Origin of the sequence: Uliginosibacterium flavum (genome assembly GCF_040566545.1) — a bacterium.
Taxonomy (GTDB): domain Bacteria; phylum Pseudomonadota; class Gammaproteobacteria; order Burkholderiales; family Rhodocyclaceae; genus Uliginosibacterium; species Uliginosibacterium flavum.
This window is the reverse complement of record NZ_JBEWZI010000020.1, coordinates 1-56,482: the sequence shown is the minus strand read 5'-3', so window position 1 is coordinate 56,482 and position 56,482 is coordinate 1. Positions and strand designations below refer to the sequence as shown.

Annotated in this window: 53 protein-coding genes (1 of these 53 cut by a window edge); 21 read left to right on the top strand and 32 right to left on the bottom strand. The window is 60.3% G+C overall.

Translation table 11 applies throughout. The features are described 5' to 3' along the window. Positions 1–801, top strand: partial view of an ABC transporter substrate-binding protein gene (locus tag ABXR19_RS15980; RefSeq protein ID WP_354602161.1) — the 3' portion only. Its footprint begins 231 nt before the window's first position; 801 of the gene's 1,032 nt are visible here — the last part of the coding sequence; its start codon lies off the left edge, out of view; its stop codon occupies positions 799–801. Further along, on the top strand, positions 801–2,297 hold the full coding sequence (locus ABXR19_RS15975) for a sensor histidine kinase (protein WP_354602146.1): 1,497 nt from the start codon (positions 801–803) through the stop codon (positions 2,295–2,297). Before ABXR19_RS15980 ends, ABXR19_RS15975 begins: the two co-directional genes overlap by 1 nt. A gap of 72 nt (positions 2,298–2,369) precedes the next feature. Here the strand turns inward: ABXR19_RS15975 and ABXR19_RS15970 are convergent, their stop codons facing one another. Further along, a complete protein-coding gene (locus ABXR19_RS15970; RefSeq protein ID WP_354602145.1) occupies positions 2,370–2,534 on the bottom strand; it encodes a LiaI-LiaF-like domain-containing protein in 165 nt (54 codons plus the stop codon). 179 nt (positions 2,535–2,713) lie between these two features. Here ABXR19_RS15970 and ABXR19_RS15965 point away from each other — a divergent pair, with 179 nt between their 5' ends. Next, on the top strand, positions 2,714–3,016 hold the full coding sequence (locus tag ABXR19_RS15965) for a hypothetical protein (RefSeq protein WP_354602144.1): 303 nt from the start codon (positions 2,714–2,716) through the stop codon (positions 3,014–3,016). A gap of 81 nt (positions 3,017–3,097) precedes the next feature. Here ABXR19_RS15965 and ABXR19_RS15960 read toward each other — a convergent pair whose 3' ends face one another. The 4 genes from ABXR19_RS15960 to ABXR19_RS15945 all read right to left on the bottom strand — a co-directional run bounded on the left by ABXR19_RS15960 (position 3,098) and on the right by ABXR19_RS15945 (position 6,015). Next, on the bottom strand, positions 3,098–3,946 hold the full coding sequence (locus ABXR19_RS15960) for an HD-GYP domain-containing protein (protein WP_354602143.1): 849 nt from the start codon (positions 3,944–3,946) through the stop codon (positions 3,098–3,100). Positions 3,947–4,028: 82 nt separating this feature from the next. Then, a complete protein-coding gene (locus ABXR19_RS15955) occupies positions 4,029–4,331 on the bottom strand; it encodes a hypothetical protein (protein ID WP_354602142.1) in 303 nt (100 codons plus the stop codon). After that, the gene (locus tag ABXR19_RS15950; RefSeq protein WP_354602141.1) at positions 4,328–5,266 is read right to left on the bottom strand and encodes an electron transfer flavoprotein subunit alpha/FixB family protein; all 939 of its coding nucleotides are present in this window, start codon (positions 5,264–5,266) and stop codon (positions 4,328–4,330) included. Before ABXR19_RS15950 ends, ABXR19_RS15955 begins: the two co-directional genes overlap by 4 nt. Continuing rightward, positions 5,263–6,015 (bottom strand): electron transfer flavoprotein subunit beta/FixA family protein, encoded by a 753-nt coding sequence (locus tag ABXR19_RS15945; RefSeq protein ID WP_354602140.1) that lies wholly within the window; start codon positions 6,013–6,015, stop codon positions 5,263–5,265. The genes ABXR19_RS15950 and ABXR19_RS15945 overlap by 4 nt, the downstream gene beginning before the upstream one ends. Before the next feature lie 101 nt (positions 6,016–6,116). Between ABXR19_RS15945 and ABXR19_RS15940 the strand changes: the two genes are divergently transcribed. From ABXR19_RS15940 to ABXR19_RS15925, 4 genes are all read left to right on the top strand, one after another. Next, positions 6,117–6,749 (top strand): TetR/AcrR family transcriptional regulator, encoded by a 633-nt coding sequence (locus ABXR19_RS15940; RefSeq protein WP_354602139.1) that lies wholly within the window; start codon positions 6,117–6,119, stop codon positions 6,747–6,749. 104 nt (positions 6,750–6,853) lie between these two features. Continuing rightward, positions 6,854–7,459 carry an EF-hand domain-containing protein gene (locus tag ABXR19_RS15935; RefSeq protein WP_354602138.1) on the top strand — a complete coding sequence of 202 codons (606 nt, stop codon included), beginning with the start codon at positions 6,854–6,856 and terminating at the stop codon, positions 7,457–7,459. Between the two features lie 88 nt (positions 7,460–7,547). Further along, on the top strand, positions 7,548–8,759 hold the full coding sequence (locus ABXR19_RS15930; RefSeq protein WP_354602137.1) for a 4Fe-4S binding protein: 1,212 nt from the start codon (positions 7,548–7,550) through the stop codon (positions 8,757–8,759). Positions 8,760–8,922: 163 nt separating this feature from the next. After that, on the top strand, positions 8,923–9,435 hold the full coding sequence (locus ABXR19_RS15925; protein ID WP_354602136.1) for a disulfide bond formation protein B: 513 nt from the start codon (positions 8,923–8,925) through the stop codon (positions 9,433–9,435). A gap of 80 nt (positions 9,436–9,515) precedes the next feature. On the opposite strand, the gene ABXR19_RS15920 is transcribed toward ABXR19_RS15925, so the two are convergent. Together ABXR19_RS15920 and ABXR19_RS15915 are read right to left on the bottom strand one after the other, a co-directional pair. After that, entirely contained in the window at positions 9,516–10,301 is a 786-nt protein-coding gene (locus tag ABXR19_RS15920) for a serine hydrolase (protein WP_354602135.1), read from the bottom strand. 442 nt (positions 10,302–10,743) lie between these two features. Then, positions 10,744–13,029, bottom strand: coding sequence for an NADP-dependent malic enzyme (locus ABXR19_RS15915; protein ID WP_354602134.1), 2,286 nt, complete (start codon positions 13,027–13,029; stop codon positions 10,744–10,746). A gap of 181 nt (positions 13,030–13,210) precedes the next feature. Between ABXR19_RS15915 and ABXR19_RS15910 the strand changes: the two genes are divergently transcribed. Continuing rightward, entirely contained in the window at positions 13,211–14,380 is a 1,170-nt protein-coding gene (locus ABXR19_RS15910; RefSeq protein ID WP_354602133.1) for a pyridoxal phosphate-dependent aminotransferase, read from the top strand. Positions 14,381–14,387: 7 nt separating this feature from the next. Here the strand turns inward: ABXR19_RS15910 and ABXR19_RS15905 are convergent, their stop codons facing one another. From ABXR19_RS15905 to ABXR19_RS15880, 6 genes are all read right to left on the bottom strand, one after another. Next, the gene (locus ABXR19_RS15905) at positions 14,388–15,137 is read right to left on the bottom strand and encodes a transglycosylase SLT domain-containing protein (protein WP_354602132.1); all 750 of its coding nucleotides are present in this window, start codon (positions 15,135–15,137) and stop codon (positions 14,388–14,390) included. Positions 15,138–15,607: 470 nt separating this feature from the next. Then, a complete protein-coding gene (locus tag ABXR19_RS15900; protein ID WP_354602131.1) occupies positions 15,608–16,651 on the bottom strand; it encodes a hypothetical protein in 1,044 nt (347 codons plus the stop codon). A 667-nt stretch (positions 16,652–17,318) separates the two neighbouring features. Next, positions 17,319–17,882, bottom strand: coding sequence for a 1,6-anhydro-N-acetylmuramyl-L-alanine amidase AmpD (gene ampD / locus ABXR19_RS15895; RefSeq protein WP_354602130.1), 564 nt, complete (start codon positions 17,880–17,882; stop codon positions 17,319–17,321). Next, positions 17,882–19,288: a sigma-54-dependent transcriptional regulator gene (locus tag ABXR19_RS15890; RefSeq protein ID WP_354602129.1), complete on the bottom strand. Its 1,407-nt coding sequence runs from the start codon at positions 19,286–19,288 to the stop codon at positions 17,882–17,884. Before ABXR19_RS15890 ends, ampD begins: the two co-directional genes overlap by 1 nt. After that, entirely contained in the window at positions 19,285–20,847 is a 1,563-nt protein-coding gene (locus tag ABXR19_RS15885; RefSeq protein WP_354602128.1) for a sensor histidine kinase, read from the bottom strand. Before ABXR19_RS15885 ends, ABXR19_RS15890 begins: the two co-directional genes overlap by 4 nt. After that, entirely contained in the window at positions 20,844–21,095 is a 252-nt protein-coding gene (locus tag ABXR19_RS15880) for a PP0621 family protein (protein ID WP_354602127.1), read from the bottom strand. Before ABXR19_RS15880 ends, ABXR19_RS15885 begins: the two co-directional genes overlap by 4 nt. Before the next feature lie 111 nt (positions 21,096–21,206). Here ABXR19_RS15880 and mtnA point away from each other — a divergent pair, with 111 nt between their 5' ends. Continuing rightward, complete coding sequence (mtnA, locus tag ABXR19_RS15875; protein ID WP_354602126.1) at positions 21,207–22,247, top strand: S-methyl-5-thioribose-1-phosphate isomerase; 1,041 nt, start codon at positions 21,207–21,209, stop codon at positions 22,245–22,247. A 58-nt stretch (positions 22,248–22,305) separates the two neighbouring features. On the opposite strand, the gene ABXR19_RS15870 is transcribed toward mtnA, so the two are convergent. The 3 genes from ABXR19_RS15870 to ABXR19_RS15860 all read right to left on the bottom strand — a co-directional run bounded on the left by ABXR19_RS15870 (position 22,306) and on the right by ABXR19_RS15860 (position 23,896). Then, positions 22,306–23,007, bottom strand: coding sequence for an EF-hand domain-containing protein (locus ABXR19_RS15870; protein WP_354602125.1), 702 nt, complete (start codon positions 23,005–23,007; stop codon positions 22,306–22,308). A 193-nt stretch (positions 23,008–23,200) separates the two neighbouring features. Then, a complete protein-coding gene (locus tag ABXR19_RS15865; protein ID WP_354602124.1) occupies positions 23,201–23,377 on the bottom strand; it encodes a hypothetical protein in 177 nt (58 codons plus the stop codon). A gap of 57 nt (positions 23,378–23,434) precedes the next feature. Continuing rightward, the gene (locus tag ABXR19_RS15860; RefSeq protein ID WP_354602123.1) at positions 23,435–23,896 is read right to left on the bottom strand and encodes a Spy/CpxP family protein refolding chaperone; all 462 of its coding nucleotides are present in this window, start codon (positions 23,894–23,896) and stop codon (positions 23,435–23,437) included. A gap of 219 nt (positions 23,897–24,115) precedes the next feature. Here ABXR19_RS15860 and ABXR19_RS15855 point away from each other — a divergent pair, with 219 nt between their 5' ends. Then, the gene (locus ABXR19_RS15855; RefSeq protein WP_354602122.1) at positions 24,116–24,805 is read left to right on the top strand and encodes a response regulator transcription factor; all 690 of its coding nucleotides are present in this window, start codon (positions 24,116–24,118) and stop codon (positions 24,803–24,805) included. 6 nt (positions 24,806–24,811) lie between these two features. Next, a complete protein-coding gene (locus ABXR19_RS15850; RefSeq protein ID WP_354602121.1) occupies positions 24,812–25,963 on the top strand; it encodes an ATP-binding protein in 1,152 nt (383 codons plus the stop codon). A gap of 232 nt (positions 25,964–26,195) precedes the next feature. Here the strand turns inward: ABXR19_RS15850 and ABXR19_RS15845 are convergent, their stop codons facing one another. From ABXR19_RS15845 to ABXR19_RS15835, 3 genes are all read right to left on the bottom strand, one after another. Then, positions 26,196–26,957, bottom strand: a complete 762-nt coding sequence (locus tag ABXR19_RS15845) for a J domain-containing protein (protein WP_354602120.1) — start codon at positions 26,955–26,957, stop codon at positions 26,196–26,198. Between the two features lie 381 nt (positions 26,958–27,338). Further along, on the bottom strand, positions 27,339–27,656 hold the full coding sequence (locus ABXR19_RS15840) for a chaperone modulator CbpM (protein ID WP_354602119.1): 318 nt from the start codon (positions 27,654–27,656) through the stop codon (positions 27,339–27,341). Positions 27,657–27,658: 2 nt separating this feature from the next. Beyond that, positions 27,659–28,609, bottom strand: coding sequence for a DnaJ C-terminal domain-containing protein (locus tag ABXR19_RS15835; RefSeq protein ID WP_354602118.1), 951 nt, complete (start codon positions 28,607–28,609; stop codon positions 27,659–27,661). A gap of 244 nt (positions 28,610–28,853) precedes the next feature. Here ABXR19_RS15835 and ABXR19_RS15830 point away from each other — a divergent pair, with 244 nt between their 5' ends. Then, positions 28,854–29,540: a Bax inhibitor-1/YccA family protein gene (locus ABXR19_RS15830; RefSeq protein WP_354602117.1), complete on the top strand. Its 687-nt coding sequence runs from the start codon at positions 28,854–28,856 to the stop codon at positions 29,538–29,540. A 65-nt stretch (positions 29,541–29,605) separates the two neighbouring features. Here ABXR19_RS15830 and rlmD read toward each other — a convergent pair whose 3' ends face one another. Next, positions 29,606–30,904 (bottom strand): 23S rRNA (uracil(1939)-C(5))-methyltransferase RlmD, encoded by a 1,299-nt coding sequence (gene rlmD / locus ABXR19_RS15825; RefSeq protein WP_354602116.1) that lies wholly within the window; start codon positions 30,902–30,904, stop codon positions 29,606–29,608. A gap of 48 nt (positions 30,905–30,952) precedes the next feature. Between rlmD and ABXR19_RS15820 the strand changes: the two genes are divergently transcribed. The 4 genes from ABXR19_RS15820 (at position 30,953) to ABXR19_RS15805 (ending at position 34,645) form a co-directional block, all read left to right on the top strand. Then, entirely contained in the window at positions 30,953–31,423 is a 471-nt protein-coding gene (locus ABXR19_RS15820; protein WP_354602115.1) for a hypothetical protein, read from the top strand. A gap of 316 nt (positions 31,424–31,739) precedes the next feature. Next, positions 31,740–32,714, top strand: a complete 975-nt coding sequence (locus ABXR19_RS15815) for a TRAP transporter substrate-binding protein (RefSeq protein WP_354602114.1) — start codon at positions 31,740–31,742, stop codon at positions 32,712–32,714. Between the two features lie 87 nt (positions 32,715–32,801). After that, positions 32,802–34,088 (top strand): TRAP transporter large permease, encoded by a 1,287-nt coding sequence (locus ABXR19_RS15810; RefSeq protein ID WP_354602113.1) that lies wholly within the window; start codon positions 32,802–32,804, stop codon positions 34,086–34,088. 14 nt (positions 34,089–34,102) lie between these two features. Further along, complete coding sequence (locus tag ABXR19_RS15805) at positions 34,103–34,645, top strand: TRAP transporter small permease (RefSeq protein ID WP_354602112.1); 543 nt, start codon at positions 34,103–34,105, stop codon at positions 34,643–34,645. Positions 34,646–34,764: 119 nt separating this feature from the next. Here the strand turns inward: ABXR19_RS15805 and ABXR19_RS15800 are convergent, their stop codons facing one another. Then, positions 34,765–35,985, bottom strand: coding sequence for a sensor histidine kinase (locus ABXR19_RS15800; protein ID WP_354602111.1), 1,221 nt, complete (start codon positions 35,983–35,985; stop codon positions 34,765–34,767). Between the two features lie 503 nt (positions 35,986–36,488). Here ABXR19_RS15800 and yihG point away from each other — a divergent pair. Beyond that, positions 36,489–37,376, top strand: a complete 888-nt coding sequence (gene yihG / locus ABXR19_RS15795) for a 1-acylglycerol-3-phosphate O-acyltransferase, YihG family (protein WP_354602110.1) — start codon at positions 36,489–36,491, stop codon at positions 37,374–37,376. Positions 37,377–37,614: 238 nt separating this feature from the next. Here the strand turns inward: yihG and thpR are convergent, their stop codons facing one another. From thpR to ABXR19_RS15780, 3 genes are all read right to left on the bottom strand, one after another. Then, a complete protein-coding gene (thpR, locus tag ABXR19_RS15790; protein WP_354602109.1) occupies positions 37,615–38,133 on the bottom strand; it encodes an RNA 2',3'-cyclic phosphodiesterase in 519 nt (172 codons plus the stop codon). Between the two features lie 259 nt (positions 38,134–38,392). Beyond that, positions 38,393–38,794 carry a hypothetical protein gene (locus ABXR19_RS15785; RefSeq protein WP_354602108.1) on the bottom strand — a complete coding sequence of 134 codons (402 nt, stop codon included), beginning with the start codon at positions 38,792–38,794 and terminating at the stop codon, positions 38,393–38,395. 81 nt (positions 38,795–38,875) lie between these two features. Beyond that, on the bottom strand, positions 38,876–41,431 hold the full coding sequence (locus tag ABXR19_RS15780) for a carbohydrate binding domain-containing protein (RefSeq protein WP_354602107.1): 2,556 nt from the start codon (positions 41,429–41,431) through the stop codon (positions 38,876–38,878). Positions 41,432–41,597: 166 nt separating this feature from the next. On the opposite strand from ABXR19_RS15780, the gene ABXR19_RS15775 reads away from it, so the two are divergent. Both ABXR19_RS15775 and ABXR19_RS15770 read left to right on the top strand, forming a co-directional pair. Beyond that, positions 41,598–41,951, top strand: coding sequence for a hypothetical protein (locus ABXR19_RS15775; RefSeq protein ID WP_354602106.1), 354 nt, complete (start codon positions 41,598–41,600; stop codon positions 41,949–41,951). A 95-nt stretch (positions 41,952–42,046) separates the two neighbouring features. After that, positions 42,047–42,697 carry a YXWGXW repeat-containing protein gene (locus ABXR19_RS15770; protein WP_354602105.1) on the top strand — a complete coding sequence of 217 codons (651 nt, stop codon included), beginning with the start codon at positions 42,047–42,049 and terminating at the stop codon, positions 42,695–42,697. Between the two features lie 178 nt (positions 42,698–42,875). Here ABXR19_RS15770 and ABXR19_RS15765 read toward each other — a convergent pair whose 3' ends face one another. The 8 genes from ABXR19_RS15765 to ABXR19_RS15730 all read right to left on the bottom strand — a co-directional run bounded on the left by ABXR19_RS15765 (position 42,876) and on the right by ABXR19_RS15730 (position 53,239). Continuing rightward, positions 42,876–44,105 carry a hypothetical protein gene (locus ABXR19_RS15765; protein ID WP_354602104.1) on the bottom strand — a complete coding sequence of 410 codons (1,230 nt, stop codon included), beginning with the start codon at positions 44,103–44,105 and terminating at the stop codon, positions 42,876–42,878. A gap of 208 nt (positions 44,106–44,313) precedes the next feature. Next, entirely contained in the window at positions 44,314–45,021 is a 708-nt protein-coding gene (locus ABXR19_RS15760; RefSeq protein WP_354602103.1) for a hypothetical protein, read from the bottom strand. Positions 45,022–45,096: 75 nt separating this feature from the next. Further along, positions 45,097–45,654: a hypothetical protein gene (locus ABXR19_RS15755; protein WP_354602102.1), complete on the bottom strand. Its 558-nt coding sequence runs from the start codon at positions 45,652–45,654 to the stop codon at positions 45,097–45,099. After that, on the bottom strand, positions 45,651–45,929 hold the full coding sequence (locus ABXR19_RS15750) for a DnaJ domain-containing protein (protein ID WP_354602101.1): 279 nt from the start codon (positions 45,927–45,929) through the stop codon (positions 45,651–45,653). Before ABXR19_RS15750 ends, ABXR19_RS15755 begins: the two co-directional genes overlap by 4 nt. Before the next feature lie 165 nt (positions 45,930–46,094). Then, positions 46,095–47,369, bottom strand: a complete 1,275-nt coding sequence (locus ABXR19_RS15745; RefSeq protein WP_354602100.1) for a glycosyltransferase family 4 protein — start codon at positions 47,367–47,369, stop codon at positions 46,095–46,097. Positions 47,370–47,379: 10 nt separating this feature from the next. After that, positions 47,380–50,064, bottom strand: coding sequence for a polysaccharide deacetylase family protein (locus tag ABXR19_RS15740; protein WP_354602099.1), 2,685 nt, complete (start codon positions 50,062–50,064; stop codon positions 47,380–47,382). Positions 50,065–50,150: 86 nt separating this feature from the next. Next, the gene (locus ABXR19_RS15735) at positions 50,151–51,413 is read right to left on the bottom strand and encodes an Hsp70 family protein (RefSeq protein WP_354602098.1); all 1,263 of its coding nucleotides are present in this window, start codon (positions 51,411–51,413) and stop codon (positions 50,151–50,153) included. A 368-nt stretch (positions 51,414–51,781) separates the two neighbouring features. Beyond that, on the bottom strand, positions 51,782–53,239 hold the full coding sequence (locus ABXR19_RS15730) for an NAD-dependent succinate-semialdehyde dehydrogenase (RefSeq protein WP_354602097.1): 1,458 nt from the start codon (positions 53,237–53,239) through the stop codon (positions 51,782–51,784). A gap of 214 nt (positions 53,240–53,453) precedes the next feature. Here ABXR19_RS15730 and ABXR19_RS15725 point away from each other — a divergent pair, with 214 nt between their 5' ends. Both ABXR19_RS15725 and ABXR19_RS15720 read left to right on the top strand, forming a co-directional pair. After that, on the top strand, positions 53,454–54,359 hold the full coding sequence (locus ABXR19_RS15725) for a 5'-nucleotidase (protein WP_354602096.1): 906 nt from the start codon (positions 53,454–53,456) through the stop codon (positions 54,357–54,359). Between the two features lie 112 nt (positions 54,360–54,471). Continuing rightward, entirely contained in the window at positions 54,472–56,406 is a 1,935-nt protein-coding gene (locus ABXR19_RS15720) for a sensor domain-containing diguanylate cyclase (protein WP_354602095.1), read from the top strand. Positions 56,407–56,482 lie beyond the last annotated feature (76 nt).

The following is a 56,482-nucleotide window of genomic DNA, read 5'->3' as shown; positions in this document are numbered from 1 at the left end:
TCGAAAGAGGAACAGGAACGCAACGCCGGCAAGGCGCGTCAGTTGATCAGTGACTGGAAGCCGGATCTGGTTTACACCTCGGATGATGACGCCATCCAGCTGGTGACTCGCCACTATGTGGGCAGCCCGATTCCCTTTGTCTTCAGCGGCGTGAATGGAAATCCCAAGGAGCTCGGCATCGAAGGCGCGCCGAACATCACCGGCGTACTCGAACGCGAACACGTTGTGGAGACCATCCATCTGCTGCAGACCCTCAAACCAGGCGTGCGTCGCATCCAGATTCTCTCGGACAATGCTGCCTACTGGCCGCAAGTGATTGGACGGGTGCGCAGCCTGGCGCGCAGCAAGCCGGATTTCGAACTGGTCGGTGTGGATCAACCAGTGACTTACGCCGACTTCCAGCATCTGGCGCTGGAGAATCCGAACAAGGCCGACGCTTACCTGATCCTCGGCAACTTCAATTTCAAGGATGCCAAAGGAGCCAACGTCCCCTATCCGCAACTGCAGCGCTGGCTGACGGAAAACAGCAAAGTGCCGGACATGTCATTCTGGGATGACCGCATGCTCCACGGTACGCTGGCTGGCGTAGCCGTATCAGCCTTTGAACAAGGACAGTCTGCCGGCAAACTGGCACGCGCGATTCTGGTTCAGCACCAGAAGCCCGGCAGCCTGCCCATGACACCTACCACCAAGGGCGTACCCGTCATCAATCTGGAACGCGCCCGACAACTGGGCATCACACCCCGCTCAACTCAGCTACTATCCGCCCAGATTGTCACAAGCTACGAGTGGAGCAAGTAATGCTGAAATCCGGTCTGCGCAGCAAGATCATCATCAGTGCCGCGGCAATGATGATTGTCAGCACTGCCACGATTGCGCTGACCACGTCCATGCTTTACGTTTCACAGTATGTCGACACCCTGCAGTCACGCTCCACGGCGGTGGCGCGCGGGCTCACCGTGCAGCTGGAGCGGATTACCAATCTGGGTATCGCCCTGGAAGACATCCTCGGTTTTGACGAGCAATGTGCCGACGCGGTGCGCAGCTACGCGGGCATGAGCTACACCCGGGTGGTCAGCGTCGACGGTCGCATCCTTTTCGACAGCAGCCCGGAGCGCACCGGACAGAAACTGGACTCACCCGCCCTGATCAAAGCCCTGCGCGAAGGCACAATCCGCCCGACAAGCCCGATTGACGATCAATACGTGGTACTGGAACCCATCCTGAACGCCAGCGGCAGCCATGTCGCCAGCGTGATCGTGGCCTTCCCGCGCGAGCTCGTTGACTCCGCGCGCCAGCAGATGCTGCTGCTCGGCGGAGGGTTTGGCGCCAGCGTCGGCGCGCTGGGCCTGTTGATCCTGTACGCCATGCTGCGCCGGCAAGTCATCAAGCCGGTGGCGGCATTGCTGCACACCGTGGCCTACATCCGGGAACACCCGGGCGATTATTCAGTACGCGTACCGCCACAGCGCAATGACGAAATCGGCTTGCTGGTCACCGGCTTCAATCAATTACTCGACAGCATGGAGCAACGCGACCGTGATCTGATCGAGGCACGCGATACCTCGGATCAGGCCAATCGCATGAAGTCCGATTTCCTCGCCGCGATGAGCCACGATCTGCGCACACCGATGCACGCAATCCTGAGCATGAACGAGTTGCTGCGCGGCACCCCGCTGACGGACAAGCAACAGCGCTATTCGCTCAATGTGCACAAGGCCGGGCAATGGCTACTGGGCATCATCAACGACATCCTGGCCTTCGCCAAGATCGAGTCCGGCAAGCTGGAGCTGATGGCGACAGAGTTCGATCTGCGTCAGCTGGTGGAAGACACCGTTACCCTGCAGGAAGATTTTGCGCACAGCAAAAAACTCAGCCTGAGCTGGCAGGTCACCGAAGAAATTCCCGCACGCCTGATCGGCGACGGGCCACGTCTGATGCAGATGCTCACCAATCTGATCAGCAATGCCATCAAATTCACCGAGCAAGGCAGTGTGCATCTGGACGTCAGCCAGACTCACCAGCACATCAGTTTTTCGGTCACCGACACCGGCATCGGCATCGATCCGGCCAAACTGTCACTGCTCTTCGAACCCTTCGTGCAGGTCGCCAGTGCCGACGCCCTGCGCCGCAGCGGCACCGGTCTGGGCCTATCCATCGTCAAACAGCTGGCTGAAGCCATGGGCGGCGAAGTCGGCGTGGATAGTTCGCTGCAGCACGGCGCCACCTTCTGGTTCACCGCCCGCCTGCCTGCAGCCGAGCTGGCACAATCCGAAACCAGCACAGTAACGGCCTGAAGACCCGCTCCCAGCGGACTTCTACGAGCATACCACCTGCAGACTAAAGCCAGATGCGGCTCTTCAGGCAGGCTACTTGCGCTTGCCGATCAGGCCAAAAGCACCCACCACAATCAGGATCAAGGGCCACCAGGTCCGCAGCAGGCCACTGATCTGGCTGAAGTGCAGCACGCCCAGATTGCTGAGCAAAAACACCACGCCCACCAGCAACAGCACGATTGATCCGACACGCGACATTTCAACACCTCCTGAGCAAGATTGAATTCAGACCGGCACTCTGCCTGCGCGATTGCACTACGACAAGTGCGAGGCGCATTCCGCGCATAGCTTCAAAAAAGATGACCGGTCTGAAAACCCGGACGATCGGGCACAGCAATTGCTAAACCTGAGGGACCTACATTCATCAAGGACACCTCATGGATCCCGTCATTCTGCAACTCATCGCCCGCATCAAGATTCGCCTGCGCCAGGAAAAAGCCGTGGTGCTGAACACCCAGCGATTCTTCTCTGACCCTGTGTATGCCTTTCAGGTGCTGGATGCGGCCGAGGATTGCGAAGACATCGAACTGGTCAGCAGCTCACTGGATATCCGCAACCGTCTGGGCTGGATAAAGTCCGGCAACATCGAAAATCTGCTGCCGGCCAAGACCCAGAAAAGCGCACCGGCGCCGCAGAATGGCCCCGAAACAGAGCGTTACATGTTCGGCGCCCGTTCCTGAAAGAGTTTTGAAGTCTCCTCACGCAGGCCTTGCTCCCCCGACCGGTCATCATCAAGCGACCTGAACGGGGAATTTTTCTTCTCACGTCTGCGGCAATTGCCCCAGCGCATCCAGAATCAGACGCGAAATGAGTTCCGCATCCGGCTCGGCCACCGCCACCGAAGGGCGACCCTTCTCGCCGGTTGCGACAATGTGCGGCACAGCACCCGCGCGATCCACCGTGAATTCATTGGCGCACAGGCGGCAATACACTTTATCGCCATGTTTGTGGGTACGAAAAACCGTCACGCAGGGGCCGCACGTGGGGCACTCCTGAATCGGCACGCCGAGATCGGAATGCCCAAGGATGTGACTCAGCGCGCCGGAACGCGCCAGACGCACCAGACGCTCGGCAAAATCCTGATCGAATTGCTTGCCGTAACCTTCCTCAATGATCTCCAGCGCGGCCTCCAGCGACAGCGCCTTGCGCCACGGGCGCGCGCTGGTCATCGCGTCAAACGCATCACACACACCGACGATGCGCGCCGCCAGCGGGATGTTCAGACCCGCCAGACCGTGTGGGTAGCCGTTACCGTCAAATTGTTCGTGGTGATGCCAGATAGCCCCGGAAATCGACGCGGCCAGAGGATGGCCTGCCAGCAGACGCGCACCGAGGGCCGCGTGCTCCTTGACGATTTCATATTCGGATTCGATCAGGCGTTCGGGCCTGGTCAGCACAGCGTCCGAGATCCCGATCTTGCCCAGATCGTGCAGAAAGCCGGCAATCGACACTTGTGCAATCACTTCGCCATCCTGCACGCTGTTTTCAGCGATCAGGCGGCTGTAACGCGATACGCGCCATGCATGGCCCACCGTAAACGGATCGCGCGCCTCGACCATCGCCGCCATCGTGAACAATCCGACAAGATCCTGCCCCATCTGTGACCGCATTTTTAACTCCCTGACATTGCTGCTTGATCATACCTGCATGGCTGCTATGAAAAATGAAGATTTGACTTAGGTTTTCACCTTATCAAGCAAGCTCTGCGCCGAATCGGCGGCGCAAGGCGTCCAGCGTTTCAACCCCGGCCTGCCCCTCCAGTGTGCGCACATAAGGCAGCAGCTGCGCCAGACTGCATGAAGAGCACGACGCCCAGGGCCGCAGGAAACGCATTCCTTCCAACCCCTGCTCGACGCGCAGGGGACTGCCATCTTCGGCAAAAAACAACCAGACCTGCGCGCTGACTTCGGCGGCAGAACAATGCTGCAAGGCCAGAGCCGGGCTGGCAAAAACGTGCAGACACGCGTCCGCCACATGGAACGCAAAGATCGTCATCGGCGCAGCGCGGCCGTCAGCTGCGGCAAAATTTCATGCAGATCGCCAACCAGACCGACATCGGCAATCTGGAAGATCGGCGCTTCCGGATCCTTGTTGATCGCCACGATCAGCTTGGCGTCGCGCATGCCCGCCACATGCTGGATCGCCCCGGAGATGCCGATCGCAATGTAAATATCCGGTGCCACGGCCTTACCGGTTTGCCCGACCTGATAATCATTCGGCACATAGTTAGCATCCACCGCCGCCCGCGTCGCCCCCAGCGCGGCGCCCAGACAATCCGCCAGCGGCGCCAGCAAGGCGTGATAGGCCGCGTGACTGCCCAGGCCACGCCCACCGGCCACGACGATGCGCGCACTCGCCAGCTCGGGGCGCGGGTTCTGTGGCAAATCATTGCCGACAAAACGGCTCACACCCATGTCCGGGCCGGGCGCAGCGGTTTCAATCACCGCAGGCTGCTCGCTCGTGGCAACCGGCGCAAAGGCCGAGGGGCGCACCGTGATGACTTTCAGCGGATCGCTGCTGCGCACCGTCTCCAGCACGTTGCCAGCGTAAGTCGGGCGCACGAAGGTGTCGCCATCGACGATTTCGGTGATCTCGGAGATCTGCGCCACGTCCAGCATCGCCGCCACGCGCGGGCCGAGATTCTTGCCAAAGGCGGTGGCCGGCAGCAACACATAGTCATACGCACCGGCCATCTGCGCCACGACCATGGCCAGATTCTCGGCCAGAAAATGCGCGTAGTGCGGTGCGTCGACCTTGCGCACCCGCGCTACCCCGCAAAGGTTTGCAGCCGCCTCGGCCGCAGACCCGCACTGGGAGCCGATCACCAGCACATCTACCTGTACAGCGAGGCGCAACGCGGCTGTCAGGACAGGTAGGGTTTGCGCCTTGAGCGCGACGTTATCGTGTTCGGCAATCACCAGAGCCTTCATGGCGTGGCTCCCATGGCGAGCCGCAGCCGCTCGGCCAGCGCTTCAGCCGAATCCACGCGCACACCCGGCGCTCGAACCGGCGGCGCAGCGACTCGCAGCGTCGTCAGACGCGGCCTCAGATCCACCTGCAGATCGGCGGCCGGCAGGATTTCAATCTGCGCGCGGCGCGCCTTCATGACATTCGGCAGGCTCGCATAGCGCGGCTCGTTCAGGCGCAGATCGGTGCTGATCACGGCCGGCAGGCTCAGCTCCAGCGTCTCCAGCCCGCCATCGATTTCGCGTGAAACCGTTGCGGTGTCCTCGCTCAACAGCAATTTGGACGCGAAGGTCGCCTGCGGCCAGCCCAGCATCGCCGCCAGCATCTGCGCGCACTGGTTGGCGTCGTCATCAATCGCCTGTTTGCCCATGATCACCAGCCGGGGGGCTTCGCGCTGCGCCAGTGCCTTGAGCAATTTGGCCACCGCCAGCGGCTGCAAGAGCGCATCGGTTTCGATCAGCACCGCCCGATCCGCACCCATTGCCAGCGCCGTGCGCAGGGTTTCCTGACACGCCGACACGCCGCAGGACACCACCACCACTTCGCTGGCGACGCCCGCCTCGCGCAGGCGCACAGCCTCTTCCAGCGCAATTTCGTCAAACGGGTTCATCGACATTTTCAGACCGGCGCTATCCACACCGCTGCCGTCCTCACGCACCCGCACGCGCAACAGATAATCCACCACGCGTTTGACCGGAACCAGAATCTTCACTTGCTCATCCTCCTGCACAGACCGCAAAGTATGCCATCGCCCAGCACGAAAGCGAGCCTCCCCAAATCAGCCGATTTGCCTGTTTGCGCTGAAACGGCATAATGCAGACCAATCCCGCCCAAGCTACCCACGCCCGCATGAACGCCTCCGCCGCCAAGTCTTCTGCCTCCGAACGCCAGCCGCTGGATCGCGCTACCTGGATCGAGTTTGCCACGGGCGTTCTCGCCGAAGACGGCGTGGATGGCCTGCGCGTCGAGGTGCTGGCACGCAAACTGGGCGTCACCAAGGGCAGTTTTTACTGGCACTTCAAGGATAGGCAAGCACTGCTCAGCGCAACAGTCACCACCTGGCGTGACGCACGCGTGCAGGAGGTCGAACAACAAGTCGCCATCCCGGCACATGAAGCCCATGCGCAGATCCGGCGGATTCTCGATCAATACGCCACCCAGCCCAATCAGCAGCGCATGCGCACCGAACTCGCCCTGCGCGACTGGGCACGCCGCGATCTGCTGGTCGCCGCAGCCGTAGAAGCAGTCGACCAGGCACGTCTGCAGAATGCCGTACGTCTCTTCAGTCTGGCTGGTTACGTCGATGAAGAAGCCCACACACGCGCGCTGCTGATGTTCACGCACGTCTTCGGTCTGTCGATGATGATGTTTGAAAAAAGCATTTCATCGGATATCGCAAAAAAACACGCGGCGATTGCCGACCTGATTACCCGCAAGCCGGACTGATTTACATCTGGATACACACGCTTTCACCGGCGAAACACCTTATTGCCGCGCCACACCTAGGATGCAGGTACCGAAGTCCAACCTGTCATACCAAGGAGTGCATCATGAAAGCAAATCTCAAAACCCTGCTGACCGTTGCCGGCCTCAGCCTTGCCACGCTGTCCGCAGCAACGGCCATTGCGCAACCCGGCCCGGGCCGTGGCCCCGGTGCAGGCCTCACCGCGACCCAGCCGCAAGGCCACGCGCTGGAACGCTTCCAGGCAGCAGACGCCAACAAGGATGGTTTCCTCACCAAGGAAGAGGCTGACAAGGGCATGCCAGGCATGGCCAGCCGCTTCGCTGCCATCGACACGAATCAGGACGGCAAACTCACGTCCGATGAATTCCAGGCCATGCGCGGTAACATGCGTGGCAAAGGACGCCCACAGGGAGCCGGCCCGCAAGCCGCATCCAGCGGGCCTCTCCAAGGCATGGGCCCGGGAAGCCGCATGGGCGGAGGCTCTTCAGGCATGCAGCGCACAGGAATGCGCGCCCAAGGTGGTCTGTGCATCAATGCTGACACGGACAAGGACGGCTTCGTCAGTCGCGCCGAAGCCGAAAAGCTGAATCGCCCAAACGCGCTCAGCCGCTTTGATGCGCTCGACACCAACAAGGACGGCAAGCTCTCGACAGAAGAGCGCGCGACCTGCCCGGCAATCGCCCGGCGCTAAATGCCTTGAATGAGCTGCCCGCTACGACGGGCAGCTCACGCCCACAACTCCAGCAGAGACCCATTCATTTTCAGGGAGGAGTTGCATCATGAAGAAAAACCACCAACACAGTCCTTACGTTCAGCCTGCGCGGCTGATCGTACAGCTGGCCTTTCTGGCCTTTGCCACTTTTGCCGCCTGGCGTCACCAGGTTCTGGGCGGCGGCCCGAACGGCTCGGCCTCAGTCGACGCTTTGTGTCCGTTTGGCGGACTGGAAGCGCTATTCAAATTCGTCAGCACGGGCGAATTCATCCAGCGACTGAACACCTCCGACTTCGTGCTGCTCGGCGGCACCATCGCCCTCGCGCTGATCGTCGGACGCTATTTCTGCGCCTGGATCTGTCCGCTCGGCACGCTGCAGGAACTGGCGCGCAAAATTGGCCAGAAATTCTTCCGCAAAGTGCAGATCACCCTTCCCGCCATGATCGATCAGCCGCTGCGCTGGCTCAAATACGTGGTGCTGGCCTGGGCGCTGTATTTCACCTGGAAAACCGGCACACTGATCATCCGCCCCTACGATCCCTGGGCGGCCTATGCGCATGGCTTTGCCGGTTGGGATGAAGTATGGAAAGAGTTTTCGGTAGGCGCGAGCATTCTCATCGGCTCGCTGGTGATCGGTGTGTTTGTGGATCGCGTCTTCTGCAAATACCTGTGCCCACTCGGCGCCTTTCTCGGCATCACTTCCAAACTCGGCCTGTTCAGCATCAAGCGCAATTGCGACGGCTGTCTGTCCTGCAACAAATGCGAGAAAACTTGCCCGGTCGGCATCAAGATCGAAAGCATGCCCGTCGTGCGTTCAGCCGAATGCATCGGCTGCCTGACCTGCACCACCACCTGCCCTACCGGCAAAAAAGGCAGCACAGACGAGGGCAAAACCTTCCTGCTGCCCGCCATTGCCGGGCGCCAGGTCAAGCCGGCGCTGATCGGCTGGCTCGGCTTGGCCATCTTTCTGGGCATGATCGGCACGGCGCAAATCACTGGCTACTGGCGCACCCAGCCCGCCTCGATCACAGCAGCCGTCACGACAGCAGGCGTACTCGACGCCCAAGCCATTCGTGGCTATATGACGCTGGAAGAGGTGAGCAAAACTTACGGACTGGAGCTCGACAAACTTTACAAGGAGCTGGGCCTGTCAGAACAGAAAGTGCCCGCCAGCTCCAAGTGCAAGGAGATCGGCAAATTGCTCGGGCTCAGTGAAGCTGAATTCGACACGCAGAAGGTGCGCGACGCCGTCGCAAAGCTCCAAAGTTCTGGCAAATAAAGCTTGAAACGCAAAAGAGACGGGCTGAGGTGTGCAATATCACCTCAGCCCGTGTCGTATCTGCCACAGCCCCTGAGCAAGGAGCGCCCGCAGTCTCAAAACCAAGCTAGAATCCAGCCTCCGCCGGAACATCGGCTCGCAATTCTTTTTCCAGCCGCCTGCCATGTATTCGAAATACCCGCTGCGCCTCGTATTCCTGTCGATTTTCGCCTACTGCACTGGCCTGATCGTTTTCGGCTTGATCCTGCAACACCTCAAGGGTATAGAACCCTGCCCGCTATGCATCTTGCAACGCTATGGCTTCGTCGCCTGCGGCCTGATTGCTCTGGTGGCAGGCCTGTCCAATGCGCAAGGGTTCATGCGCCGCCTCTACGCCTTCCTGACCTTGGCGGCGGCCATTGCCGGCGGCAGCGTGTCGGTGCGCCAGATCTGGCTGCAACATAACCCGCCCGCCGAAACCGTGTGCGGCCCGGATCTGCAGTACATGATCGGCAACTTCCCGCTGTCTGACGCACTGCCAATGCTGTTCCAAGGCGCTGGCGACTGCTCGAAGATTGACTGGACCTTCCTCGGCCTGTCAATTGCCCAGTGGGCGCTGATCAACTTCAGCCTGATTGCCGTCGTATGCTTGTGGCAACTCTTCCGCCGCACCCCGGAACGCCGCCGCTTCAGTTGAGCCCAAGCCGGGTCACCCCAAATACAAAGGCCCTTGCGTAACAACGCAAGGGCCTTTTTGCTGTCGATGACTACCAACAGTCAGTTCACCGATGCGACATCCCGCTTGCTGCCCAAGGCAAGTTGTTGGCGCGCCAGAGAAGCCTCCAGCCATTTCCGAATACGATTCGCGTCCGCCTGACGAGTGAAACGTCCCCAGGAATCCAGCAACACAATCGCCAGCGGCTTGTTGCCCATCCATGCCTGCATCACCAGACACTTGCCGGACTCATTGATGTAGCCGGTTTTCTGCACATCAATCTGCCATTCTGGACTTTTCACCAGTGAATTAGTCGTATGAAAGGTGTACGAACGCCCGCCCGACAAATCCGCGGTGTGTTCAGTTGATGTCGAGAACTCACGGATCAGCGGATAACGCGAAGCATTGGCCACCATGGTCGCCAGATCACGTGCAGACGAAACATTGCTCTTGGTCAGCCCGGTGCCATCGTAAAAGCGTGTTTCACTCAAACCCATCAACTGAGCCTTGACGTTCATTGCTTCCAGAAAGGCCGACATTCCGCCCGGATAGTTACGCGCCAGCGCCGAAGCCGCGCGATTTTCGGAGGCCATCAAGGCCAGATGCAGCAAATCTTCACGCGTTAGGCGCGTGCCCACGCTCAGATGCGAACTGGTGCTCTTGATGCGATCAATATCGCTCTCTGTCACTTCCAGCACCTCGTTGAGGTTCTGGTGCGCATCCAGCACCACCATCGAGGTCATCAACTTGGTGATCGAGGCAATCGGCAAGGGAGCACTGGCATTTTTTTGCAGCAGCACTTCGCCTGTGTTCAGATCCTGAACGTAGAAAGCAGAAGAGCGGATCAAGGGATTTCCCGCTCCATCAAAATCCGCCTCAACGATTCTGGGGGCTTTCTTAGCCTTGCTCGCCACTTTTTTGGGAGCCTTACCAACGGTTTTAATCGCTTTGACCGGAGCTGCCTTGGTTTGCCGGGAATGGCTCGCAGAAGCCTTCGCCTGAGACTTGCCAGCAGCAAGCGCCGTATGGGGGACGGAGAGAGCCAAAGCCAGCCCCATGAAACCATTGAAAATTCGCCCAAAACGCATTGGATTCCAGCCTTTTCAAACTACAAAATCAATCTTAATTGTAGCAATATTTCTTGAAAATTAAATAGATACGCGAATTTCTTGAAGCACTTTCTCATCAATCCATTGCACGAGTCAGCGCAATGATTGCGAGCCCCGGCAGTATAAGGATTTTCGGCCCGCAAACGGGCCGAAAATCTTGCAACAAACTGACGCTGCGCAATCAGCCGCCCTGCCGCTCCACCTGCCCCGCATCTACCACCGTCAGAGCGGTCATATTGACAATCCGCCGAACCGTCGCGGTCGGCGTAAGAATATGCACTGGCCGCGCCGTTCCGAGCAAAATGGGGCCAACAGTCATGCCATCACCCGAAGCCGTCTTGATCAGATTAAAGGCGATATTGGCAGCATCCAGAGTTGGAAAAATCAGGAGATTGGCGTCCTCACGCATACGCGCATTGGGGAAAACATGATTTCGAATACAAGCATCCAAGGCGGCATCGCCATGCATCTCGCCCTCCGCGGTAATATCCGGGCGGCGCGCATGCAACAAACGCAAGGCTTCCCGCATTTTCAGCGAAGTCGGCGAATCCTCGGAACCGAAACTGGAATGCGACAATAAGGCCACGCGCGGCGTAATCCCGAAACGAGCAAGTTCTTCGGCAGCCAGACAAGTCATCTCGAAAACCTGCTCGACCGTTGGATCGTAAGTCACATACGTGTCACACAAGGCAATGGTCCGACCTGGCAAGGCCAGCAGATTCATGGCGTACAGATGAGTCACACCAGGACGACGCCCCAGCACGGTTTCAACAAATTTCAAATGCTGATGGTGCAGGCCGAAGGTGCCACAGATCATGCCGTCAGCCCAGCCGAACTTAAGCATCAAAGCGCCAATCAGGGTTGAACGCCGACGCACTTCCCTCCGGGCGTACTCTACGGAAACGCCGCTCCGCTCCATGAGTTCGTGATAGTGCGTCCACAGCTCACGATAGCGCGGATCGGAATCCTGATTGACCAGTTCAACATCCACGCCGGGCCGTAGCCGCAAGCCAAAACGCTGGATATACATACTGATCACATCCGGCCGGCCGATCAGGATCGGATGCGCGATCCCCTCATCCACCACGGTCTGCACAGCACGCAGGACGCGCTCAGACTCACCCTCGGCAAAGATGATGCGGCGCGGCTCGCGCTTGGCCGCAGCAAATACGGGTTTCATCACCAGGCCGGAATGCCAGACAAAATTATTCAGCTGTTGCGTGTACGCATCCCAATCTGTGATCGGCCGCGTGGCCACGCCCGAATCCATCGCAGCTCTGGCCACCGCGGGTGCGATACGCACGATCAGGCGTGGGTCAAAAGGCTTGGGAATGATGTACTCACGGCCAAAGCCGTTGACCTGCTCTCCATAGGCAGCCGCGACAACATCCGATTGTTCAGCTCGGGCCAATTCCGCAATCGCACGCACGGCTGCCAACTGCATTTCATCGCTGATCGTGGTCGCGCCAACGTCCAGCGCCCCCCGAAAGATGAAAGGAAAGCACAGGACGTTATTCACCTGGTTAGGGTAGTCCGAGCGACCGGTTGCTATGATCGCATCAGAACGCACGGACTTCACTTCATCCGGCAGGATCTCCGGCACCGGGTTGGCCAAGGCGAGAATCAAGGGATTGGCCGCCATTTTCGCAACCATCTCGGGTTTCAACACACCTGCCGCCGAAAGACCCAGAAAGACGTCAGCCCCTTCAATAACCTCGCGCAGACTGCGCGCTTCCGTCGGCTTGGCAAACTGCGCCTTGATCGGATCCATCTCCTCAGTCCGGCCCTCGTACACCACGCCCTTGATATCCGTCACCCAGATATTCTTGACGGGTATTCCGAGCATCACCAGCAGCTCCAGGCAGGCCAACGCCGCAGCACCGGCCCCTGAGGTCACCAGTTTGATCTGATCCAGCGGTTTGCCCAGCAGATGCAAAGCATTCAGCACTGCTGCACCGACAACAATTGCCGTACCGTGCTGGTCATCATGGAAGACCGGTATTTTCATGCGCTCGCGTAATTTTCGCTCAACATAAAAACACTCGGGCGCCTTGATATCTTCGAGATTGATACCGCCAAAAGTCGGTTCAAGCGAGGCGATGATGTCAACGAGCTTGTCTGGGTCGAGCTCATTGATTTCGATGTCGAATACATCGATACCCGCAAACTTCTTGAACAAGACCGCCTTGCCCTCCATCACAGGCTTGGCCGCCAGCGGGCCGATAGGCCCCAACCCAAGCACCGCGGTGCCATTGGTGACCACCCCGATCAAATTGGCACGCGAGGTATACAAACTGACAGTGGCCGGGTCGGCCACAATTGCATCGCACGCAGCGGCAACACCAGGCGAATAAGCCAGCGACAGGTCACGTTGATTGGTAAGCGCCTTAGTTGGCTCTACGGAAATTTTTCCTGGCCGAGGCAGTGCGTGATATTCCAGTGCAGCAGCGCGAATTCCTTCATCCATCGGAAGCCTCTCTCTTACGGGGTCACAGACAGCTTGCCCGCGAAATTGTTGTAGTTGGTTTACCTCTTTATTTTAGAGGTGAGGCGGTATACAAAGCCACCAAGGAATAGCCCGGAAAGACCATCCATTCGGGCATTTGACGTATGCTGAATACTGACCCTATTCCTCACGCCCTTGAGTCATGAACTCCCGCCCCCCTGACCGCCTCGCATCGCGCCTGCACGACATCCCGCCCTTTCACGTCATGGAGCTGCTTGCACGCGCACAGACGCTGCAAGCACAAGGGCGCGACATCATTCACATGGAAGTGGGGGAGCCTGATTTTCCAACACCGCCCGCCATCATTGAAGCCGGGCAGCATTTTCTGGCAAATGGACAAGTGCGCTACACCCCGGCACTAGGCCTGCCCGCCCTGCGCGAAGCGGTATCGAATTTCTATGCCAGCCGTTTTGCTGCCAGAGTTCCTGCAGAGCGAATCGTGATCACCGCAGGAGCTTCCGGGGCTCTTCTGCTGGCAGTTGCCGCACTCACCAACCCTGGTGATGAATGGCTGCTGACCGATCCTGGCTACCCCTGCAACCGGCAGTTCATCCAAGCCTTCAATGGTGTCGTACAGGCCTTGCCAGTAGATGCTCTCAGCAACTACCAACCAGGCCTGGAGCAGGTAGCGGCGGCCTGGTCTGCACGCACACGCGGCTTGCTGGTTGCCAGCCCGTCGAATCCGACAGGCACGGTCATCGACAAATCGGTACTGGATCAGCTTGCTGATCTGGTCGCTGCGCGTACAGGAAGCCTGATTGTGGACGAGATTTATCAGGGACTAGTCTACGAACAGCCGGCAGAAACGATCCTGAGCCGTCGCGATGACGTCTTTGTGGTCAACAGCTTCTCGAAATACTTCGGCATGACCGGTTGGCGCCTTGGCTGGCTGGTGGTGCCGGAAGGCTATACGCGGCCAATCGAAATGCTTGCCCAACACCTCTTCATCGCCGCATCAAGCCCGGCCCAGCATGCTGCACTGGCCGCTTTCTCAACTGAAACTCTTACTCTTCTGGAGGCGCGGCGCAGCATCTTTGCCGCACGGCGAACGGCGTTGTTACAAGGAATACGCGGCCTTGGCCTGCATGTTGACACAGAGCCTGCCGGGGCATTTTACATATACGCCAGAGTGTCCGGCATATGCCGTAGCAGCATGACGCTGGCTCACCGCCTGCTTGAAGACGCGGGCGTCGCAACGACGCCGGGGCTGGATTTTGGCGCGCATCGCGCAGAAGAACACTTACGTATTGCCTATACTGCAGACCTGACGCGTATCGAGGAAGCGCTTCAACGCATGCGCTCGATCATGTGATCAACACTCAGCTTTCGCCAGAACCGGCTTTGGCACGCACAGCTGTACGGGCGGCAACAGGCAAGCCTGCAACCTGCCGCAGACGATCAAGCTCCTGCAAAACTTTGGCGGAATACGCCATATCTGAATCGCTACTCGCTCCACCATACAGTTGCAATGCAGCTTCAACACTACCCGTGCTGCGCTGATACGCCTTCAGAATAAGCGTTCCAACCCGGATGTTTTCTGCCGGATCAAACAGCGCCGCTACACCCTTATCCGCCGCAATTTTATCTCCGTGGTATTTCGGGATAATCTGCATCAAGCCTTGCGCGCCTAATACACTTTCAGAAAATGGATTGAAACCCGATTCAACGGTAATTACCGCAAGAACCAACAGAGGATCAATGCCGTTCTCCTGAGCTTCGCGCTGTGCAGCCTTCACAAGAGACTCGACCACGACCGAGGAAACACGGTGGCGCTTGGCAATGGCAGCAGAAACGCGGCCAAGCCCCTCAGGCAAACCAGCTTGCTCAGCCGATGATTCGGCGTATACAGCATCGACCAGCTCAATTGCAGCGGCCCCGCTTTCAAGCACAACCGGCCGATAACCGAACATTGCACGTGGATTAAGGCCTTCAGATCCGAACTGGGTGAGTTGATAACCAACCAGACCAATGACCATCACCCCAAGCATTACGAAACTGCCGTGAGCAAAATACAGGACGAAGGTCAGCAAATGCTGAGTGAAGCGTGAAACGCGAACGATATGGGTCATGTAATCCTCCATTCCGGCAAAACCCGCACACACACAGACACGCAACCCGATTAAAGGTATGCGCTCAGGCAAAGTTCGACTCGAATTTTCGACGGCTAACTCTTCACGTATGGGAAGCGCCATCAGGTTTGCACTGCTCACCCCGCAACCAGGGGGCTTGCTGCTTGTGCTGCGGCACAGAAATAAAACCTCTGCGCCTTGATTGAATTATCCGGGCATGTATTCGTAACGAGGTGCATCAAACAGACCACACGCAATGCCTATTGGATATAAGCAGTTTTCTCGTAAAACAATAAGATGAACTGCAGTTTATTGATTTCAATGCACTTTGTCAATCCGCCGCAAACCCATACAGGGCGCGAACATTCCAAATGCATACACCCAAGAGCCGCATCAGGACTGACTTTGCGCACTTGTAAATAAAAAAGCCGGAATGCTTGCACATCCCGGCTTACTACAAGCCCATTACATCAAGGACGGCCACCGTTCGGAAACGGCCAGCCCGCTCGCGGATTCAGCGAGGATTTGATGCCAGGCGTTGCGGAGGTGGACGGAACCGGTTTGGGGGCAGGCTCAGGCTCCTTGGGCGCTTCAGCCGCAGCGACAGGCTTGGCTGCTGGTGCTGCAGCAGGAGCCGCCGGCTTGGTCACAGCAGCTTTTGGGGCCACCTTCTTTACTACAGGCTTGGCTGCGACTTTAGTCGGAGCAGCAGGCTTGGCGGCAGCCTTGGGCACAGCCTTCGGAGCTACTTTTTTCGCTACTGGCTTGGCGACAGCTTTCGCCGGAGCAGCCTTCTTCGCCGCCGGCTTGGCCGCGGGTTTAGCCGCAGCCTTCGGCGCTACTTTCTTCGCTGCGGGCTTGGCTGCAGCTTTGGCTGGGACAGCCTTCTTTGCTGCTGGCTTAGCAGCAGGTTTGGCGGCAGCTTTCGGAGCCGCTTTCTTCGCTGCGGGCTTGGCTGCAGCTTTGGCTGGAGCAGCCTTCTTCGCTGCTGGCTTGGCCGCGGGTTTGGCGGCAGCCTTCGGAGCCGCTTTCTTCACTGCGGGCTTGGCGGCAGCTTTTGCTGGAGCAGCCTTCTTCGCTGCTGGCTTGGCCGCGGGTTTAGCGGCAGCCTTCGGAGCCGCTTTCTTCACTGCGGGCTTGGCCGCAGCTTTTGCTGGAGCAGCCTTCTTCGCTGCTGGCTTGGCCGCGGGTTTGGCGGCAGCCTTCGGAGCTACTTTCTTCACTGCGGGTTTGGCCGCAACTTTTGCTGGAGCAGCCTTCTTCGCCGCGGGCTTGGCGGCAGGTTTAGCCGCAGCCTTTAGTGCAGCTTTCTTCACGGCAGGCTTGGCGACGGCTTTAGCCGGAGCAGCCTTCTTTGCCGCCGGCTTGGCGGCAGGTTTGGCCGCAACCTTCGGTGCTGCTTTTTTCACTGCAGGCTTGGCTACGGCTTTGGCCGGAGCTGCTTTTTTCACTACCGGCTTGGCTGCAGCCTTGGGTGCAGCTTTCTTTGCTGCGGGTTTTTTATCTGTTGCCATCTTCACACCTCCTTATTAGCACCGCTCAGGTTGGACACTACACATACGCACCTTCCGCCATACTCCGGTCGAATGGTGTAAAGCCGCGCGATAACGCGGCGTCTTGAAACCGCCTTGCGCACAAAAATGCGTGGCAGGAAATGGGATGGAGATGCGCTTACCGAAAGAATGACGGAGCGCATGGCGAGCACGTAAAACGGGCTCACAAAAAAACGAGGTGGCTTGAAAGCGCAGAAGAGCAATAGGCTCTCCCTGCACGAATCGCCGGGAGACGACAGGGCTGAAATTTGGGACGCGGGGCAAATGTTCGCAGGACACCGGATTCAGTTCGCTTTCAAATGCATAAGCACTAAATACCGTTTAAGCCAAAACAGCAAATGAATCAAGATTTTTTTACATGTTGATTTCATCTGCACAACAATAATATGTCAGATGAAAAAACAATCTTGCCGTAAAAACGCCCTTTAACCCGCACCAACAAAAGCTCTGCAAGGACCACCGTAGCTCAGACAGAGGATTTCATACATGAAAATCGTTTGTCGGAAATTTCATCGCCTGATGCGAAATTCACACCTTGCAGTGCAAAATAATTTGAACGGACTTCGCAAGAAAAGCACTAGATATAGTCGTCCAAACCGCGATTCAGACTAAGTACAGTAGAAAAACCTCAAGCGGCCGGAGCCTCTGCGAGCAAAGAATGTAGCCGAAACCAATCGAAAAACGGGCCGGGATCCGTCTTGCGTCCGGGCGCAATGTCACTATGTCCGAGAATTTCGCACAAAGGAAAATCCACCCGCAGACCTCGTACCAGGCTCGCCAACTGAAGGTACTGCGCGGTCTCGAAGGGCGCGGTATCGCAGCCTTCCAGCTCAATCCCGATGGAAAAATCATTGCAGCGCTCGCGACCCTGCCAACTCGAAACCCCCGCATGCCAGGCACGATCGTTTACGGCAACGAACTGGACAAGTTCGCCGTCACGCCGGATGAAGAAATGCGCAGAAACCCGAAGATGCTGGATCTGCGCGTAATACGGATGCTGTTCGGGATCCAGCCTATTGGTAAAAAGCTGCTCGACGCCGGGACCGCCAAACTGATCCGGCGGCAAGCTGATGGCATGAATGACCAGCAGTTGCGGCGCCTCGCCCTGCGGGCGCGCATCACAATTGGGAGAGGGCACACGGCGTGCCCCTTCGATCCAGCCTGCGGCATCAAGTCGCAGAGCGTCCCGCATCAATCAAGATCCCCAGCTTCCAGCTTGTCGTTCTTGTCACCCTTCATGCCCAGACGCTCCATGCGATAGCGCAAGGAGCGAAAGGTAACGCCCAGCACACGCGCAGCCGCAGTGCGATTCCCTGAGGTTTTACCCAGAGCCTCCACGATGGCCTGACGCTCAACCTGATCCAGATAGTCCTGTAAGGGGCCACCGTTGGCAGAGTCGCCACGACTCGCGGCGCCCTCGCAATCCTGCGGCTCCAGATGCAGATCCTCGACATCAATCGCATCCCCCAGTGACAAGGCCAGGGCACGCTCAAGAATGTTTTCAAGTTCCCGTACATTGCCGGGAAAGCCATAGCCCAGCAAGGCCTTCAGCGCACGCTCCGTCAAGCGAGGCGGACGCAGACCCGCATCCGTCGCCAGACGCGCCAACAAGCTCTCCGCAAGACCGGCAATGTCGTCGCGGCGCTCGCGCAAGGCAGGCATCTTCAGCTCGATCACATTCAAGCGATAGAACAGATCCTGTCTGAATTTGCCTTGTTCGACGCGTTCGCGCAGGTTCTGATGCGTCGCCGAAATGATGCGCACATCGATCGCCTGCTCCTGCGTATCACCCACGCGACGCACGCGCTTTTCCTGAATCACGCGCAGCAGTTTGACCTGCATGGCCAGGGGTAGATCCGCCACTTCATCGAGAAACAAAGTTCCGCCATCGGCCGCCTGAAAGAAGCCGTCGCGATCGGTTTCGGCGCCTGTGAACGCGCCTTTGCGGTAACCGAAGAACTCGCTCTCCATCAGATTTTCCGGGATTGCACCGCAGTTAACCCCGACAAAGGCCTTGTCTGCACGCGGGCCGAGGCCGTGCACCAGACGTGCTGCGCGCTCCTTGCCGCTCCCGGATTCGCCCGAGATATAAACAGGCGCCAAGCTGCGCGCCAAGCGCTCGATCATCGCACGCACCTGCTGCATGGCCGACGAGTCACCGGTGAGTTGCGCGGCCGGCTTACCCTCTTTGAGTTGCGGTTTGGGCACTTCCAGCGCGGACTTCACCAAGGCCCGCAACTGATCAAGCGCCACCGGCTTGGAGAGGTAATCGAAGGCTCCTGCCTTCAGCGCCGTCACCGCGTTATCCATGCTGCCATGTGCGGTAATCACCGCCACCGGCAGATCCGCGCAATGCTCGTTGATGTACTTCACGACATCCAGGCCTTCACCGTCGGGCAGCCGCATATCGGTCAGGCACAAACGATACTGACGTTCGCTGATCAGCTTGATCGCCTCTTTCACCGATCCCGCCGCATCAACACCCAGGCCCATGCGCACCAGCGAGAGTTCAATCAGCTCACGAATATCCTCTTCGTCATCTACCACCAGCACGTCTGCGCCGCGCCCCTTGCGACGTTCCTGACTTTCGCTGCTCATGCAGTTCTCCTGGCCATCAAATGAAACTCTGCGCCACCTGGCGCATCCTGCAAACTCAATTCGGCACCGTTCGCCTCAGCCAGCTCGCGTGCCATGAACAAACCCAAACCAGTGCCCTTGGGATCAGACGTAAAAAAAGGCTCGAATACTTTGGCCCGATCTTCCGCCGGAATGCCGGGGCCATCATCGCGAACGGCGATCTGCACACGATGTTCGTCGATCACGCGTACGCTCAAGCAGATGCTCCCATCCTGCCCGGAGCAATACCGACTGGCATTGCCGATCAGGTTGGCCAGGATCTGATAAAGATGCAGACGATCAAAACAGCCCCTTGCCCCCTCGTCCAGCTCGAGTTGCACCAACTGCGCGATACGCGGATTCGGAATCGAGAATTCGTCCACGAACCCGCGACAGAACTGCGCCAGATCCAGCGGCTCGGATGTCAGGCGATCCCGCTGCCCCAGCTCCAGCACGTCACGCACGATGCGTTCAATACGCGCCGCATTGTCGTGAATGATCCGCACCAGCCGCTCCTGCACGCCCTGCCGCTTCTCTTCGAGCAACAACTCGCTGGCATGAGACACCGAAGACAGCGGATTGCGGATTTCATGCGCAATGTTGGCGGTCAGTCGCCCCAGCGCCGCCAGCTTGATCTGCTGCGCCCGCGCTTGCACCCGATCCATATCCTCCAGAAATAACAGCGTATCCCCAGCGGCGCCAGCTTCGGCAATCGCCACCCGGCGCACGCTCAGGGTCTTGCCGGTCCGTTCCGCGACCATCTGCACACTGTCCGGACTGGATTCAAGCAAGATGCTGCTGGCAAGATCCGGCAAGCTTTCGACGATACGATCACCCGTCTGCAAGGCCACGCCCAGCAACTCACTGGCCCGCGGATTCATCTGGCGCACAGAATTTTCCGCATCCAGCACCACCACGCCATCCTGCATATCCTCGATGATGCGGGCGTTCACGCGCATCTGACGCGCCAGATCAAAGCCTCGCGAATTTGCCAGCGCCTCGTTGGCCAAGGCCCGGCGCGACAGCATTCTGGCCACCACCGCCACGGCAAAGAAACCCACACAAATGATCGCTGCCTGTGAAAAGTCGACCTGACCTTCATTCCCGGTCAAGGTCCGATACAGCTGATCAACCAGCACGGCCATCGTCGCCAGAGACGCCGCGCCCAGCACCATGCGCCCCTGCCCCACCAGGCCGGCACCGGCAATCGAGGTCATCATCAGAAAGGGCATGCCACTGCGAAAGCCGCCGCTGGCATACATGAACAAGGCCAGCATGATGATGTCCAACGCCGTCTGCAGACCCAGGGTACGCTCGCCATAGTGCGGACTACCGGCATGCAGCAGGAAGAAAGAAAACGCCATCACCCAGTAGGCAACCAGAGTGACCAGAAAAACTTCCGGTGCCTTCTGGCCGAAGCTGAAGACCCCGCCAAAAATCGCGAACGCGCTCGCCACGACAATCCGGTACAGATTGAAATAGCGGATCGAAACGGCACGCGCATGACTGGATTCGCCTGACGGCAATGCAGCGAGGCTCATCGGCCACGCTCCGCCAGACGTGCATGTTCGGCCGAGCAATAGAAACCGTCGCCCACAACGACACCTTCGCTCTCCGGCACCAGCACACCGCACTGGGCACATTCGCGCACGGTTTCACTACGCAGAGCATCACGACGCGTTTCGACCGGAGGCGCAGATGAAGAGTCATCAGCATCGCCACGCTGCACCAGTCGGCGCACATACCAGATCGCCAGCAAGGCGAATAGAAACAAGAACAGCTTCTGCATACCGGCTCCACACTATTCAAGCCCGCAGTTTATCCCGGCAAGCATCCGGATCAAGTAGCCTTGCCGCTCCGAATGGGATAATCCTGTCGATTCTTCTCTTGCGATCCCGTCATGCTCTTCGAAACCATCCTCCGTCACGGCCAGCACGTCCGCATTCTCGACCAGACTCGTCTACCGCTCACCTGGCAGTCTGTCACCCTGACATCGCTGGAGGAAATGGCCCACGCCATCCGCAGCATGCAGGTGCGCGGCGCACCACTGATTGGCGCCTCTGCGGCCTATGGCGTGGCGCTGGCGATGCAAGCCGACGCCTCGGATGCCGGCCTCACCCACGCACTTGAAACCCTCGCCGCCACCCGCCCGACCGCCGTCAATCTGCACTGGGCACTGGCACGCATGCAAACGCTGTTGGCACCCTTGGCCCCCGCTGAACGCAGCGCCGCCGCCTGGGCCGAAGCCGACCAGATCCGCATCGAAGACATCGCCGCCAATCAGGCCATCGGCCAACATGGCTTGAGCATCCTGAAAAGCACCCTGCTGGAGAGCCGCACCCAGCGGCCCTTACAGAGCATGACCCACTGTAATGCAGGCGCACTGGCCACCTGCGGATGGGGTACCGCGCTAGCGCCTGTCTATGCGGCTCTTCAGGCAGGCATCGCACAGCACGTATGGGTCAGCGAGACGCGGCCGCGCAATCAGGGCTACCTGACCGCTGCCGAACTCGCTGCCAATCAAGTGCCACACACCCTGATTGCCGACAATGCTGCCGGCCTGCTGCTGCAACAAGGGAAAGTGGACATCGTCATCACCGGCGCGGATCGCATCGCCGCCAATGGCGACACCGCCAACAAGGTCGGCACCTACCTCAAAGCCCTCGCAGCCAGAGAAGCCGGCGTGCCCTTTTACATCGCCGCGCCCTGGTCGACGATTGATCTGGCCTGCCCGAATGGCGCCGCGATTCCGATCGAGGAACGCAGCGCCGAGGAGCTGCGCCTCGCCACCGGCCTGCTCGCCGACGGCGAGATCGCCAGTGTCCGTTGCATCGACGCGACCGAAGCCGTTTGCAACCCGGCTTTCGACATCACGCCAGCAGCATTGATCACTGGCATCATCACCGAACGCGGTGTGTTTGCGCCGGGTGAGCTGGTCTGAAAGCGCGCTGCGCCGACTCGACAACCGAGACGACGCAGTCAAGGCTTGGCAACAGGATTCATGCAACCGTCGACAGACTGCTCTGGCTTGATGCCTGGTCAAAGGCGCTATAGGACTGCGCCAGCTGCATGATTTTCATCATCACAGCGAACTCGCTGTTGCTATCCGATGAACTGCTGGCGCTGCTGGAATCACTCGAAGCACTAGCGTTGGCAGCCGTCGTGGAGGATGTGCTGCTGGTTTGGTCATAGGCCATCACCTCTTTCATACTGACCTTGCCATCGCTGTCCGTGTCGGCCTTGTCAAAGTTGGCGACGATGTTCGAAATCAGGCTGGAACGCTTGCTGTCGCTACTGCCTATTTCAGTGAGCTGGCTGCTCAACTCGTCCTGCGTGAAGCCCGCATCATCCCGCCCGCCGCTGCCCGAGGGCGGTGGCGGCGGTGGCATGCCGCCCGCTCCGCCCGGGCCACCCTGCCCGCCCATGGCGTCGCTCATGCGCATGCTACCCAACTGGCTATCGAGCTGATCGGCGAGTTTCTGCATGCTCGTCGTCATCTCGCTCTGAGTCACCTTGCCATCGCTATCGCCGTCCAGACTGGCGAACACCTCATCGACGCTGGAGCTGCTGGCTGAACCGATCTTCGAAATCTTGTCGAAGGCACTCTGCAGATCGGTCTTCTCGATGAAACCCTGGCTCTTGGTATCCAGCCTGGTAAACAGCGTACTGGCCAGACTGCTGATGCTACTGATACTGCTCATGATGGACTCCTGTTCTTGCGTGGTTGAACACTCTTGAGCCGCCCCTGGCGGGCCGACTCAACATCTCCGCGCCCAACCTTTCGCCTGCGGAGATGATGAAAGGTTGGGCGACATTCCCTTTGCAAGTTATCGGCCCACGCAGTACCGGCTTGGGCCGGATTGGCGTTAAAGCGGTTAAAAACTCCTCAAGAAATCAGCCATCTACGTGCACTTTCTGGTTTTTCGCGTCGCGCATCGAGACCACAACGGCAATAATTTCCGGGCGGCAAAATTGAACAGCCCAAGGCGTTTCAGGGTCGATCAGAAGCTCACGGCAAGCCTTGCCGTAAAAAAGCCCGCCCTGTTTTACAACAGGGCGGGCGAAAGACAAGCCTCGGGGAGGTTTTCTGTCGGAGGAGCAACAGAGGCAAGACTTGTCGGCGTTCGATCAGGGACGTGGCGGCGGGCGGCTTCCTTCCTCCGGCGGCAAACGACGCTGCTCAGGCGTGAGCAGTGCGAAAATCCGCGCCGTGCTGCTGGCATGCAGATAGGCGATCTCACCCTGCGCTTTGCCAGCAGCCTCCGCCAGTACGCGCGCTCGGGCTGCATCAAAATTCGACGCGAGGCTCAGCACATGCAACTCGGCGTCCGCACGCTGCGCCGTTTTCGTCGCCTCATAGAGGGCAGCGGACTGCTCATGCATGATCTGGAAGACCTTATCCTGCTGCGCCTCGCTGAGTTTCACGCCGCGCAATTCGGGCGGTATCGGCAGGCCCGGGGGCGGTCCGCGATGCGCCCCTGCGGGCGGAGCACCGGCCGGCAGGGGCGGCGGCGGGGTCTGGGCACTGGCAATCAGTGGCAGCAGCACCAGAGCCAGCAAAGCGTGACGAAGAACGAAGGATGACGACATACTGAAGAACTCCTGTGGACGCGGGTTTCAGGGCTTGCCTCATGCAGCGCAAGCAGTGACGCCATTCTTCAGCCGAGCACTGTAAAACGCCTTCAAGCCGGCGTAAAAGCCGATCAAAGCGTGGCCACACGCAGGTAAAAATCGTTAAAACCGCTCAGGCGGACAGGGCGCGTAGCGTACAGCTCGACTATCCTGCAGGACACTTCAGGAGGAATGCACATGGCCAGGGTTTTGCTGGTAGACGACGACGCCGAACTGGTCGAGATGATGGCGGACTATCTGGGCCGCGAAGGCTTTCAGGTGGAAACCGCCAGCGACGGCGAGCAAGGCCTGATCCGCGCGCTGAGTGGCGAATTCGCGATTGCCGTGCTCGATGTGATGATGCCGCAGATGAGTGGCATCGAAGTCCTCAACCAGATCCGCAAGCGCAGCCGCATGCCGGTGCTGATGCTCACCGCACGCGGCGACGACATCGACCGCATCGTCGGTCTGGAACAAGGCGCCGACGACTACGTGGCCAAGCCCTGCACCGCGCGCGAAATCTCGGCGCGCATTCGTGCCATCCTGCGACGCTCCGGCGCGCTGGACGACGACACCTGCCAGCCGGTCAGCGCCGGAGCCCTGTCGATGTGGCCCGAGCAACGCCGCGCGCAGTGGCAAGGGGCGCCACTGGAGTTGACCAGCACCGAATTCAATCTGCTCGAAGTCCTCGCGCGCAACGCAGGACGCACCGTCACCAAGGCCGAACTTTCGGAACAAGGTCTGGGCCGCCCGCTGCAGAAATTCGACCGCAGCATCGAAGTGCATCTGTCGAAGATCCGCGAAAAACTCGGCCTGCTCGCCGATGGCCGCTCCAGCATCCAGACGATCTTCCGTCAGGGTTACCAGTTCATCAAGGCAGGAAGCTGAGCACGCATGAGCCGCCTGTTCTGGAAGATCTTCGCCGTCATCCTCGTTGCTCAACTGGTCACTACCAACGTCGTCGGCACTCTGTTCTGGCTGAACGACCCGCACCGCGATTTCCGCCCGGCGCCAGGCGATGCGCGCTGGACCGAACGCGACCCGCCCCCCGGCAACACCGGCAGGCCAAACAGCCCCGGCCAGGCGCAGATGCGCCCGCCACCGTTCGATGGTGGCCCGCCCTTTCCCGGCCCACGAGTTTTCCCTTGGCTGCCAATTACCGTTGGCGGCGTAGCCAGCCTGATTTTCGCGGCCCTGCTGGCGCGCTATCTGTCACGCCCGATCATGGCCCTGCGCAAAGCTTTCGCGGCCGTCGCCCAAGGTGATTTCGACATCCACCCGAGCGCCGAAATCGGCCGGCGCAGCGACGAACTGGCCGAACTGGGTCACGACTTTGAAGACACCGCGCGCCAGCTCAAGAGCCTGATGGATAGCCAGCGTCGCCTGCTGCATGACGTGTCGCACGAAGTGCGCTCGCCGCTGGCACGCATGCAACTGGCCATCGACATCGCCCGCCAGCAGCCCGAAAAGACCGAAGCCAGCATGCAGCGCGTCGAGCGCGAATCCGGCCGCATCGACCGACTGGTGGAAGAATTGCTGACCCTCTCGCGCCTGGAAGCCCGCTCCTGCGGCGCGCTGGATGAATCCGTCGACATGCTCGATCTGGTCGAAGCCATTGTCGAGGACGCGCGCTTCGAGGCCAGCACCAGCCAGCGCAAGCTTGAATTCGTGGCGAGCTGCGAGGCGCTGGTGCAGGGCCGCGCCGATCTGCTGCACCGGGCCGTCGAAAACGTCGTGCGCAACGCCCTGCGCCACACCTTCGAGGGCAGCACCGTACACGTCAGCCTGCATGCCGAAGGCAAAACCCTGCGCATCGACGTGGAAGACGATGGCCCCGGCCTGCCGGAAGCCGCACTGGGCGCTATTTTCGAACCCTTCGTGCGCTTTCGCGAAGATCGCGGCAACGACGGCTACGGCCTCGGTCTGGCGATTACCCGCCAAACCATCGAAGCCCACGGCGGCAGCGTACGTGCAGTCAATCGTGAGCACGGAGGCCTGCGCTTCGAACTGCGCCTGCCGGCCGGTTTTCTGCACGGCAGCACCTGAAAAGCCGCACTGCGCGGACCTCTTCAGACATAGCACCCGGGAATCCCCGCTCAGAAAGGCGCTCCAGACATCCGGCCTGTACAGCCTTACCGGGTGCGGCTCTACAGGCATTGCTGCAACAGGACCTCAAACCGCCGCTCTTACCCCGAGATTACCTGGCGGCGTATTGATGATCGCCATTCGCCGTATGTACTGGGTCCAGCACTGCAATCCATAGGCAAAACCAATACCCCTAATGGCGCATTGGAATTCCACCTGCTTTGGATGATCCAGAACGGTTTTCTTGTTCCAGCTGGCGTGCCAAGGAGCGCTCTCGGTCGATTCTGCGCTGGGCTTCGGAGGCTTCCTGCCGGCGTTGAGATTCCACTTGGCGCTGCCTGTACTCTTCTTGCTGACGAGCACGCTCATCTTCCCGCTGAGATTGGCGTGCAGCATTTGCCAGGTCGCGGTTGATACGATCACTATCACGTGAAAGCTCGCTCCGTTGCCGTGCGGCTTCGTACTCCTGGCGTTTTTCTTCCGCCATGGCGGCACGCGCGCGCTGAAGTTCAGACTGAGCTTCCTGATCTTTTTCGAGTTGCGCGGCTTGCTCCAACTGCAGCCTCTGGGCTTCTGCAACGAGCCGAAGTTTCTCGGTTTCAATCTTGTGCTGAGCAGAAAAATAGAACGCGGCACCGCCTGCCAAGATCACGACCAGAACCCATTTCCAGATGTTGCTGGGCTGCGAATAATCCGCATCCGCATACACGACAGTCGGTCCCGATGTACGGTTAGCCGTCAACTTTGCATCGTATCTATCACGCGTTTCTTGCCGGGACAAAGTGAGGTAAGCATCCTTGATCAAGTTGAACTGTGTCGTGGCATCCAGCTGCCCTGAGTTCAACTTCCCTTCCAGATATTTGTTCTTCAGTCTTTCATACGCGGCATGAATGGCATCAAGAGAGGCTTGCGGGCTGACTTCAAGCAGATCGTAGAGTGTTTGCGTTTTGGCCATGCTGTGTAGTCTTGTGGTCAAGAGGTTGTTTTGTGACGACCCGGGAGGGAGCATTCAACTGAAAAACGCACGCGCGTACATTGAACGATCTCAGCTGTTATACCAAGCCCACGTGCCGATCCGGCCCAATAAGGTACACGATTTTTAGGCACGAGGTTTGATCACTCAATCACGCGCTGCCACAGCGGAAGAAATGATCCGCTTGGCCAGGATAAAGATCTGCTGTCACGGCGTGAGATCATGGTGAGGCCTTCAACAGGCACAAGACAAGTTGGCAATATTGACTACCCGCAGAGCCTAACCCCGCCAGCCTGATCAGGCTGGCTGAAGATACCTGCTGTGCGAGGCTCTTCGGACCATGCCTTTGCAAAGATCAGCACATCAACCCGGCCTCACCCGCCGCAGTTGCCCGCGCAAATCGTCCACTTCCTCCAGCAGATCGGCTACCAGCGCGGCCAGCTCGGGGCCAGCGTCGAAATCGCGTTCCAGCTGGCGCATGCGCTGGGCGCGGTGCAGGCAGGCGCTGGAGAATCGCCAGATGCCGGCCAGGCATTCGACGCGCGGAAAGAGGCCTTCTTCGATATGCAGGATCAGCCAGTCCGGTTCCACGCTGCAGGCGGCAGCGACCTGTTCCAGCGTGAGCCAGGAATCGTCAAGCAGACTGCCGATCAGGATGTCGCCAATTTCGTCATCACGCATGCTCATTCCTTCCCGTCTTGACGCGGATCGAAAGCCAGATCGCGCGCCATGTCTTCGTAGATTTTTTTCGCCTGCGGGGTGTCGGTGGGTGGCAACACGACCTGGATGTCGAGCAGCAGATCCCCCGGCGGACTGGCGGGAATGCCCTTGCCCCGCACACGCAACTGACGGCCACTTTGCGTACCAGCGGGGATGCGCACTTTCAGTTCGCTGCCCGGCAGATGCACGCTGACCACGGCACCCAACGCAGCCTCCCAAGGCGTAACGGGCAGCGTCAGGTGCAACTCACGGCCTTCGACGCGCAAGCGAGCATGCGGCTTGAAATGCACCTCCAGCAGCAGATCGCCGGCTGCGCCACCACCCACGCCCGGCTCGCCCTGCCCGGCGAGGCGAATGACCTGACCCTCATGCACGCCTTGCGGAATCTTGACGTTCAGCGTGCGAGTGACAAGCTGAACGCGGCCGTGTTCATCCTGCCGCGGCACGCGCAGGGAGATCTGGCGCGTTGCGCCGGTAAACGTATCGCCCAGATCCAGTACGACCTTGGCATGGTGATCCTCGCCACGCGCCTTGCCGCCATGCCGGTGATGGGCGCCACGGGAGCCCGCCCCCATGTGGCCAAACAGCTCGGCAAAGAAATCGCTGTAATCGGCGCCCTCGCCCGAAGAGAAACCGCGACTGGAGAATTCAAAACCTTCATCCCAGCCCGGTGGCGGGCGGAATTCCTGTCCCGGCGGTGGGGCGCTGCCAAGCTGGTCGTAGGCCGCGCGTTTCTCGACATCCGAGAGCACGGTATTGGCCTCGTTGATTTCCTGCATGCGCTGCTCGGAGTCCGGCTCCTTGGAGACATCCGGATGGTATTTGCGCGCTAGCTTGCGGAAGGCCTTCTTGATCTCTTCAGCAGACGCCGTGCGGCTCACGCCCAGCGTCTGGTAGTAATCCTTGAATTCCACGTAGAGTCTCCCCTTCTTCAGCTAAACCTAGGTCAGAAGCATGGCCTTTTTAGCAGGCATACCCTTTGGGCAAGCTTGCCTGCGCGGACGTTAAGGCTTGGCCGTGCACAGCACAGTGCGCTAGTACACACAGGCTCCTGAAAAAAGGAACGCTGCGCACCGGGGGAACCTCGCCGCACTTGCCTTGTCCATGCAACAGACGCCAGAATGAGCGTCGCCTCAAACCCGCATGGAGAATCCTCGAATGGATCGCACCCTGAATACTGGCTCGCTGGATCTGGCGCAAAGCCGCAACAAGGTTCTGCGCAACACCTACAACCTGCTGGCCCTGTCGATGCTGCCTACCGCACTGGGCGCCTGGCTGGGCATGGAATTGCATATTGCCGGCATGCTGCGCGGCAGCCCGCTGATGGGCACGTTGATCATGCTGGGCGTGATGTTTGGCCTGATGTTCGCCGTCCAGCGTTTCCGTGACAGCAGTACGGGCGTCTTCCTGTTGCTGGGCTTCACCTTTGTGATGGGCTTGATGCTGTCGGTGACTCTGGAGCGCACTCTACGTTTCTCCAACGGCGGCACCCTGATCGCGATGGCGGCAGGCGGCACAACGGTGATTTTCTTGGCCATGTCGGCTCTGGCTTCATCGATCAAACGCGACCTGTCGGGGATGGGGAAATTCCTGTTCATCGGCACCCTGCTGGTGATCGTGGCCAGCATCGCCAACATCTTTTTCCAGTTGCCGGCCCTGCAGTTGGCGCTCTCCGTCGTGGTCTGCGGCCTGTTTTCGGCCTGGTTGATGTATGACCTGAACCGCATCATCACTGGCGGCGAAACCAACTACGTCACGGCCACCTTGGCCGTGTATCTGGATCTGTACAACATCTTCGTCAGCCTGCTGCAGATCCTCGGCATCTTCGGCGGCGAACGCGACTGAATAAACGTCTCGCCACACAGCAAAACGCCCGCAGTTGCGGGCGTTTTCCATTGCTCATTACAAACTCAGACGCGCTCGAACAGCGCGATCGACTCTACATGTGAAGTCTGCGGAAACATGTTGGCCACGCCGGCACTACACAAGCGGTAGCCCTTTTCCTTGATCAGGATTGCCGCATCACGCGCCAGCGTAGCCGGGTTGCACGAGACATACACAATCCGGCGCGGCGCCTGTTTGCCAAGCGCATTGCACACAGCCATCGCCCCGTCGCGCGGAGGATCGATCAGCAGCTTGTCGAGCGGACCGAGCTTGGCCAGACTCTTTTCAGTAGCCTCAAACAGATTGGCGACGCGGAATTCACTGCACTCGCTCAAACCATTCAACGCCGCGTTTTCACTGGCGCGTTGCGTCAACGACGCCAGCCCTTCTACGCCAACGACCATCGCGCCGCGCGCCGCAATCGGCAGGCTGAAATTACCCAGACCACAGAACAGATCCGCAATCCGCTCGCCGGACTGTGGGTCCAGCAACTGCATGGCACGCCGGATCAGCAAACGATTGATGTGCACATTCACCTGAGTGAAGTCGGTCGGACGAAAACGCAGACTCAACCCGAACTCGGGCAAGGTGTAATGCAGATACGCCTCCTCGCCCTTGCGTACCGGATGAGCCGTCTCCGGTCCACCCGGCTGCAACCACATGCGCAGCCCGTGCGTCGCACCAAAAGCCAGCAAGCTCGCCTCATCCTGCGCCGTCAGTGACGTCTGGTTGCGCAACATCAGCACCGAATGGTCGCTGCCTGCGCAAACATCAATCTGCGAAATCCGGTCTGGCACCGACAAACCGGCAATCAGGGCACGCAAAGGCAAGAGCAGTGCCGAGATGTGCCGGGGCAAGACTTCGCAACTACTCATGTCGGCAATGAAACTGCTTTTTTTCTCGTGAAAACCGACCAGTACCGCGCCAGTCTCGGGCACAACACGCACGCCAATACGCGCACGATCCCGATAGCCCCAGGCCGGGCCGTAAATGGGCGGCAGCACCACATCCGGCTTGACCCGCGCGATGTGCCAGAACGCGTTTTCCATCACCCGCTGCTTGGCCGCCACCTGGGCGCTGACCTCCAGATGCTGCATGCTGCAGCCGCCGCACACGCCGAAAAACTCGCAGCGCGGCGTCACGCGCAGTGCGCTCGGCTTGAAGATCTGCACGCAAGTCGCCTGTTCGAAATTGCGTTTCTTGCGATAACTTGAATATTCGACCTGCTCGCCCGGCAAGGCGCCTTCAATGAAAATGGCCTTACCTTCGTCATGCGCAACGCCACGCCCTTCGTGATCCAGCGATTCAACCAGCGCAAACGGCATGAGCAGCCCCGAAATCAAGGAAAAGGGGGCGATTGTAGCGGCCGGCCGGTGATTTACAAGCGTTGTTCAGCACAAACACTCGGCGAATCAAATAGATGGAATTCACCTTCACAAACACCGCATAAAACCCATATTCCCTTACGGGCAGCCCCCGCTTCGGGCAACTACCTATTGCAGCACCAGTCTCAGCATCACTTCTTTGCACCAAACTGTTCCCTTTTTGCTTTCCCGGTTGTTATAATCCTGCAATCGGCCAAATGGTCGATTTCAGCTATTTGGCTCGTCCGAACTCATATTTTCGCAAGGGAACTAACAATGAAACAATCACTCCTCATCGCCGCTTTGATCGCTCTGGCCGTGTCCGCTTGTGGCAAGAAGGAAGAAGCCGCTGTTGCCGTTGAAGCCTCCGCTCCTGCTGTTGAAGCGTCTGCTGTTGTTGAAGCGTCCGCTCCGGCTGCTGACATGTCCGCTCCGGTTGAGGCTTCGGCTCCGGCTGCTGACGCATCTGCTGCCAAGTAATTCGGCGCGTTGCATTGAAAAGCCGACCTGCGGGTCGGCTTTTTTTCGTCCATATCCTTCGTCCATATCCCGCCCACTCGCAGACAAGTTGTCAGGCAAAGCACCCTGCATCGCAACACTTTTGAGCCAGATCAAATCCTGAAAAGCCCATAAAAACGCGATCCAGCTTGGGGCAACGGTCGCTTTCCGGGAAAACCCTCAGTATGACCCACGCGTAACTCTCCGTATCCTGTCGGACAACTGCAGACCCAGAGCAGTTTTGGCAGACTGGCGCTCCTGCTCTCACCTTTCGAGTGCCGCCGATATTGGAGGGGACATGAAAAAACTCGCATTCCTGATGATGCTGGCCTTTGCCGCGCCGCACGCCTCGGCGCAGGTCGAACTCAAGCTCGGCCACTTCGGTGCCGAAGACCATCCAGCCCAGACCGCCGCCAAACAATTCGCCACCAACGTGGACAAGCGCACCGGCGGCCAGGTGCGCATCAAGATTTATCCGAACAACCAGCTTGGCAATCCGCCCGAAGTGCTGGAACAAGCCATTCTGGGCGCCATTGACATGAGTCTGTCGGGCCAGGATCAGATTGCGAAATACGTCCCGAAATTTGATGCCGTGAGCACACCCTTCGCATTCAAGGATTACGCCATGGCCGACAAGGTTATTGATGGCGATTTCAAGAAATGGGTTGCCAAGGATCTGGAAGCCAAAGGACTGGTATATCTCTCAGCTTGGGAATGGGGCTTCCGCGAAGTCTCCAACTCCAAGCGCCCGATCCTCACGCCCGCCGACATGAAGGGGCTGAAGATCCGCACCCCACCAGCCTTCGCGTATCAGGCCTTTGTTGAAGCCTGTGGCGGCATGGCCCAGACCATCGGTTTCTCGGAGCTGGTGATGGCCATGAAGACCGGTGTGGTGGATGGTCAGGAAAACCCGATCGCGGTGATCTACAACCTGAAACTCTACGAGTCGCAGAAGTACATCTCGATGCTTAACTACACCTACAGCTCGATGACCCACGTGGTCTCGAAAAAGGTCTGGAACAAGCTGACGCCGGACCAGCAGAAGATCATCCAGGAAGAGTCCGATTCGGCCAGCAAGCTGATGCGCCATCTGGTGCGTGATCAGGAGGCCACTCAAATCGCCGAGATGAAGAAGCTGGGCATTCGCATCGACACGCCGGATCTCGCCCCGTTCAAGGCCGCGATGCCGCCCGCCTATGAAAAGGTGAAAGCCAAGGTTGGCGCCAAGAACTTCGACGAGTTCATGGCCATTCTGAAGAAAAACGGCGCCTGAGAGCCCGTTCAAAGCGCCCGCCTTCGCGGGCGCTTTTCACTTCACCCCTGAACGCACCATGAGCCCTGTGCTCATGCGGAGACGCACATGCTGACACTCGTCATCTTCACCGTCCTGCTCATCCTGCTGATGGTCGACTTGCCGATTGCTGTGGCCATCGGTCTGACCGCCATCGGTTTCTTCCTGTGGGAAGGCGAGCCCGACCTGCTCATCATGCTGCCGCAGCGCATGTACGGCGGCACCACCGGCTTCACTCTGCTAGCCATCCCTTTCTTCATTCTCGCCGGCAATCTGATGAATACCGGTGGCATCACCAATCGCATCTTCCGTTTCGCCAAGGCCTGCGTCGGCCACATCTCCGGCGGGCTGGGCCAGGTCAGCGTGATTTCCTCGATGATTTTCTCGGGCATGTCCGGCTCAGCCGTGGCGGATGCAGCTGGTCTGGGCCGCATCCAGCACAAGGCGATGGTCGATAACGGCTATCCCAAACCGCTGTCGGCGGCCATCGTCGCCTCAGCCAATTGCATCGGGCCGGTGATTCCGCCCTCGATTCCCTTCGTGCTGTATGGCGCGATCACCTCGGTATCGGTCGCCAAACTCTTCCTTGCCGGTTTCATTCCGGGGGTGCTGATGGGCGGCGCGATGATGATTGCAATTGCCTTGATGGCCAAGCCGCGCGGTTTGCCCCGTTCAGAGAAAGCGGATTTCACCGAACTCGTCGCCAGCACCAAGGCGGCGTTCTGGCCGCTGCTGGCGCCGATCATCATCATCGGCGGCATTCTCACCGGCTTCTTCACACCAACCGAAGCGGCCGTAATCGTCACCCTGTATGCGCTGGGCTTGGGCTTTGCCTATCGCGATCTGAAATGGAAGCAGCTGCCCGGCATCCTGTTTGCCTCGCTGAAACAGACCACCGGCCTGCTTTTCATCATGGCTGCGGCCAACTTCTTCGGCTGGCTGACCATCCACCAGCGCATCCCGGATGCAGTGATCCAGTCACTGGCGGGCCTGTCGGCCTCGCCCGCCGGGGTGCTGTGGATGATCATCGGCGTCGTCGTGGTACTGGGCTGCTTTCTTGAAGGCAACGCGATTTTCATGATCACCCTGCCGATTTTCATGCCTATCGCGCGCCTGTTCGGCATCGACATGATCAATCTGGGCGTCGTAATGACCCTGCTGATCATGATCGGCAACCTGACCCCGCCGGTCGGCATGTGCCTGTTCGCAGTTGATAGCTTTGCGCGAACCGGGGTCTGGCCGTTGGCCCGAGAAGCCCTGCCCTTCATGGCCGGCATCCTGCTGGTCACGCTGCTGATCGCCTTCGTGCCGGAAATCGCCCTCTTCCTGCCCAATTACTTCATGCCCGGCATGTAAAAAGGAGCCTGACCATGAAAGCCTTTCACTCGATCTTCGATCGCTTCGACGCGATCATCACCTTCATCCTCGAATGGGTGTGCATCGTCCTGTTCGCCGGGCTGACCCTGCTGCTCACCGCCAACATCGTGATGCGCTTCGTGCCACTGTTTTCGCTGCACTGGTTCGATGAAATCGTCGAACTGATCTTCGCGGCGCTGGTGTTCTACGGGGCAGCAGCGCTGTGGGTGACACGCGGGCATTTCAGCGTGGGCGACTGGATCTCGAAATACATCGCCAACGTGCGCCTGCGCTACGTATATCGGCTGTTGATCGAACTGGCCTCGCTGTTTTTCATGGGCGTATTCCTCAAATACTCCTACGAGCTGGCCATGCGCGCCGAGGATGTGACCAATGCCCTGCAACTGCCCAAAACCCTGCTGTATGCATGCATGCCAATTTCCGCGGCGATCATGCTGCTGTACAGCATGAAGAACGTGGTGATCGAGCTCGGCTGCATCATCGATCCGGCAAATGGCGAAACTTTCCGCGCCAAGCCGGAGGATGCTGCGCACTAAGGGTCTGGAGAGCCGCGCACAGCGGCCCTCTGCAGGCATACAACCTCAAGCGTCAATCCCGGCAAGGGTTTCCGGCAAGACTATCCGGAGACCCTTTACAGGTGCGGCTCTACAGCCAGCTACTCGATTACACCCAAGCCCGGATCGACACGCGGCAGCAGCAAAGTGAAGGTGCTGCCCGCGCCGGGTGTCGAGCTCAGATCGATCAGCCCGCCCATGCACTCGGCCAGCTCGCACGCAATCGCCAGGCCCAGCCCTGTGCCTGCGTGATTGTGCGTCAGCACGTTGTCAGCCTGTGCAAAACGCTCGAACACCTTACTCTGCGCCTCCAGCGGAATGCCCGGGCCGGTATCCCAGACGGCAAACGCCAGCAGGCCGTCATTCAGATGCACGTGCATTTCGACCCGCCCCTGCACGGTATATTTCACCGCATTGCCGAGCAGATTGCTCAACACCTGACGCAGGCGCACCGGATCGACCACCATGCGCGCCGGCAAATCCGGCGCCATCACCATCGCACCGCCCAGCCCCTTGGCCTGCGCCTCGCGTGAATGGCTGGCCCACAGTTCATGGCACAAATCAGCCAGGTCAATATCCTCCGGGTGCAGCACCAGCCGGTCCGAGTTCAGCTTGGCCAGATCCAGCAAATCATTGAACACGGCATACAGCTGCCGCCCGCCGGCCAGAATGTTTTTCGCGTAATCGTTCAGCTCGCTGCCCGCCGTTTCCAGCTGCAGCAACTCGGCAAAGCCGATGATGCTGTTGAGCGGCGTACGCACCTCGTGGCTGATCGCGGCGATGAACTCGTTCTTGCTGCGTGCCAACGCATCCGAATGCTCGCGCGCCAGGCCCATTTCATGATTTTGTAGCCGGGTCAGCTCCAGCAAGGTTCGGCAGTGCGCATGCTCCAGGCAAGCCTGGCAGGCCAGGGCCAGCCGTGGCAAGAGCATGCGCAAGGCGCTCAACTCCTCCTCGCCCACCTGCGCCTCGCCCTGCTCAATCAACAAACAGGCCTGTCGGCCCACACGCAGCACACACAGAGGCCTCCCGGCAGAATCGAGCGGCCTGAAATCCTCCGCATTGCCCGCCAGCCAGGCCACCAGATGGAAGCTGCGCGCCGTCTCAACGAGCGCGGTTTCTGGATACGCCAGCCCTTCGATCCTCCCATCCTCGCTCAGCCACCATAACTGGGCGGCGCGTGCGCGCAAGCACTGCGTCAGCGTTGCCAGAAAATCCTGCAGCATCTCACCCAGATCCAGCGAAGTGCCGATGTGCATCGACAACTCGTTCTGCAGGGAGAGCAAGCGAATAGTGCGTGGAGTGCGCTCAGATACTGGCATCAGCCCTCAAACCCAAACAAAAATGATGTAAAAAAATGCGCGAAAAAGTCTCGCCAGCGACGTTGCAGCGCAAAGAATACACACCGCCCCAAGCACCGCGAATCGATGCGCCCCAATGGCCGTAGTCGATGCGAGACAGGCCAAAAATGGCCTCAAACCTGTCGCAAAAACCTGGGGACTGGGGACTGGGGACTGGGGACTGGGGACTGGGGCAGTGTGGCCCTGGAGCCGCCCCCGTCAAACATCTTCGGCAACCCATACCCCGACCCGCACCTGCACATAACCCGCTCAGCCTTCTGCCACAGGCAGACCTGATTTTCCTGGGGCATGCCTGCAAAGCCGCCCCCGTATTGCCTCTGCAGCACCCCTGCCCGAAGACCGAATCCCGGCGCAGCTTTCCAGGCATGCCCAACTCAGTCCTCAGCACTCATTGCTCAGTCCTGCCGCAGGCGCGAGCCTAAGGCGGTAGAATCGCGGCTCATTCCTTACCCGCGCACCTCTCCATGCTTCGCTGGCTGCCCGCACCGCTCAAGGCCTTGTTCGTCGCCCTGACCATCGGCCTCAACACCATTCTGGTGTTCATCGCCTTCATCCCTTTTGCACTGATCAAGCTGTGCCTGCCGCTGCGCCCCGCGCGTGTCTTCGCCGACCACTGCCTGATCGCGATTGCCAATGCCTGGGTCAACGCCAACGGCCTGTGGATGAACGCCATTGAGCGGCAGGACTGGCAAGTCAGCTTTGACGGCGGCAGCGACAAGCTGCACCTCAAGGGCTGGTATCTGATCAGCTGCAATCATCAAAGCTGGGCCGACATCCTGATCCTGCAGCGCATCTTCCTCGGCCGCATTCCCTTCCTGAAATTCTTCCTCAAGCGCGAGCTGATCTACATCCCCATCATCGGCCTGGCCTGGTGGGCACTGGATTTTCCCTTCATGCGCCGCGGCGGCAAGACCCTCGCCGCAGCGGCCGCGGACATGGCCACCGCGCGCAAATCCTGCGAAAAATTCCGCCACATTCCCACCTCGGTCATCAATTTCCTCGAAGGCACGCGCTTTACCGCCGCCAAGCACAAGCAGCAGAAATCCCCCTACCCGCATCTGCTCAAACCCAAGAGCGGCGGCGCTTCGATTGCGCTGGGCACCATGGGCGAACTCTTCGAATCCATGCTCGACGTGACCATCGTCTATCCCGACGGCGTACCGACCTTTGTGGACGTGATGTGCGGGCGCATGGGCCGCGTCATCGTCGAAGTGAAACAGGTGCAGATCCCGGCCGAATTCATCGGCGAAGCCGCCAGCCGCGACCCGCACTACCGCTCGAAAATCCAGGTCTGGCTAAACAGTCAGTGGGCCGAGAAGGAAGCGCGCATCAGCGAGCTGCTGGGGAAGTAAGCCTCCGAGGCAATGAATTTCTAAAGCCGGCGTGATCCGCCTTTCGTAGAGCCTGCCCTCGACTTGATCGGGGGAGCGGCTTCAGCCGCAAATCACGTGCAGCATTCGCGGCTGAAGCCGCTCCTTGTATTGTCGAAGCCACGTTCTCGTAGGGCCGACTTCAGTCGGCCAGCCACGCGTGGCGTGCGACTGAAGTCGCACCTACGAGAGCACTCCACCTGAAACGGGATCTCCGCTCTCAGGCCGCCGGCCAGCTCTGCAACACCCGATAGCGCGACCCAGCTCCCTCGGCTTGCGAGGCCGCCAGACACCAGCTCGCCACCGGCAAAATCAGTGCCGGTGCCTCGCAGATATCAAACCCGGGATCTTCCGCCTTGCGCTGCAAAGTGATGTGCGCCCGGAACGCGCGCGCCTCCAGCGCAAAGCCCGCCGCGCGCAAGGCCTCATGCAGCTCAGCGACGAAACGCTGCAAGCCCTCCGGCAGCTGACCCGGCCCGGCCCACAAGATCCGGTTGTGCGGCCAGTAGCCCAGCTGATCGATGCGCAGACCACAGCGCGGCAAAGACAGACCGGCAGCGATCTCGCATAGCAGCTCGATTTGCGCCGGACTCACCTCGCCCAAAAAAGCCAGGGTCAGGTGCAGGCTGTCTTCCGGCATCGGGCGGCCGGAGAATGGCGCGCCCAGCGCGTGCAAACACCCGGCCAGTTCCGGCGCCGGCCAGAGCGCGAAGAACACGCGTTGATGTTCAGATTTCATGTCGCTCCCCAAACTTATCCACTCCCGGCATTAGCCCGCAGAGCCGCGAGCAGCCTTGCTCTGCAGCACACCCTGCTGCTCAGGTCCATTCAGCAAGCCTCTACAAACAAACGTCCTGAAGAGGCAAGCCGGGAGCGACTATACGAGCCGGCATCAGATTCGTAGGGCGGGTTAGCCGCAGGCATAACCCGCGCGGAAGTAGTGGGTCACGCCCGTATGGAAGTTTGGCAGCGCGGGTCAATGACCCGCCCTACATGGCTTACTCCTTGATTGGTTTTTCCTCGGCCTCTTTTCGGACGCGCGTGCTTATTATTGATCCGTTCACCAATTTGTCCCGAAAGAGAAAGCTGAAATTCCATGCATTAACCAGGGTGCGAATCTTTATCAGATCCTCAGCTGGAAATAACTCGGCCTTCGCTGCAAGAGCTTTAGACCTCTTTCCTGCTATACGGTCCCCTTCGGCAGCGGTTTTGCACCAGAGCAAATATGCGGAGTATTTGTTGTCAGCTTTGATCTGCGACATATAGGTACCGCCATCGTATTCAACAAAAAAAGTATAAAGCGACATTTTTACCCCACTATTTTGAATGCGTTCATGTCCTGTGCGATACAGAGCGTTACTAGCCCTGCAGGATGGGCTCGGCAAGCCCACGCGTTTCAACAAGACTTCCGCCGCGTGGGCACACCGTGCCCACCCTTCAGATCGCCCGTTTCGCCACGTTTCACCAGCAAATACCTACCTTCAATTTATCTCAATTTCATACCACAACGTCCGCCAGACCTCCCCCGCCTCCAGCGTGGCGCGCTCACTGCCCGTCACCTTGATTTCCTCGCGCCTATTGCCACGCTCATCCAGCGCCCAGGCGCGCACGCGGCTGGCCGCGACGGGTAGCGTGATGCGCGCGGCGAGGCCTTCGACTACAGTCGGTGCGCTGCCGAAATTGCGGCCGACGCTCGTTTTCTTTTCGTCCAGCCAACGCTGGCCGGTGTTCTCGACCTGACCCAGCGCGCTGATCAGCACGCGGCCGGGCCCGGTGAAGTCGCGGCCTTCGATCAGGCTGGCCATCAGCACGCCCCAGTCGTTGCGCGCGCCTAGCAATTCCAGCTCGATGCCGTGCGCATCGTAGGGCTTGCCCAGCCGCGCACCGATGAGGCCCTTGCTGCGCGGGCTGTCGATGACGACGGTTTTGCCATTGACGCCATCGAGGCCCCAAAGCAGTTCGCCGGTTTCGCTCTTCACCGGCAAAGGCAGGGCGACAGCAGCGGGCGTGGTGATGTTCACCGCACCTTGCAGCACGGCATTTCGCGGCGCGCCGAAGCTGTCGGCGCCGGGCATCTTGTAGCTGGCACGCAGGGCGTCGATCCAGGCCTTTTGTGCGGGCAGCGGCTGAGTCAGCACTTTGGCGGCGCGGGTATCGCCACGGCGGAAGAGCGCGGCGGCGCTGAGGAAGCTGGCCATCTTGACCGGGTTGGCGTGGCTGTCGAAGAAACGGTCGATCATGCCGCTGTCCCACTTCCTGTCGTGCGCGCCGAAGCTGTAGAGGAAGAGGCCGTCCCAGTCCTGCAGTGCGCCGTAGGCGGCAGCGAGCGGCAGGGCTTCGCCCTGATAGTGGCTGGGATTCGAGTGGTTGTATTCGGTGACGATGAAGGGCTTGCCGGGCACCCGGCGCAGGGCCAGATCGGCCAGCGTGCCGGCGCCATCGATGCCGGCCATGGGCGTGTTGGCGATCTTCCAGTTGTCCATATCCCAGGGCTTGCCGGGGAAGTGCGGGTGCTGCCAGTAGGCGTGGCCATCGACCACGTCCAGCGCGGCCTGAATCGGCGCGGTGCTGTAGCTGACCTGGGTGCCGACGATGAGCGGCATGGCGCCTAGTTCTTCGCGAAGGTAGCTCTGGAAGCCGCGCCAGTAGCCGCTCTCCACGTCCCACAGAAACGCGATCCAGTCCTGCTGACCGGCGCGGGTGCGACTCATCAGATCGCCGCTGCCGATGATGTCGACCGTGCCGGCTTCCAGAGATTCGCCGGCCTTGAGGCCCAGCACACCGCCGGGGCGCAGACTGGCCGAGGCGATCTGCAGGCGCCCGGTGAGCTGGCCCAGCCCGCCTAACGTGAGGCGCGCCAGCTCGTCGCCCTGCGAGGGCGCGAAAGTGATTTTGTAATCCTGCCAAGCTGTGCCGACTTCAATCGTCTGATCCCACAAATGCTGCCAGGGAGCGTGCGCCTGCATGGCTTGCAGGGAGAGCTTCATGGGTTTGTCGGCACGCAGACGCAGCGTCAGCGTGTAGGGCTGATCCATCTTGAAGGCGAGACGGTTCTGGTGGAGCTGGGTGTGCCAGTTCTCGCGGCTGGGCGCCGTTATCGCCAGATCAAGCCCGTCTTCGGCCGTCGTGCTCAGGCTGGCTTTGGCAGTGCCCACCAGCTGCAGGTTCCAGCCGGCTTCGCTGCTCTTCACATTAGCGGCGCTGCCCAGCATCTCGGCGCCCAGCGCCTCTTCGCGCAAACCCCAGGCGGTGCGCAGCCCGGCGCTGTCTTTGTATTTCGCGCGCAGCCAGGCCTGCCACTGGCGCTGCAGCTCGCCGCGGTAAGGTTCGGTCATGGCGTTCAGGCTGCCCACGCGCCACTCGCGCAGCAGGCCGTTCTCGTTGTTGATCTCGATGAGCGCGACGGCGGGTTCTTCGATGTAGCGATTGCCGGTGTAGGGGTTGCGATGCAGGAGCAGATCGCGGGCAAAATCCTGCTGCATGACGACCATGGGCGGGTAGAAGATGTCCACGCCCTTCCAGTATTTCGGCGTGTCCTCGCCCCAGTCCTTGAAGCCCGGATACTTGCGGCCCACATGCAGGTTCAGGTCGCTGTAGATGCCTTCGCGCTTGAGTGCGGCGATGAAGTAATCGAGGAGCTCCAGCATGGCCGGATCAAGCGTGCGCATGTCCTTCTGCAGCAGACCGTCCGGCGCCGGACGGGAATCCATGTGGTGGAAACGCACGACGTTGATGCCGAAGCGGGCCATGCGCGCGGCCAGCTTGTCGGCCGTGGCGTGATCCGGCGCGACCGAGCCGAAGACGATGTTGCCGCCGAGCAGGCGCAGACGCTCGGTGCCGGCGAACAGATGGCCGTCCTCGACGCGCACGAAGCCGTGCTTGCCGGCGGGCTTGTCGTTCCAGGCGGAAAGATTGGTGAGATTGGCGCTCGCGTCATCCCAAGGCATCACGAAGGGAAACAGCTCGCCGGCCAAGCTCGACAAGCTCAGCGTGGTCAGCAAAAACATGGCGAAGGCTTGTCGGAGCATCAGTTTCATTGTTTTCCCTTCCTGAACGGTGATTACAGGAATACAGCCGGCACGGGCCCGGCAGCTTGTCCCGACTATCCTCTTACAAACCCTTACAACTGGCTTGTTACCCGATCCGCAGTGTGCCGCGTTATTAGCCTCGGAGGATGCAATTTTGTATTTTTGGAGATTCACCATGAAAACGACCCGCTTTGTATTGATTGCATTACTCGCTGGCGCCAGCCTGATGGCCCCCATCGCCAGTCAGGCCGAAACCATTTTTGAACGTTTCGCCCCACCCCTGTTGCTGCCGATCCCGATTCCCGTACCGGTGCCCGGGCATATCCGCGGCCCGGAAATCCGGGTGCAAACTGCGCCGGTCTGGCATGACGACTATGACCGCGATTATCGCTACGAGCGCCGCCATGACCGCCGTGACTATCGTTATGATCGTTACGACGACCGTCACGATCGCCGCTATGACCGCCGCTATGACCGCCATGACCGGCGCTATGACCGTCACGACCGCCACGACTACTACAGGCGCTAAGCCAGTAGGTCCGCCCGGCCAGATCCAATAAGCAAACCGGGCGGGCCAGCCGATGGCCCGCACCGAACCCTCATCTGCAATCAGGAGATTGACCTGTGAAAACCACCCGACTACTGATGAGCCTGCTGCTCGTCGGCGCCAGCATACTCGGCGCCATGCCCAGCCAGGCCGAAGTCAACATCGACATCCGCCTGCCCGGCGTCAGCATCGACTTGTTCCCGGCTCCGCCACCGCCGCGTTACGAGGTATTTCCGGCACCCCGCCATGGTCGCGTCTGGCACCCGGGCTACTGGCGCTGGAACGGCCGCGCACACGTCTGGGTCGGCGGCGTCTGGGTACGAGAACGCCCCGGCTATGTCTGGATTCCGGAACGCTGGGAGCCGCGCGGCAATGACTGGCACTTCGCCCCCGGCCGCTGGGATCGCCACGACGGCGACTGGCGTGCGGCGCAACGCCAGGAACATAATCGCTGGAGTGAATGGCGCCGTGATGATGAGCGCCGCAAGGACCAGTGGCAGCGCGAACAACAGCGTCGTGAAGCAGATCGACGCGAAGAGCGTCGCCGTGACGAAGCCCGGCGACAGGAACAGCGGCGTGATGCACAGCGCCAACGTGAAGAGGCGCGGCGCGATGATCGCCACGACCGCCGCGATGATCGCCGTGACGACAGGCGTGATGAGCGCAAGGATGATCGCAGCGACCGCCGCGATGACCGACGCGACAACGAGCGCGACAAACGCCACTAAAGCGCGATTTTCTCTGGCCTGAAGAACCGCCCCCCGCTTGAGTCTCAGAGCAGCATGCTCGCACACCCAGGCGGGAAGCGGATCTTCAGGCAGGTCTTGAAATAGTTTGGATCGCTTCCACGCAGCGCGTGGGAGCAATCAAGCCGGGTTCCCCCGGATCACCACCCTGGCGGGCAGCTTACTTTTTCTTCGCGGCCGGGCTTTTGGTGATGTTGCAGTTTTCCATCAGGAATCGCAGCGCATCGCGGCCGCCCCGCTCGGACGCGTCCAGCAGATATTTTTGCGCCTCCGGAAAGAGTTCCTCCTCCCACATCGACAAGAGACTTTCCTTGATTTCAAAGGGCGCAGAAGCCGTGATCAGCGTGGGCACCACGCGCTCATCGAAACCGTCGGCCTGGACCTTTTTGATCAGCGCGCGTGCTTCACGCTCGCTCAGTGAAGTCTTGGGTTTGACGCCCGCGGCCAGACAGATGAACAGGGTCTGGCGCGAATCCAGATCTTCCTTGCCTTTGGTGAGCTGACGCCATTCTTTGGAGATGAAGCCATCGAGCTGATCGACATCTTCCAGCCCGCCTTCAAGCAGGAAGTAACTGGATTCCAGCGCATTCAGCGCAGCATCCAGCGCCAGCTTCGCGTCCAGGATCAAGGGCGCATCATGCTTTTCAATTTCGCGTTTGACGCGATTGGCGATGACGCGATGCTCGGCCGGTACATCCTCGAAGAGCTTGGCGGGAAACGCCAGCTTGCCACCGGCGGGCGACGCCTCTCGCAGCGCGTCGACGATTTGCGCAAACAGCTGGCGCGTCAGGCATTCCTCCTGCTGCGCCAGGCGCGCCAGAATCGCAGTGCGGATGACGCTATCGGCAGAGGCCAGATCAAGCTCAGCCATCGGCAAACCCATGTCCTGCGCAAACCAGCGCGCGGCGGCCATGGCGCTGATGTTGTCCTGCCGGCGCTGCAATTCCTTGCGATAAGCGCTCAGCGACAGCGGTTTCTTGAGGGTGCGTTCGTCCTGAAAGTCTTTCAGCGCCTGCCCGGAGATGCCGCCAAAAAAAGGCTCCTCAGGCATTTCATGCAGCTTCTTGAGCATTTCATTGCCGCCACGGGAGTGCGACAGGAAACTGTTGTCGCGCAAGGATTCGGCCGCCTTGCTCAGATCGTCGCCACAGGCATTTTCCAGATAAAGGCTGACCAGATGCACGATGCGCTTGCGCGCATTGTCCAGATCCGCGTGCAGATGGCTGCCGCCAAAATATTCCGCAACCTGCACGCTGCCCTTGGCCCCGTCCGCAATGATGGCCTGCCAGACCTCGGGCGAAATCAGTGCTTTCTTGACCCCGTAACTCAACGCCTTTTCGAAGAAAGGACGCTTGTCGATGAGGGCGATATTCTGGCGAGAATCAGTCATGGGCACGACATTCAAAAAACAAAGGGGACGAAAATTCTAATCAGCAACAATCTTCCGAGTACCTACGCTCATACCCGATCCCGTCATTCCCGCGAAGGCGGGAATCCAGCGGCTTAAACGCGACACTGGGCTACCCCTTCGCGGGAATGACGGACTTTTGAAGCAAAAGTCATGAGCGGGCGGCGTCAAGCCCAAACCAGAAAGCCGATCAAAGCGCGGACTCTTCGTCCGGCCGAGACCGAGGCTTCGGCTTGCTGACCGGCGCCGCGCTCTCCGCAGGAGCCACGCCTTCGGCGAGCGCCGCGCGCGCCAGCTCCTGTTCCGCCTCCAGACGCTGGCGGATTTCGGCCTGCTTTTTCAGCGGCGGCCAGATCTGCTCGAACATGTCCGGATGCTCGTGCTTGAGCAGCCAGGTCAGTTCCTTCCAGTCGTTATCACACACCTCGGATCGATCAACCGCATCATCCTTGGTATTCAGATTCACATTGAAGGTGTCATACAACTGAAAGTGCGCAACCTCTTCATCCCGATCCGACAGGTAATCAATCAGGGCCTCGCAGCCACCGTCGAGATTGCCAATCGCCTCGATGAAATCCGCCGTCTGATCTTCATCGCGGAAGATCACGGCATTGATCATGCCACGCAGGTGCTGATGCGTTTTGTCGGCATACAGTTTTTCAACAACCACCGCGCGCGCGAATTGTTCCGGCGTGATCAGCAGATTGACGACCGACTCTTTGGAGGAATCAAACTCGCGAATAACCGCCAGCAAATCCTTGGGCCGCAACTCCTCAAGCACCTCCACCAGCGCCTGATCGCCCTCGGTATTCGCCAGGGACACCAGTGCGAATTCCGCACCCGCAATATCGCCAGCACCGATGAGGCTGGCCGCTTTCACTACCAATGCATTTGCCATGATTTTTCGAAACCTGATGAAAATGGGGTGGGGTAATCCGTGCTAGAAACCGTGTTCTGGCGAAACGGCCGAGCGCTATTCGTTGCGATCAAAACCCTGCTCGCTCATCCAGTCGGCGCCCGCTTCATCCAGACCGCGTTCGTCGTCTTCAGAGTCTTCGTTGCCATCTTTGTCCTGCTCCTCATCATCCTTCTCGGCCTCGTCATCATCGCTGGCCGCGACAGGACGGCTGCCGTGCTTGTCCGAACACTTTTCAAGCAAGTATTCAAGACAGACAACGGTACTCATGAAGCGTTCGCCATCGGGTTCGCCCAAGGCGATCAAGGCCAGTTCATCGCCCCAGGGCTCAAAACGCACGGCATCTTCAATCGCATCCCAGGACGGAAACTCGTCCGGCTCCAGCGACGACAAGTGCGTCATCGCATGCGGGTCGATAAAACGCACGCCGCCATGAAATGCCGGCACCACCATTTCGGGCGCGAATTCAATCATCGACATCAAAGCGGGAAACTGTTTGCGCTTTTCCATGAGGCGCGCACGCAATACATTCTTGCCTTCTGAATCAGACTGCAGATCCTCGATCTCGGCCTTGTAGGCGCGACTCAAGTCTTCGAAATAATAAGACAGCTTCATTGCAATACCTTGTTGATATAAGACCGCCAGATATCCTGGGCGGTTTCAATGGGACTTTCCAGCAGACTGCGGCGACGATTCTCGTCGTAAGCCTGCCGCTTTGCCGGGTCTGCCAGCAAATCGTAAGCATCCTTGACCTCCCGGAAACGCGCAGGCGCCTCAGGCGAGGTATTTTTGTCCGGATGGAATTGCGAGGCCTTTTTGCGGTAGGCGGTTTTGATTTCGGCAATCGACGCATCAACCTCGATGCCGAGTACGGCGTAATAATCCTTCATGCGCTTTTATCTAAATCCGTCCAGGGTTTGAATACTGATGCTATTTCACCTGCAGCACCGCACAAAAAATCCAGTTACGTCAAACCAGCAACTCGCCATTATGCGCCCCGGACGCGTGCGTTTCCATGCTGCAACGCCTTTTCCCCTAAATCCATCGCTTCCGCATCAGATCGCTGGCACATGTGCCGCAAATGCCTGTTCGTGGGCACGGACAATCCATTGCCAATCGAATTCATCACGGGCGCGCTGCAGGCCGGCTGCACGCAGGCTTGCGCTCAGGGCGCGATCATCGAGCAGGCGGAAAAGCTGGCGCAGGCAATCGGCTGGATCGCCTTCAGCGAACAGCAAGCCGTTGCGTTCATGCTCAATCACGCTGGGAATGCCACCGCTCGCGCTGGCCAGCACCGGCACACCGGCCGCATTCGCTTCGCAGAGCACGCGGCCCATGGTTTCCGCATCGCGCTGGCCGGAGATACGGTTGCGCGTGACGCGGCTGGCAAGCACAAAAACGTCGGCCTGCCAGTAATACACGGGCAGACTTTCCTGGGGCAAACGACCGAGAAAGCGCACGCAATCCCGCAGACCCAGACGCGCCACCTGCGCCTCGCAGCGTCGCCGCTCGCGCCCGTCACCAACGATATCGAGCATCGCATCAGCGTGCCGCTGGCGGATTTGCGGCATCAGACTGATCAGGAAATCCAGGCCTTTCTTGGGCACCAGCCGACACGCCGTCAACAGACGCGGACCGCGGCCTGTAAGCGCCGGCCGCGTCGTCTCGGCGGGCTGAAAATGGCGGCTATCAACGCCGCCGGTGAGCACGCGCACGCTGTCTGGCGGCAAGCCCAGATCGGCCAGCAGCGCCGCCGTGAAGGCGCTATTGGCCAGCACACAAGCGGAGGCGCGTGCCGCTTGCGTCATCACCAGCCGGCGCTGATCGCGCAGGATGCGCTCAATCCATTCGGGTGCATTGAACTGCCTGAACAGCCGATACAGACGTGTGCCCACCCAGCGCGAGCCGAGCAAACTGCTACCAAAACGAAATGGATAGGCGATCCACGGGCGCATCACATCATTGCCAACGCTGCGGCACACGGTTGGCACGCCCAGCACGCGGCCGACTTCGCCGAAATACACATTCGATGCGTAGATCAGATCCGGCGCAAAGCGCCGCCCCACCGCAACCGCCTGCGCCACGCTGTGCCAATGCGCCACGCGGCTGAGCACCCGCCGCACCGGAAACGACTGCGTCGCGTCGTGTCGAAGGCACTCCTCATGCAGATCTGGATCGTCGGCGCGACAGGTCAGGACTTTGAGCTGATGCCCCTGCGCCGCCAGATGGCGCGACAAATTAACCGCGTGCGTCTGCATGCCGCCAAAGCTCGGCGGATATTCCGGCAGGATCAACAGCAGACGCAGACTTCGGTTTATTGAAAGAGGCATGCAGAATTGCTCAGGACTTCCCCAGCAACTCGCGCGCATGCTCAGCGCCCGCGCCATTCGGGGCGAGTTCGAGATAGGTGCGCAGTGCCTTGGCAGCCTTGTCCGAATCGCCGGCCTTGGCCCAGGCTTCGCCCAGATTCAGGTAGGCCACCACGCGTGAGGCGTCCAGTTCTATGGTTTTCTCGAACCAGCGCGCGGCTTCGCGATGCTTGTCCTGCTTGAAGAAAATGTAACCCAGGTTGTTCGCAGCCAGGGCGAAATCCGGGCGCAGCTTGAGGGCTTCGGTGAAGGCGGCTTCGGCTTCGGCGTATTGCTTCTCGCGATACAGCTGCAGCCCGCGATCATTGGCGCGCTGGGCCTGTTGGCGGATCGAACTGCCCACCACCGGCAGGCTGGTGATCTTGCGCTCGCGCCCCTGCAGATCAGGCACCACCACGGCCGAGGCGGCAGACACCGGCGCCGCAGCGGAGACAGGCGGGCGCGCCGCATCCAGTTTGGTGTTGAGCGCAATCGCCTCGCCCGACAGTTGGGCGGTGTCGGCGTTGAGGAATTCGCCCTCGGCGCGCAGTTCGAACACGAATTCGCCGCCCTGCGAGCCGGGCAAGCTTCCAAAGGCCGGCGTCTGCTGCGACACGCTGGCAACGGCAGGCGCCAGATAGGCCGCCAGTTCGGTTGCGGTGATGTAGCCGTCATTGTTCAGATCGCCCTTGCCGGCCAGCGCCTGCAGTAGCGTCCAGGTGAACACGGAATGGCCGTTCGGCCCGCCGTCGGCGACCATCTGATCGGCCCCGCCAGCGGTGAGCATCTGCCGCCCGATGCGCTTGGCGTTGTCGCGCAGAAAGGCGTTGCCGGCGCCGCGCGTGAGGCCGAGGCCGCTGTAACAGGAATCCATCACGAAGAAAACGTGCTTGGCCGGCAGACTCTCGGCGATGTTCTGCAGCTCGGTCATGGCGATGCCATCGCTGGCGAGCTTGGCCGGATCGGCATCAACCGGCACGATGTAGCCCAGATCACGGCCGGAGCTGAGTTTCTGCGTCGCGCCGTGGCCGGCGTAAAACACGAAGACGCGGTCGTTCTTCTGCATACCGGCGTGGCCGAGCTTGTCGTGGAAAGCCGCGAGAATCCCTGTGCGCGTGGCCTCGGCATTGGTGATCAGTTGGATATGATCCGGGGCGAAGCCGTATTTCTGGCTCAGCGTGTCGCGCATGGCCTGCGCATCGCGCACGGCGTACTGCAGGCGCGGCCATTTGGCGTATTCGTCGATACCGATGACGATTGCCCAGGACTGGTTGTAACCCGTCGTCACCGTAGCCTTGGCGGCTTCGCTGTTCCTGCCTTTGCTAAGGGTGAATTCATGGCCATCCCAACCGGCAAACTGGTAACCCTCCGCCACCAGTTGATCCAGCACCAGCGGCAGTGCCTTGATCGTGCGTTCGTGAATGTCATGAAACAGGATGATGCCGCGTCCTTCGGCATCCACGCTGCGCAACACCCGGTCGGCAATCGAGCGCGGCACTGGATCGGCCCAATCCAGCGAGTCGATATTCCACATTACCGAGCGCAAGCTGGCCGCATCCAGCCATTGACGCGCCTCCGGGCTGCCGGCTCCGTAAGGAAAACGGAACAAGGGCGCGCGCTGGCCGTCGACCGCGCGCAGCAAGGTATCGGTATTGACGATCTCGGCCTTGAGCTTGTCGCCGGTCTCTTTCGACAATTGCGCATGGCTGTAACTGTGATTGCCCAGTACGAAACCATCGGCCATCAGCTTGCGTGCCACGCGTGCATTGGCGCCCAGCTTCGCGGCGCCGCCCTCGCCCACCGCACCGAGATTGCGACCAACCTGGAAGAACACGGCCGGCGCGCCGTATTGCTGCAGGATCGCCTCGATCTCTTCGGTGAATTTGGGGTGCGGGCCATCATCGAAGGTCAACACCAGCGTCTTGGGCGGCAGGCCGCGGCCAATGATCTCGGACTCCTGCTCACTCTTGTCCAGCGCGGCAAGCTGTTCGGGCGAATACGGCATGACCACGCCGTAATCCTTGAGGATCTGCTCACGCGAATAGAGCTTGCGCAGCTTGGCCAGATAGTCGCCCCAGCGCTCGCGCTTGAGGGTAATCGCACGTGATTCGAAGCGGCTGAAGATCTGCTGGATCTCGCGTTCGTAGTTTTTTTCGATCTCGGCCAACGCCTCCAGATCCTCGCCCACGCGCTTGTGCAACTTTACCGCCGGCAGGCTGCCATTGCGCCCCAGTTCGGCCTGCAATGCCCCTAAGACTTCACGAAAAGCCAGGCGATCTGCATCGAACAGGCCGGCGTCGGATTCAACGTAATCGAGCACCTGTTCCACTGCACCGAAGCCCTGCTTGGGCGCGGCTGCCACCAATACCGCCAATTGCTGCTGCAGCGTGTCGGCATGCGCCAGATTGTCGTGAAAGAGCCCTTGCCCCACAGCATTCGCCGACGCACGCTCGTGCACCTCAAGCGCCTTGTCATCGGCCAGCAGCACGATGATCTGGCGATAATTCGCCAGCATCGCCCGCAGGCTGTTCAGCGCAGGTTCCGCCGCGCCTGCAGGCGCCGTCAACACAGCTGCCGGTTCCGTCGCCGGGCTGCGCCCGTGCTGCCAGCCCAGCACGCCGGCCACAATCAGGACGGCGACGGAAATTGCACTCAGCAGGCGGGTTCGGTTACGCATGGGATCGGGCTTGGCGTGAAGGAATGAAGCCGGCATTTTGCCTGAACTTCCCTCGCCTCACCGCCCTATGCTGCTCAGCGGCCTGACTAGCCGTAACGCCGTGCCGCCTCAACCGCCAGACCCGCGCCGATGCTGCCGAACAGATCGCCTTCGCAGGCGCGCGCCTCGGGCAGCAAGGCGCCAATCTGTGCGCGCAGTTGCGGCACGCCGCTGCCACCGCCGGTAAAGAAAATAGTATCCACGGCGCTGGCCGGAATGCAGGCCTGGGCGAGCAGATCACTGACGGTTTGCGCCACGCGCGTGACCAGCTCTGCGGTGGCATCGCTGAAGGCTTCGCGCGTGATCTCGCCGCCCAACTCCGGCCACAGCTCACCCAGATCCAGACGCGTGCTGTCGGCACCGGAAAGGGCGATCTTGGCCTCCTCCACCTGCAGCGCCAGCCAGTGCCCGGAGCGCTGATTGATCAGACGCGAGAGGCGATCGAGCTTGTCGCGCTCGGCGCTCATGCGGTAGATCTGCTGCAGATCGACGGCCGCAGTGCGGCTGTAGGCCAGCGGAATGGTGTGCCAGGTGGCGAGCAGATGGAACAATTGCGAAGGCAACACGCCGCCGTTGGCAGTGCGACTGCCCAGGCCCAGCAGCGGCATGGCGCTGGCCAGGTTCAGGGCGCGGTCGAAATCGGTACCGCCGATATGCACACCGCCATTGCCGAGCAGATCCTCGCGGCGCTCGACGCTCTGGGCGCGCTCGGGCGAGAGGCGCACCAGCGAAAAGTCGGCTGTGCCGCCGCCGATATCGGCGATCAGCACCAGCTCCTCGCGGTTCAGACTGCGCTCGTAATGCAGCGCCGCGCCAATCGGTTCGTACTGAAAACTCAGCTCGCGAAAACCGGCCGCGCGCGCGATCTGCGCCAGCGTGTCCTCGGCCAGCTTGTCGGCCTCCGGCTTGCCATCGACGAAGAACACCGGTCGGCCGAACACGGCACAATCGAAGGGCCGCCCGGCGGCCTCTTCGGCACGGTGTTTGAGTTCGCGGATGAAGGTCGCCAGCAGCTCGCGAAACGCCAGCGTGCGCCCGGCCACTTCGGTATGCGCATCGATCAGGCCACTGCCCAGCAAGCTTTTGAGCGCGCGCACCAGCCGGCCTTCGTAACCATCCAGATACGCGGCCATCGCATCGCGGCCGAAGTGCGTACTGCCTTCATCGGCGTTGAAGAACACCGCCGAGGGCAGGCTCAGCCGCCCGCCTTCCAGCGCCAGCAAGGTCTCGGCGCCAGGGCGCGCATGGCCGACAGTGGAGTTGGAAGTGCCGAAATCGACGCCACAGGCGCGGGCTGGAGCAGCAAACATCAGGAGACTCGGGTGAGGAAATGGGGGCGGATGATACCGCAGGAAAAAGTGCTGAGTGCTGAGCAATGAGTGCTGAGTGGGCATGCGTGCAGAGCCGCGCCCGGTAAGCTTCTTCGGGCAGGGGTGGCGCAGAGGCAATGCGGGCGCGGCTCTGCAAGCATGCCCCCGTAGGTGCGACTTCAGTCGCACTCCCCACGCTGATGTGCGACTGAAGTCGCACCTACCCCTCCCGAAGAGCCGTGCCCACATTGCATCTGCTCTACCCTAAGCCGAAGAACCAATACGGGCGCGGCTCTGCAAGCACATCCACTCAGCACTCGGTCCTCATTGCTCAGCACTCCGCCGCAGGCGGCACACTCAGCACTGATTTATTGCCCACCAAAACACAGATACTTGATGTTCAGATATTCATCCGTGCCGTAATACGAGCCTTCACGCCCCAGCCCGGATTGCTTGATACCGCCGAAGGGCACGACTTCGCTGGTGATGAGGCCGGTGTTGATGCCGACCATGCCGGTTTCCAGCGCCTCGGCCACACGCCAGCAGCGCGCTATGTCGCGGCTGTAGAAATAGCTGGCGAGGCCCGATTCGGTGGCGTTCGCCAGACGCAGCAATTCTTCCTCGGTGTCAAAGCGGAACAGCGGCGCGAGCGGGCCGAAAGTTTCCTCCTGCGCCACGCGCATGTCCGCAGAGGCATTGACGAGAATGGTCGGCTCGAAGAAGTTGTGTCCGAGCGCATGGCGCCTGCCGCCCATGACCAGCTGCGCGCCCTTGGCCAACGCGTCGGCAATATGGGCTTCAACCTTGAGCAGCGCGCGCTCGTCGATCAGCGGGCCGAGCGTGATGCCGTCCTCCAACCCGTTGCCGACCTTGAGCTGGCGCACGGCGCTGGCGAGCTTGCTGGCGAAGGCGTCGTAAATACCGCTCTGCACATAAATGCGATTGGCACACACGCAGGTCTGGCCGTTGTTGCGGTATTTCGAGGCGATGGCGCCGGCCACCGCCGCGTCCACATCGGCGTCGTCGAAGACGATGAAGGGCGCGTTGCCGCCCAACTCCATCGACACGCGTTTGACCGTGCCGGCGCACTGCGCCAGCAGCAATTTGCCGACCGCCGTGGAGCCGGTGAAGCTGAGCTTGGCCACGGCCGTGCTGCTGGTCATCGCGCCGCCGATGGCGTGCGCATCGCCCGTCACCACATTCAGCAGGCCCGGCGGCAGGCCGGCTTCCTCGGCCAGCACAGCCAAGGCGAGTGCCGAGAAGGGTGTCTGCGGCGCGGGCTTGAGGACCACCGCGCAGCCCACGGCCAAGGCCGGTGCGGCTTTGCGCGTGACCATCGCATTCGGAAAATTCCACGGCGTGATCGCCGCGACCACGCCGACCGGCTGCTTGATCACGACGATGCGCTGGCTGGCCTGCGGGCTGGGAATGGTGTCGCCGTAGGTACGCTTGGCTTCCTCGCCGAACCACTCGATGAAGCTCGCACCGTAAGCGATCTCGCCGCGCGCCTCGGCCAGCGGCCGGCCCTGCTCGCGCGTCAGGATCTGCGCCAGATCTTCCTGATGGCTCATCACCAGCTCGAACCAGCGCCGCAGCACGGCCGCCCGCTCCTTGCCGGTACGCTGTTTCCACTCGCGCTGCGCCGCCTGCGCGGCGGCAATCGCGCGCTGCGTCTCGGCCGCGCCCATGTACGGCACCTGGCCGATCAGCTCGCCTGTAGCCGGATTGTGGATCGGCTGCAAAATGCCGGAATCGGCCGCACACCACAGCCCCCCGATCAGGGCTTGCTGACGAAACAGGGACGGATGCTGGAGCGGTATGGACATGACAGGCCTCTTGGCGGTAAAACAGCGGAAAGCAGACCGAAGTGTAGTCGACGGCTTGGCGGACAGGCTTCTGCGACAATCCTTCCACGCGCAAAACTGCGGCAAAACCCCTATAGCCTGAAGATCTGCCACCGACGGACCTCTACAGGCAGGCATGCCGAAGACCCAATCCACGTGCGGCTCTCCAGCCACTCTTAAGGCCAGACTCAAAACCATGCCCTTCGATCTCAGCGACAAACTCGTCATCGGCATTTCCTCACGAGCGCTTTTCGATCTCGAACTCGAAAACACGCTCTACGAGCAGCAGGGCGTGAACGCCTATTCCGATTACCAGCGCGGCCATGAAGATCAGCCGCTGGCGCGCGGCACGGCCTTCCCACTGGTCGAAGCACTGCTGCGCCTGAACGCGCTGGCGCCCGAGCGGCAACTGGTCGAAGTCGTGCTGATGTCGCGCAATACGCCGGACACCGGCCTGCGCGTGTTCAACAGCATCGAGCACTACAAATTGCCGATCACCCGTGCGGCCTTCTCCGGTGGCCAGCCGATTGCCAGCTATCTGCAATCCTTCAAGGTCGATCTGTTCCTCTCGAAATCTTCTGAGGATGTGCAATCGGCCGTCGACGCCGGGCTGGCGGCGGCCACCCTGTACGCGCCGCCGGACGTCAGCGCCGCGCCGCACGAGCAGATCCGCATCGCTTTCGATGGCGACGCGGTGCTGTTCTCGCCCGAATCCGAATACATCTACAAGGAACAGGGGCTGGATGCCTTTCAGGCGCATGAACAGACCCATCGCCTCGAATCCATGAAGGAAGGCCCGTTCGCCAAGCTGCTGATCCTGCTCGCACGCCTGCAGCAGCAATTCCCGGCGCAAAGCTGCCCGGTGCGCATCGCCATCGTCACCGCCCGCGCCAGCCCGGCACATGCCCGCGTGATCAACACCCTGCGCGCCTGGGGCGTGAGCGTGGATGAGGCCTTCTTCCTCGGTGGCGTGGCCAAGGACGAAGTGCTGACAGCCTTCGGGGCCCATATTTTCTTCGACGATCAGGATGTACACCTGAAGAGCGCCTCACGTGTCGTACCTTCCGGCAAAGTGCCTTATCGCAAGGAAAAGCCGGACTGATGCGCTGAAACGGCATAAAAGCGTGACTTATGACCGCTTAAAAAATCGATAAATTTGTTAAATTCGACAAAACCACCCAACAACAAGCAGCTCATCACCCGAGACATTGCCCATGCCTTCCGCCTTCCGGATTTCCAGTCTGCCCCTGCTTGCCTGCGCGCTCGTGCTGGCTCTCACGGCTTTTGCCTGGCAGCGACAACACGCACTCAGCGGGCAAGTCCTGCGGGCAGGCTTTGACACGCAAAGCGAGCAGGCCACCGCGCAACTCCAGTGGCGCCTGCAGGCCAGCGCACAACTGCTGAGCAGCATTCAGGGCCTGTACGCCAGTTCAACCGAAGTCAGTCGTGCCGAACTAGCCAGTTTCTTCGCGCAGCAACAGGCTCACGCCAGCTTTGCCGGGCTGCGCAAGGTCAGCCTGGCCCTGCTGGTTTTGCCTGAGCAACGCGAGGCCTTCGTCGACAGTCAGCGTCAGGCCGGCATAACCGATTTCGCAATCAGCCCCGGCGGCACGCGCGCCCTGTACGCGCCGATCAGCCAGATCGTCAGTACAGACTCCGCCGCTCAGACCGATCTGGGCCGCGATCCCTTGGCCGACCCCGAGCAACAACAGGTCCTGACCTTGGCCCGCGACCGCGGTGAGGCGGTCCTCTCCGGCAAGCTGCGCCTCAGCGCCGCCAACGGCAGCGCCGAAGGCTTCATCATCGCCAGCCCGATCTTTGCCCGCGGCAAAGCCCACGGCAGCATCGACGAGCGACGCAGCAACATCCTCGGCTGGGCGATTGCCAGCTTCAGCACCGACGGCTGGATGCAGAACGCCTTCGGCGAAAAAGGCCCGGCGCTGGATCTGACCCTGTTTGACGGTAAAGAAGACACCGACAGCAGCCGCCTGTATCAGAGCGATACCCAAACCGGCCGCACGGCACCGGCCCAGGCGCTCTTCAGCACCGAGCAAGCACTTACCCTGGGCGCACAGACCTGGACCCTGCGCCTCAGCAGCCCGGCCGACTATGCCACCCGGCACAGCAAGGACAACTCGGCGTTCATCGCTCTGCTTGGTGGCGCACTGGCGCTGGCCGTGTTGTTCCTGTGCCAATACCTGAGCACCAGCCAGAAACTGGCCAGCGCCGCCGCAGAAAAAGCCGCCGAAGCCCTGCACGAAGCCGAGGAGCGTTGGCGCTTCGCCCTCGAAGGCGCCGGCGATGGCGTGTGGGACTGGAATGTGCAATCGAGCACCATCCACTTCTCGCCGCGCTGTGATGTGATTCTTGGCGTGCCCAGCAAAGGCGCCAGCAGCGCGATCATCCACCCCGAAGACGAAGCCCCCGAAAAAGCCGCCATGCAGGCCTGCCTGGAGGGCAAAAGCAGCCAGTACGTGAGCGAACACCGCATGCAGGGTGAAGACGGCCAGTGGCGCTGGATCGCGGCGCGCGGCATGGTACTGGCTCGCAACAAGAATGGCGAAGCCTCACGCATGATCGGCACCGTCACCGACATTACCGAACGCAAAACTGCCGCCGACCGCCTCAACAACATGGCCCAGCACGACGCCATCACCGGCCTGCCCAATCGCACCCTGTTCTTCGATCTGCTGCAGCAAGGGCTGCACCTGGCCAAACGCCACAAGGAAGCCTTGGCGCTGATGTATGTGGATCTGGACTACTTCAAGTCCGTCAATGACAACTTCGGCAAGGATGTCGCCAACAAATTGCTGCGCGAAGTCGCCGATACGCTGGGTGCCACGGTGCGCGATTCCGACACCGTCGCCCACTTCGGCGGCGACGATTTCGTCGTCCTGCTGCCCACGCTGGCCAGCGAAGCCGACGCCGGACTGGTCGCCGAAAAAATCCGTGCGGCACTGGATCGCGAATTCAGCATCTATGGCCGCCAGATCAGCATCACCGCCAGCATTGGCGTCGCCCTCTTCCCGCAACACGCCCGCAGCGCAGAAGCCCTGATCAACAGCGCCGCCCGCGCCGTGCTGCAATCCCGTAAGAGCGGCCGCAACAGCGTGTGCTTCAGCCTGACCTCGGACAGCACGGGGGCTTGAGTCGCAAGTCGCAAGTCGCAAGTCGCAAGTCGCAAGTCGCAAGTCGCAAGTCGCAAGTCGCAAGTCGCAAGTCGCA

Excerpts from the sequence above, each read along its gene's own strand:
- ABXR19_RS15740 (WP_354602099.1), bottom strand. The coding sequence starts at position 50,064 with ATGCGTAACCGAACCCGCCTGCTGAGTGCAATTTCCGTCGCCGTCCTG.
- ABXR19_RS15860 (WP_354602123.1), bottom strand. The coding sequence starts at position 23,896 with ATGTCGTCATCCTTCGTTCTTCGTCACGCTTTGCTGGCTCTGGTGCTG.
- ABXR19_RS15780 (WP_354602107.1), bottom strand. The coding sequence starts at position 41,431 with ATGAAACTGATGCTCCGACAAGCCTTCGCCATGTTTTTGCTGACCACG.
- ABXR19_RS15940 (WP_354602139.1), top strand. The coding sequence starts at position 6,117 with ATGCAGACCAATCCCGCCCAAGCTACCCACGCCCGCATGAACGCCTCC.
- ABXR19_RS15800 (WP_354602111.1), bottom strand. The coding sequence starts at position 35,985 with ATGCCAGTATCTGAGCGCACTCCACGCACTATTCGCTTGCTCTCCCTG.
- ABXR19_RS15815 (WP_354602114.1), top strand. The coding sequence starts at position 31,740 with ATGAAAAAACTCGCATTCCTGATGATGCTGGCCTTTGCCGCGCCGCAC.
- ABXR19_RS15750 (WP_354602101.1), bottom strand. The coding sequence starts at position 45,929 with ATGAAGGATTATTACGCCGTACTCGGCATCGAGGTTGATGCGTCGATT.
- ABXR19_RS15935 (WP_354602138.1), top strand. The coding sequence starts at position 6,854 with ATGAAAGCAAATCTCAAAACCCTGCTGACCGTTGCCGGCCTCAGCCTT.
- ABXR19_RS15735 (WP_354602098.1), bottom strand. The coding sequence starts at position 51,413 with ATGTTTGCTGCTCCAGCCCGCGCCTGTGGCGTCGATTTCGGCACTTCC.
- ABXR19_RS15890 (WP_354602129.1), bottom strand. The coding sequence starts at position 19,288 with ATGAGCAGCGAAAGTCAGGAACGTCGCAAGGGGCGCGGCGCAGACGTG.
- ABXR19_RS15910 (WP_354602133.1), top strand. The coding sequence starts at position 13,211 with ATGAACTCCCGCCCCCCTGACCGCCTCGCATCGCGCCTGCACGACATC.
- rlmD (WP_354602116.1), bottom strand. The coding sequence starts at position 30,904 with ATGCCGTTTGCGCTGGTTGAATCGCTGGATCACGAAGGGCGTGGCGTT.
- yihG (WP_354602110.1), top strand. The coding sequence starts at position 36,489 with ATGCTTCGCTGGCTGCCCGCACCGCTCAAGGCCTTGTTCGTCGCCCTG.
- ABXR19_RS15905 (WP_354602132.1), bottom strand. The coding sequence starts at position 15,137 with ATGACCCATATCGTTCGCGTTTCACGCTTCACTCAGCATTTGCTGACC.
- ABXR19_RS15885 (WP_354602128.1), bottom strand. The coding sequence starts at position 20,847 with ATGAGCCTCGCTGCATTGCCGTCAGGCGAATCCAGTCATGCGCGTGCC.
- ABXR19_RS15975 (WP_354602146.1), top strand. The coding sequence starts at position 801 with ATGCTGAAATCCGGTCTGCGCAGCAAGATCATCATCAGTGCCGCGGCA.
- ABXR19_RS15810 (WP_354602113.1), top strand. The coding sequence starts at position 32,802 with ATGCTGACACTCGTCATCTTCACCGTCCTGCTCATCCTGCTGATGGTC.
- thpR (WP_354602109.1), bottom strand. The coding sequence starts at position 38,133 with ATGAAATCTGAACATCAACGCGTGTTCTTCGCGCTCTGGCCGGCGCCG.
- ABXR19_RS15840 (WP_354602119.1), bottom strand. The coding sequence starts at position 27,656 with ATGCGTGATGACGAAATTGGCGACATCCTGATCGGCAGTCTGCTTGAC.
- ABXR19_RS15745 (WP_354602100.1), bottom strand. The coding sequence starts at position 47,369 with ATGCCTCTTTCAATAAACCGAAGTCTGCGTCTGCTGTTGATCCTGCCG.
- ABXR19_RS15725 (WP_354602096.1), top strand. The coding sequence starts at position 53,454 with ATGCCCTTCGATCTCAGCGACAAACTCGTCATCGGCATTTCCTCACGA.
- ABXR19_RS15930 (WP_354602137.1), top strand. The coding sequence starts at position 7,548 with ATGAAGAAAAACCACCAACACAGTCCTTACGTTCAGCCTGCGCGGCTG.
- ABXR19_RS15845 (WP_354602120.1), bottom strand. The coding sequence starts at position 26,957 with ATGGCCAAAACGCAAACACTCTACGATCTGCTTGAAGTCAGCCCGCAA.
- ABXR19_RS15960 (WP_354602143.1), bottom strand. The coding sequence starts at position 3,946 with ATGCGGTCACAGATGGGGCAGGATCTTGTCGGATTGTTCACGATGGCG.
- ABXR19_RS15955 (WP_354602142.1), bottom strand. The coding sequence starts at position 4,331 with ATGACGATCTTTGCGTTCCATGTGGCGGACGCGTGTCTGCACGTTTTT.
- ABXR19_RS15830 (WP_354602117.1), top strand. The coding sequence starts at position 28,854 with ATGGATCGCACCCTGAATACTGGCTCGCTGGATCTGGCGCAAAGCCGC.
- ABXR19_RS15925 (WP_354602136.1), top strand. The coding sequence starts at position 8,923 with ATGTATTCGAAATACCCGCTGCGCCTCGTATTCCTGTCGATTTTCGCC.
- ABXR19_RS15755 (WP_354602102.1), bottom strand. The coding sequence starts at position 45,654 with ATGAAGCTGTCTTATTATTTCGAAGACTTGAGTCGCGCCTACAAGGCC.
- ABXR19_RS15720 (WP_354602095.1), top strand. The coding sequence starts at position 54,472 with ATGCCTTCCGCCTTCCGGATTTCCAGTCTGCCCCTGCTTGCCTGCGCG.
- ABXR19_RS15950 (WP_354602141.1), bottom strand. The coding sequence starts at position 5,266 with ATGAAGGCTCTGGTGATTGCCGAACACGATAACGTCGCGCTCAAGGCG.
- ABXR19_RS15900 (WP_354602131.1), bottom strand. The coding sequence starts at position 16,651 with ATGGCAACAGATAAAAAACCCGCAGCAAAGAAAGCTGCACCCAAGGCT.
- ABXR19_RS15765 (WP_354602104.1), bottom strand. The coding sequence starts at position 44,105 with ATGACTGATTCTCGCCAGAATATCGCCCTCATCGACAAGCGTCCTTTC.
- ABXR19_RS15760 (WP_354602103.1), bottom strand. The coding sequence starts at position 45,021 with ATGGCAAATGCATTGGTAGTGAAAGCGGCCAGCCTCATCGGTGCTGGC.
- mtnA (WP_354602126.1), top strand. The coding sequence starts at position 21,207 with ATGCTCTTCGAAACCATCCTCCGTCACGGCCAGCACGTCCGCATTCTC.
- ABXR19_RS15880 (WP_354602127.1), bottom strand. The coding sequence starts at position 21,095 with ATGCAGAAGCTGTTCTTGTTTCTATTCGCCTTGCTGGCGATCTGGTAT.
- ABXR19_RS15965 (WP_354602144.1), top strand. The coding sequence starts at position 2,714 with ATGGATCCCGTCATTCTGCAACTCATCGCCCGCATCAAGATTCGCCTG.
- ABXR19_RS15730 (WP_354602097.1), bottom strand. The coding sequence starts at position 53,239 with ATGTCCATACCGCTCCAGCATCCGTCCCTGTTTCGTCAGCAAGCCCTG.
- ABXR19_RS15855 (WP_354602122.1), top strand. The coding sequence starts at position 24,116 with ATGGCCAGGGTTTTGCTGGTAGACGACGACGCCGAACTGGTCGAGATG.
- ABXR19_RS15915 (WP_354602134.1), bottom strand. The coding sequence starts at position 13,029 with ATGGATGAAGGAATTCGCGCTGCTGCACTGGAATATCACGCACTGCCT.
- ABXR19_RS15775 (WP_354602106.1), top strand. The coding sequence starts at position 41,598 with ATGAAAACGACCCGCTTTGTATTGATTGCATTACTCGCTGGCGCCAGC.
- ABXR19_RS15870 (WP_354602125.1), bottom strand. The coding sequence starts at position 23,007 with ATGAGCAGTATCAGTAGCATCAGCAGTCTGGCCAGTACGCTGTTTACC.
- ABXR19_RS15970 (WP_354602145.1), bottom strand. The coding sequence starts at position 2,534 with ATGTCGCGTGTCGGATCAATCGTGCTGTTGCTGGTGGGCGTGGTGTTT.
- ABXR19_RS15850 (WP_354602121.1), top strand. The coding sequence starts at position 24,812 with ATGAGCCGCCTGTTCTGGAAGATCTTCGCCGTCATCCTCGTTGCTCAA.
- ampD (WP_354602130.1), bottom strand. The coding sequence starts at position 17,882 with ATGCGGGACGCTCTGCGACTTGATGCCGCAGGCTGGATCGAAGGGGCA.
- ABXR19_RS15805 (WP_354602112.1), top strand. The coding sequence starts at position 34,103 with ATGAAAGCCTTTCACTCGATCTTCGATCGCTTCGACGCGATCATCACC.